56 protein-coding genes and 1 riboswitch (2 of these 57 cut by a window edge) are annotated in these 54407 nt (G+C 67.7%); of the genes, 30 read left to right on the forward strand and 26 right to left on the reverse strand.

All coding sequences use genetic code 11. From position 1 onward, the window contains the following. The 3 genes from IB269_RS08640 to IB269_RS08650 form a co-directional block, all read left to right on the forward strand. Positions 1–109, forward strand: the final stretch of a protein-coding gene (locus IB269_RS08640; protein ID WP_034391229.1) for an acyl-CoA dehydrogenase. 1088 nt of this gene lie to the left of the window's left edge; the window shows 109 of its 1197 coding nt (coding positions 1089–1197); its start codon lies beyond the left edge, outside the window; the stop codon is at positions 107–109. Positions 110–298: 189 nt separating this feature from the next. Next, positions 299–1546, forward strand: a complete 1248-nt coding sequence (locus IB269_RS08645) for a CaiB/BaiF CoA transferase family protein (protein WP_013803646.1) — start codon at positions 299–301, stop codon at positions 1544–1546. Between the two features lie 137 nt (positions 1547–1683). After that, on the forward strand, positions 1684–2658 hold the full coding sequence (locus IB269_RS08650; RefSeq protein WP_012204128.1) for a tripartite tricarboxylate transporter substrate binding protein BugE: 975 nt from the start codon (positions 1684–1686) through the stop codon (positions 2656–2658). Positions 2659–2704: 46 nt separating this feature from the next. On the opposite strand, the gene IB269_RS08655 is transcribed toward IB269_RS08650, so the two are convergent. Further along, positions 2705–3583: a LysR family transcriptional regulator gene (locus IB269_RS08655; RefSeq protein WP_192366956.1), complete on the reverse strand. Its 879-nt coding sequence runs from the start codon at positions 3581–3583 to the stop codon at positions 2705–2707. A gap of 117 nt (positions 3584–3700) precedes the next feature. Between IB269_RS08655 and IB269_RS08660 the strand changes: the two genes are divergently transcribed. Both IB269_RS08660 and IB269_RS08665 read left to right on the forward strand, forming a co-directional pair. Beyond that, positions 3701–4162, forward strand: coding sequence for a nucleoside deaminase (locus IB269_RS08660; RefSeq protein ID WP_012204126.1), 462 nt, complete (start codon positions 3701–3703; stop codon positions 4160–4162). A 4-nt stretch (positions 4163–4166) separates the two neighbouring features. After that, the gene (locus IB269_RS08665; RefSeq protein WP_192366957.1) at positions 4167–5402 is read left to right on the forward strand and encodes a cyanate transporter; all 1236 of its coding nucleotides are present in this window, start codon (positions 4167–4169) and stop codon (positions 5400–5402) included. A gap of 6 nt (positions 5403–5408) precedes the next feature. Here the strand turns inward: IB269_RS08665 and IB269_RS08670 are convergent, their stop codons facing one another. From IB269_RS08670 to IB269_RS08680, 3 genes are all read right to left on the reverse strand, one after another. Beyond that, positions 5409–6632 carry a sugar transporter gene (locus IB269_RS08670; RefSeq protein WP_192366958.1) on the reverse strand — a complete coding sequence of 408 codons (1224 nt, stop codon included), beginning with the start codon at positions 6630–6632 and terminating at the stop codon, positions 5409–5411. 100 nt (positions 6633–6732) lie between these two features. Beyond that, entirely contained in the window at positions 6733–7122 is a 390-nt protein-coding gene (locus IB269_RS08675) for a VOC family protein (protein WP_012204123.1), read from the reverse strand. A 79-nt stretch (positions 7123–7201) separates the two neighbouring features. Further along, positions 7202–7855 (reverse strand): NAD(P)-dependent oxidoreductase, encoded by a 654-nt coding sequence (locus IB269_RS08680; RefSeq protein WP_192366959.1) that lies wholly within the window; start codon positions 7853–7855, stop codon positions 7202–7204. A gap of 123 nt (positions 7856–7978) precedes the next feature. Between IB269_RS08680 and IB269_RS08685 the strand changes: the two genes are divergently transcribed. Continuing rightward, complete coding sequence (locus IB269_RS08685; protein ID WP_192366960.1) at positions 7979–8914, forward strand: LysR family transcriptional regulator; 936 nt, start codon at positions 7979–7981, stop codon at positions 8912–8914. A 68-nt stretch (positions 8915–8982) separates the two neighbouring features. Here IB269_RS08685 and IB269_RS08690 read toward each other — a convergent pair whose 3' ends face one another. Together IB269_RS08690 and IB269_RS08695 are read right to left on the reverse strand one after the other, a co-directional pair. Continuing rightward, complete coding sequence (locus IB269_RS08690; RefSeq protein WP_013803650.1) at positions 8983–10113, reverse strand: branched-chain amino acid ABC transporter substrate-binding protein; 1131 nt, start codon at positions 10111–10113, stop codon at positions 8983–8985. A 175-nt stretch (positions 10114–10288) separates the two neighbouring features. After that, entirely contained in the window at positions 10289–10831 is a 543-nt protein-coding gene (locus IB269_RS08695; protein ID WP_192366961.1) for a 6,7-dimethyl-8-ribityllumazine synthase, read from the reverse strand. Between the two features lie 109 nt (positions 10832–10940). After that, a riboswitch (FMN riboswitch) is annotated at positions 10941–11109 on the reverse strand. A gap of 278 nt (positions 11110–11387) precedes the next feature. On the opposite strand from IB269_RS08695, the gene IB269_RS08700 reads away from it, so the two are divergent. Continuing rightward, a complete protein-coding gene (locus tag IB269_RS08700) occupies positions 11388–12032 on the forward strand; it encodes a hypothetical protein (RefSeq protein ID WP_099734371.1) in 645 nt (214 codons plus the stop codon). A 96-nt stretch (positions 12033–12128) separates the two neighbouring features. Continuing rightward, positions 12129–12800 (forward strand): DUF4124 domain-containing protein, encoded by a 672-nt coding sequence (locus IB269_RS08705; RefSeq protein ID WP_192366962.1) that lies wholly within the window; start codon positions 12129–12131, stop codon positions 12798–12800. A 1-nt stretch (position 12801) separates the two neighbouring features. On the opposite strand, the gene IB269_RS08710 is transcribed toward IB269_RS08705, so the two are convergent. Then, positions 12802–13821 (reverse strand): SDR family oxidoreductase, encoded by a 1020-nt coding sequence (locus IB269_RS08710; RefSeq protein WP_192366963.1) that lies wholly within the window; start codon positions 13819–13821, stop codon positions 12802–12804. 69 nt (positions 13822–13890) lie between these two features. Between IB269_RS08710 and IB269_RS08715 the strand changes: the two genes are divergently transcribed. Then, the gene (locus IB269_RS08715) at positions 13891–14943 is read left to right on the forward strand and encodes a CDP-6-deoxy-delta-3,4-glucoseen reductase (RefSeq protein ID WP_012204115.1); all 1053 of its coding nucleotides are present in this window, start codon (positions 13891–13893) and stop codon (positions 14941–14943) included. 91 nt (positions 14944–15034) lie between these two features. Continuing rightward, a complete protein-coding gene (locus IB269_RS08720) occupies positions 15035–16003 on the forward strand; it encodes a Bug family tripartite tricarboxylate transporter substrate binding protein (protein ID WP_034391207.1) in 969 nt (322 codons plus the stop codon). A gap of 84 nt (positions 16004–16087) precedes the next feature. On the opposite strand, the gene folK is transcribed toward IB269_RS08720, so the two are convergent. The 4 genes from folK to hda form a co-directional block, all read right to left on the reverse strand. After that, complete coding sequence (folK, locus tag IB269_RS08725) at positions 16088–16603, reverse strand: 2-amino-4-hydroxy-6-hydroxymethyldihydropteridine diphosphokinase (RefSeq protein WP_097205341.1); 516 nt, start codon at positions 16601–16603, stop codon at positions 16088–16090. Continuing rightward, entirely contained in the window at positions 16578–18167 is a 1590-nt protein-coding gene (gene pcnB / locus IB269_RS08730; protein WP_012204111.1) for a polynucleotide adenylyltransferase PcnB, read from the reverse strand. Before pcnB ends, folK begins: the two co-directional genes overlap by 26 nt. Further along, positions 18164–18865: an HAD family hydrolase gene (locus IB269_RS08735; protein ID WP_012204110.1), complete on the reverse strand. Its 702-nt coding sequence runs from the start codon at positions 18863–18865 to the stop codon at positions 18164–18166. The genes pcnB and IB269_RS08735 overlap by 4 nt, the downstream gene beginning before the upstream one ends. A gap of 88 nt (positions 18866–18953) precedes the next feature. Then, the gene (gene hda, locus IB269_RS08740; RefSeq protein WP_026062235.1) at positions 18954–19652 is read right to left on the reverse strand and encodes a DnaA regulatory inactivator Hda; all 699 of its coding nucleotides are present in this window, start codon (positions 19650–19652) and stop codon (positions 18954–18956) included. A 323-nt stretch (positions 19653–19975) separates the two neighbouring features. Here hda and purM point away from each other — a divergent pair, with 323 nt between their 5' ends. Further along, positions 19976–21028, forward strand: a complete 1053-nt coding sequence (purM, locus tag IB269_RS08745) for a phosphoribosylformylglycinamidine cyclo-ligase (RefSeq protein WP_063326899.1) — start codon at positions 19976–19978, stop codon at positions 21026–21028. 17 nt (positions 21029–21045) lie between these two features. Then, positions 21046–22104 carry an AI-2E family transporter gene (locus tag IB269_RS08750; RefSeq protein WP_012204107.1) on the forward strand — a complete coding sequence of 353 codons (1059 nt, stop codon included), beginning with the start codon at positions 21046–21048 and terminating at the stop codon, positions 22102–22104. A gap of 30 nt (positions 22105–22134) precedes the next feature. Here the strand turns inward: IB269_RS08750 and IB269_RS08755 are convergent, their stop codons facing one another. Together IB269_RS08755 and murJ are read right to left on the reverse strand one after the other, a co-directional pair. After that, on the reverse strand, positions 22135–22980 hold the full coding sequence (locus IB269_RS08755) for a SirB1 family protein (RefSeq protein ID WP_013803659.1): 846 nt from the start codon (positions 22978–22980) through the stop codon (positions 22135–22137). Between the two features lie 58 nt (positions 22981–23038). Next, positions 23039–24604, reverse strand: coding sequence for a murein biosynthesis integral membrane protein MurJ (gene murJ / locus IB269_RS08760; RefSeq protein WP_034391199.1), 1566 nt, complete (start codon positions 24602–24604; stop codon positions 23039–23041). Between the two features lie 180 nt (positions 24605–24784). On the opposite strand from murJ, the gene rpsT reads away from it, so the two are divergent. Next, on the forward strand, positions 24785–25078 hold the full coding sequence (rpsT, locus tag IB269_RS08765; protein ID WP_012204104.1) for a 30S ribosomal protein S20: 294 nt from the start codon (positions 24785–24787) through the stop codon (positions 25076–25078). Between the two features lie 229 nt (positions 25079–25307). Here the strand turns inward: rpsT and IB269_RS08770 are convergent, their stop codons facing one another. Next, positions 25308–25625, reverse strand: coding sequence for a DUF3579 domain-containing protein (locus tag IB269_RS08770; RefSeq protein ID WP_012204103.1), 318 nt, complete (start codon positions 25623–25625; stop codon positions 25308–25310). 350 nt (positions 25626–25975) lie between these two features. Here IB269_RS08770 and IB269_RS08775 point away from each other — a divergent pair, with 350 nt between their 5' ends. Together IB269_RS08775 and argF are read left to right on the forward strand one after the other, a co-directional pair. After that, on the forward strand, positions 25976–27172 hold the full coding sequence (locus tag IB269_RS08775) for an aspartate aminotransferase family protein (protein WP_192366964.1): 1197 nt from the start codon (positions 25976–25978) through the stop codon (positions 27170–27172). Between the two features lie 10 nt (positions 27173–27182). After that, entirely contained in the window at positions 27183–28115 is a 933-nt protein-coding gene (gene argF, locus IB269_RS08780) for an ornithine carbamoyltransferase (protein WP_012204101.1), read from the forward strand. A gap of 87 nt (positions 28116–28202) precedes the next feature. Here the strand turns inward: argF and IB269_RS08785 are convergent, their stop codons facing one another. From IB269_RS08785 to IB269_RS08795, 3 genes are read right to left on the reverse strand one after another with little or no spacing between them, the layout of a single operon-like run. After that, the gene (locus IB269_RS08785; protein WP_065347795.1) at positions 28203–28397 is read right to left on the reverse strand and encodes a hypothetical protein; all 195 of its coding nucleotides are present in this window, start codon (positions 28395–28397) and stop codon (positions 28203–28205) included. Positions 28398–28411: 14 nt separating this feature from the next. Next, positions 28412–30355, reverse strand: a complete 1944-nt coding sequence (gene feoB, locus IB269_RS08790; protein WP_180317771.1) for a ferrous iron transporter B — start codon at positions 30353–30355, stop codon at positions 28412–28414. After that, positions 30352–30693: a FeoA family protein gene (locus tag IB269_RS08795; RefSeq protein WP_043824050.1), complete on the reverse strand. Its 342-nt coding sequence runs from the start codon at positions 30691–30693 to the stop codon at positions 30352–30354. Before IB269_RS08795 ends, feoB begins: the two co-directional genes overlap by 4 nt. Before the next feature lie 199 nt (positions 30694–30892). Here IB269_RS08795 and IB269_RS08800 point away from each other — a divergent pair, with 199 nt between their 5' ends. Then, entirely contained in the window at positions 30893–31213 is a 321-nt protein-coding gene (locus tag IB269_RS08800) for a YkgJ family cysteine cluster protein (protein WP_013803664.1), read from the forward strand. A gap of 47 nt (positions 31214–31260) precedes the next feature. Here IB269_RS08800 and IB269_RS08805 read toward each other — a convergent pair whose 3' ends face one another. Continuing rightward, a complete protein-coding gene (locus tag IB269_RS08805) occupies positions 31261–31731 on the reverse strand; it encodes an Lrp/AsnC family transcriptional regulator (RefSeq protein ID WP_012204096.1) in 471 nt (156 codons plus the stop codon). A 138-nt stretch (positions 31732–31869) separates the two neighbouring features. Between IB269_RS08805 and IB269_RS08810 the strand changes: the two genes are divergently transcribed. The 9 genes from IB269_RS08810 (at position 31870) to kynU (ending at position 41057) form a co-directional block, all read left to right on the forward strand. Next, a complete protein-coding gene (locus tag IB269_RS08810; protein ID WP_192366965.1) occupies positions 31870–33303 on the forward strand; it encodes an amino acid permease in 1434 nt (477 codons plus the stop codon). Positions 33304–33378: 75 nt separating this feature from the next. Then, entirely contained in the window at positions 33379–34584 is a 1206-nt protein-coding gene (locus IB269_RS08815; RefSeq protein ID WP_192367520.1) for an aromatic amino acid transaminase, read from the forward strand. Further along, on the forward strand, positions 34581–35441 hold the full coding sequence (gene kynA / locus IB269_RS08820) for a tryptophan 2,3-dioxygenase (protein ID WP_192366966.1): 861 nt from the start codon (positions 34581–34583) through the stop codon (positions 35439–35441). Before IB269_RS08815 ends, kynA (IB269_RS08820) begins: the two co-directional genes overlap by 4 nt. 161 nt (positions 35442–35602) lie before the next feature. Then, on the forward strand, positions 35603–35980 hold the full coding sequence (locus IB269_RS08825; protein WP_013803668.1) for a RidA family protein: 378 nt from the start codon (positions 35603–35605) through the stop codon (positions 35978–35980). A gap of 105 nt (positions 35981–36085) precedes the next feature. After that, a complete protein-coding gene (locus tag IB269_RS08830; RefSeq protein ID WP_192366967.1) occupies positions 36086–36706 on the forward strand; it encodes a LysE family translocator in 621 nt (206 codons plus the stop codon). Between the two features lie 12 nt (positions 36707–36718). Continuing rightward, positions 36719–37504, forward strand: coding sequence for a helix-turn-helix domain-containing protein (locus tag IB269_RS08835; protein ID WP_192366968.1), 786 nt, complete (start codon positions 36719–36721; stop codon positions 37502–37504). Between the two features lie 141 nt (positions 37505–37645). Next, a complete protein-coding gene (locus tag IB269_RS08840; RefSeq protein ID WP_063326907.1) occupies positions 37646–39043 on the forward strand; it encodes an amino acid permease in 1398 nt (465 codons plus the stop codon). A 4-nt stretch (positions 39044–39047) separates the two neighbouring features. Continuing rightward, complete coding sequence (kynB, locus tag IB269_RS08845) at positions 39048–39677, forward strand: arylformamidase (RefSeq protein ID WP_043824042.1); 630 nt, start codon at positions 39048–39050, stop codon at positions 39675–39677. Between the two features lie 75 nt (positions 39678–39752). After that, positions 39753–41057 (forward strand): kynureninase, encoded by a 1305-nt coding sequence (kynU, locus tag IB269_RS08850; protein ID WP_192366969.1) that lies wholly within the window; start codon positions 39753–39755, stop codon positions 41055–41057. A 17-nt stretch (positions 41058–41074) separates the two neighbouring features. Here kynU and IB269_RS08855 read toward each other — a convergent pair whose 3' ends face one another. Together IB269_RS08855 and ada are read right to left on the reverse strand one after the other, a co-directional pair. Next, a complete protein-coding gene (locus IB269_RS08855; RefSeq protein ID WP_192366970.1) occupies positions 41075–42061 on the reverse strand; it encodes a DNA-3-methyladenine glycosylase family protein in 987 nt (328 codons plus the stop codon). After that, a complete protein-coding gene (gene ada / locus IB269_RS08860) occupies positions 42058–42978 on the reverse strand; it encodes a bifunctional DNA-binding transcriptional regulator/O6-methylguanine-DNA methyltransferase Ada (protein WP_012204085.1) in 921 nt (306 codons plus the stop codon). Before ada ends, IB269_RS08855 begins: the two co-directional genes overlap by 4 nt. Positions 42979–43141: 163 nt before the next feature. Between ada and kynA (IB269_RS08865) the strand changes: the two genes are divergently transcribed. Together kynA (IB269_RS08865) and IB269_RS08870 are read left to right on the forward strand one after the other, a co-directional pair. After that, positions 43142–44017 carry a tryptophan 2,3-dioxygenase gene (kynA, locus tag IB269_RS08865; protein WP_034391164.1) on the forward strand — a complete coding sequence of 292 codons (876 nt, stop codon included), beginning with the start codon at positions 43142–43144 and terminating at the stop codon, positions 44015–44017. A gap of 91 nt (positions 44018–44108) precedes the next feature. Then, positions 44109–45410: an MFS transporter gene (locus IB269_RS08870; protein WP_012204083.1), complete on the forward strand. Its 1302-nt coding sequence runs from the start codon at positions 44109–44111 to the stop codon at positions 45408–45410. A gap of 18 nt (positions 45411–45428) precedes the next feature. On the opposite strand, the gene IB269_RS08875 is transcribed toward IB269_RS08870, so the two are convergent. From IB269_RS08875 to IB269_RS08885, 3 genes are all read right to left on the reverse strand, one after another. Then, the gene (locus IB269_RS08875) at positions 45429–46637 is read right to left on the reverse strand and encodes an FAD-dependent monooxygenase (RefSeq protein ID WP_013803678.1); all 1209 of its coding nucleotides are present in this window, start codon (positions 46635–46637) and stop codon (positions 45429–45431) included. Positions 46638–47014: 377 nt separating this feature from the next. Further along, positions 47015–47305 (reverse strand): H-NS family nucleoid-associated regulatory protein, encoded by a 291-nt coding sequence (locus tag IB269_RS08880; RefSeq protein WP_012204081.1) that lies wholly within the window; start codon positions 47303–47305, stop codon positions 47015–47017. A 100-nt stretch (positions 47306–47405) separates the two neighbouring features. Then, positions 47406–48719 carry a hemolysin family protein gene (locus IB269_RS08885; protein WP_012204080.1) on the reverse strand — a complete coding sequence of 438 codons (1314 nt, stop codon included), beginning with the start codon at positions 48717–48719 and terminating at the stop codon, positions 47406–47408. 24 nt (positions 48720–48743) lie between these two features. Between IB269_RS08885 and IB269_RS08890 the strand changes: the two genes are divergently transcribed. Beyond that, on the forward strand, positions 48744–49589 hold the full coding sequence (locus IB269_RS08890) for a symmetrical bis(5'-nucleosyl)-tetraphosphatase (RefSeq protein ID WP_071954660.1): 846 nt from the start codon (positions 48744–48746) through the stop codon (positions 49587–49589). An 85-nt stretch (positions 49590–49674) separates the two neighbouring features. Here the strand turns inward: IB269_RS08890 and IB269_RS08895 are convergent, their stop codons facing one another. The 3 genes from IB269_RS08895 to IB269_RS08905 all read right to left on the reverse strand — a co-directional run bounded on the left by IB269_RS08895 (position 49675) and on the right by IB269_RS08905 (position 52743). Next, positions 49675–51180 carry a DEAD/DEAH box helicase gene (locus IB269_RS08895; protein ID WP_192366971.1) on the reverse strand — a complete coding sequence of 502 codons (1506 nt, stop codon included), beginning with the start codon at positions 51178–51180 and terminating at the stop codon, positions 49675–49677. Between the two features lie 219 nt (positions 51181–51399). Continuing rightward, positions 51400–52278 carry a neutral zinc metallopeptidase gene (locus tag IB269_RS08900; protein WP_012204077.1) on the reverse strand — a complete coding sequence of 293 codons (879 nt, stop codon included), beginning with the start codon at positions 52276–52278 and terminating at the stop codon, positions 51400–51402. A gap of 108 nt (positions 52279–52386) precedes the next feature. Beyond that, positions 52387–52743: a hypothetical protein gene (locus IB269_RS08905; RefSeq protein ID WP_224986416.1), complete on the reverse strand. Its 357-nt coding sequence runs from the start codon at positions 52741–52743 to the stop codon at positions 52387–52389. Between the two features lie 101 nt (positions 52744–52844). On the opposite strand from IB269_RS08905, the gene IB269_RS08910 reads away from it, so the two are divergent. Together IB269_RS08910 and IB269_RS08915 are read left to right on the forward strand one after the other, a co-directional pair. Further along, entirely contained in the window at positions 52845–53792 is a 948-nt protein-coding gene (locus IB269_RS08910) for a delta(1)-pyrroline-2-carboxylate reductase family protein (RefSeq protein WP_192366972.1), read from the forward strand. Positions 53793–53807: 15 nt separating this feature from the next. Beyond that, positions 53808–54407, forward strand: partial view of a sensor domain-containing diguanylate cyclase gene (locus IB269_RS08915; protein WP_192366973.1) — the beginning only. Its footprint extends 1152 nt past the window's final position; 600 of the gene's 1752 nt are visible here — the first part of the coding sequence; it begins with the start codon at positions 53808–53810; its stop codon lies off the right edge, out of view.

The following is a 54407-nucleotide window of genomic DNA, read 5'->3' on the forward strand; positions in this document are numbered from 1 at the left end:
CCGCCACCTGGTCAACCTGGAAGTGGTCAACACCTACGAGGGCACGCACGATGTGCATGCGCTGATCCTGGGCCGTGCCCAGACCGGCATCGCAGCTTTTGCCAACTGACCCCCTGAGGCGCTTCGCGCCTTCCCCCTTCTCGCTTCGCGGAGGGGGACGACGTCCTCGCCGCGAGGCGGCTCTTGCTCGGCGTCTCTCGCTTGGGCAGCGTCCGTCTCGCACGCTATGGGGGATGGAAGCTCAAGCACTCAGCTGAACTACCAGCGGCATCGGGCGCGCTCATATTTCTTCCCTCTCATGTCCTCCACATCCTCCGCGCCGGCCGCATTGGCTGGTATCAAGGTGCTTGATCTTTCCCGCGTGCTGGCCGGGCCCTGGTGCACGCAGACGCTGGCCGACCTGGGTGCCGATGTGATCAAGGTCGAGCGGCCCGTGGCCGGCGATGACACGCGCCACTGGGGGCCTCCGTTCCTGCCGCGCGACGATGGGCAGGCCACGCAGGAGGCCAGTTATTTCACGGCCTGCAACCGCAACAAGCGCTCGGTCACCATCGACATGTCCACCCCCGATGGGCAGCAGCTGATTCGCCAGATGGCGGCCGGCGCCGATGTGCTGGTGGAGAACTTCAAGGTCGGTGGCCTGGCGCAGTACGGGCTGGACTACGAAAGCCTCAAGGCGCTCAACCCGCGCCTGATCTATTGCTCGGTCACGGGTTTCGGCCAGACCGGCCCGTATGCCGAGCGCGCGGGCTACGACCTCATGGTGCAGGCCATGTGCGGGCTGATGAGCATCACCGGCCATGCCGACGAGGCGCCCGGAGGCGGCCCGCTCAAGGTGGGCGTGGCCGTGATCGACGTCTTCACGGGCCTGTATGCCAGCAATGCCATCCTGGCCGCGCTGCATGCGCGCCAGGCCTCGGGCCGGGGCCAGCACATCGACATGGCCCTGCTCGACGTGGGCATGGCCGTGCTGGCCAACCAGGCCGCCGGCTTTCTGGCCACGGGCGAATCGCCGGGCCGTGCCGGCAACATCCACCCCAGCCTGGCGCCCTACCAGGACTTCGCCACGGCCAACGGCAACGTGCTGCTGGCCATTGGCAATGACGGGCAGTTCGCGCGCTTTTGCGCCGCCGTCGGCGAAGCCGGCTGGGCGCAGGACGAGCGCTTTGCCACCAACACCGCCCGTGTGCGCAATCGCCAGGCGCTGCTGGAGCGGATGGTGCCCCTCATGAAGACACGCGGCACGGCCGAATGGATTGCGCTGCTGGAAGACAAGGCCGTGCCCTGCGGCCCCATCAACACCATCGCCCAGGCCTTCGATGACCCGCAGGTGCGCGCACGCGGCATACGCGTCGAGCTGCCGCGCGAGGCCGGCGACGGCATCTCACGCATCGCCGGCGTGGCCAGCCCCATGCGGCTGAGCGATACCCCGCCCGTGCTGCGCAGCGCACCGCCCTCCCTGGGCCAGCACACCGATGAAGTCCTGGGCGAGCTGGGCATTGCGCCCATGGCCATCCAGGCGCTGCGCTCGCGCGGCGTGGTCTGATCGCCAGCGCCGCGCAACACCGCCTCCACATTTTTCAGCCCAAGCACCGCCATACGAATGTCCTAAAGAATCACGCCCTCCCACCCGTCGGTGCCTCACAACAAACGTCCACAACATCCATTCAAGGAGACAACACCATGACTCACACCTCCCGCATCGCGCTCGCCGGCATCCTCGGCGCCCTCGCGCTTTCGGGCGCAGCCCATGCCCAGGGCTACCCCACCAAGCCCATCAAGCTGCTCGTGCCTTTCGCGGCCGGCGGCACCACCGACCTGATCGCGCGCATCGTCGCCGAGCCGCTGGGCCGTGCCCTGGGCCAGCCCGTGGTGGTCGAGAACAAGGGCGGCGGCGGCGGCAGCATCGGCGCGGCCGAGACGGCGCGCTCCCAGCCCGATGGCTACAGCCTGGGCATCGCCACCGTGTCCACCACGGCCACCAATCCGGCGATCAACCCCAAGATCCCGTACAACGTGCTGACCGACTTCACGCCCATCGTGAACATCGCGGCCACGCCCAACATCATTGCGGCCAACCCCAAGTTCGCGGGCAAGAACTACCAGGAGTTCCTGGCCGAGGTGAAGAAGAACCCCGGCAAGTACTCCTACGCCTCGCCCGGCAACGGCAGCATCACCCATCTGATGATGGAAATGTTCAAGCTGTCCACGGGCACCGACATCACCCACGTGCCCTACCGTGGCAGCGGCCCCGCGCTGAACGACGCCGTGGCCGGCCAGGTTCCGCTGATCTTCGACAACCTGCCCTCCGCCCTGGGCTTCGTCAAGGAAAAGCGCCTGGTGCCCATCGTGGTGGCCGCGCCCCAGCGCCTGGCCGCCCTGCCCGATGTGCCCACCTTCAAGGAAGTGGGCCTGGCCCCCGTCAACCGCATGGCGTACTACGGCATCGTCGGCCCCAAGAACCTGCCGCGCGACATCGTGGACAAGGTCAACGCCGCCACGCGCAAGGTGCTGCAGGACCCGGCCATCAAGAAGCGCATCGAGGAAACCGGCTCGCTGATCGTGGCTGACACGCCCGAGCATTTCTTTGAAGAGATCAAGGCCGAACTGGCGGTCTACAAGGACGTGGTGCAAAAGCAGAACCTGACGATGGATTGAGCCTGCGCGTCACCCACCGACCATCCCCGCCACGGCGGGGTTTTTTTCAGGCCTCGCCAGCGGCAGGCGACAGCAACGCCTCACACACCTCGCACAGGCGCTCGGCCAGACGCCGGCCCGGCGCCGACAACTGGGCGCGCACGTGCAGTGCCACTTCCACATCAGGCACGGGGGCGAAGCCGGCCATGCCGTCGAGCAGGCGGTGGCCGGGCCCGACCAGCCTGCGCGGCAACAGGCTGATGCCCAGGCCCTGCTCCACGGCGGCTTCCAGGCTGGCCAGGCTGGCGCTCACATAGGCCAGGCGCCAGCGCCGGCCGGCGGCATCCAGCGCATGCGTCATCTCGCTGCGGTACAGGCCGCCCTGCGGAAACACCACCAGGGGCAAGGGATCCATCCCGTGGCAGGGATGCCGCGCACTGTCTATCCAGGCCAGCGGTTCGGGCCAGCGTGCCATGCCGGGCGTGCTGCCGTTGCGCTGCTTGACGATGGCCAGGTCCAGCTCGCCGGCCTGCAGTTGCTGCCATATCGCCTGCGACAGCCCGCTGGTCAGCTCCAGGCGCAACTGCGGCTGGCTGCGCGCCAGCGCGCCCAAGGCGGGCATCAAGGCATTGCCGGCAAAGTCCTCGGGTACGCCGATGCGCAGCACGGCTTCGGTGGCGCCAGCCAACTGCTCCACGGCCTCGTCCATGAGGGCCAGGATGCGTTGCGCATAGGCCAGCAGGCGCTCTCCTTCCAGCGTGCATTCCACATGGCGCCCGCTGCGGTCCAGCAGCGTGCAGCCCATTTGCTCCTCCAGCCTGCGGATCTGCTGGCTGACCGTGGACTGGGTCAGGTGCACGCCCTGCGCCGCACGCGTGAAGCTGCCGGTTTCGGCCACAGCGCAGAAGCTGCGCAGCAGGGTGGGGTCTATGGAAGAGGGTTGCATGGGACGTGGACGGATTTCAGTGGCTTTGTCACTGCCTGGCATTTGATCATTTAATTTTCCAATTGATGCCCCCCGTCCTAGACTGCGGCCTCAGTTCCCGATTGCCCAGCCATCCCCATGCAAGAACAAGAACACATCCGCCTGCTGCGCCATGCCGTGCAGCTGGCGCACGACAACCGCCTGCGGGGCGGCCGGCCCTTCGGCGCCCTGCTCGCGCGCGAGGGGCAGATCCTGTCCACGGGCGTCAACGAGATCGTGCAAAGCCATGATCCCAGCGCCCATGCCGAAATGCAGGCGCTGCGCGCAGGCACGCGCGCCCAGGCCAACCCCAGCCTGGCTGGCTGCACCATCTACGCCAGCGGCCACCCCTGCCCCATGTGCCTGGCGGCGCTGGTGATGGCCGGAGCCGAGCAGGTTTTCTTCGCCTTCGACAACGCGGACGCCCAGCCTTACGGCCTGTCCAGCGAAGGCGCCTACCAGCGGCTGCGCATGCCGCTGCAGCCGCCACCGCTGCCCCTGACGCGGCTGGACACGGGCATCACGGCGGCCCAGCTGTATGGCAACGCCCCCTGGGCCTGAAGCCATGTCGTCCATTGCGCCCACACGCACCGAGGCGCCTGCCGCAGCGCACGCCATTCCAACGGCGCTGTGGCTGGCCACCGTGGTCCTGGTCACGCTGAACCTGCGCCCGTTTCTCACGGCCATCGGCCCGCTGGGCCCGCAGATACAGTCCGCCACCGGCATGGATCTGTCCACGCTGTCCTGGCTGACGCTGCTGCCCATGGCGTTGATGGGCGTGGGCGCCTGGCTGGCCCCGGCCGCGCTGCGGCGCCTGGGTCCGCGCCGCGCCGTGGTCGGGTCCTTGGCGGTGATTGCGCTGGGCTGCGCGCTGCGCGTGGCGGGCTCCAGTGCGGCCACCCTGCTGGCCACGGCCGCGCTGTGCGGCGCTGGCGTGGCCCTGGTGCAAGGCGTGCTGCCGGGCCTGATCAAGCGCCAGTCGCCCGCACGCATGGCCCAGATGATGGGGCTGTACTCGGCCGCGCTCATGGGCGGAGGGGCGCTCGGTGCCCAGATTTCGCCGCTGGCCGTGCAATGGGGACTGGACTGGCGCTTTGCGCTGGCGCTCTGGACTGCGCCCGCCCTGCTGGCCCTGGTGTTGGCGCGGCATGCGCTGAGCACATTGCCGGGTCCGGCGCCCATGGCAGCCCATGCCTCGCAAGACACCGGCTGGCTGCGCCAGCGCCCGCGCACCTGGCTGCTGATGGCCTGCTTCGGCCTCATCAATGGCGGCTATGCGGCCATGGTGGCCTGGCTTGCGCCCTTCTACCAGACGCACGGCTGGAGCCCCGCGCAAAGCGGCGGCCTGGTCGCCCTGCTTTCGGTGGCCCAGGCCAGCGCCGCGCTGGGACTGCCCGTGCTGGCTTCGCGCCATGCCGACCGGCGGCCGTGGCTGGGGTTCACGCTGCTGTGCCAGATCATCGGCCTGGCCGCCCTGGCCTGGTGGCCTGATGCGGCGCCGCTGCTCAACATCGTCATCCTCGGCATCGGCCTGGGTGGCTGCTTCGCGCTGATGATGGTGGTGGCGCTGGACCATCTTCCCCACCCCACGCAGGCCGGTGCGCTCAACGCGCTGATGCAGGGCGGCGGCTTTCTGATTGCGGCGCTGGCGCCCTATGTGATCGCCCGGCTGCACCAGTTCACGGGCGGATTCGGCGCCGGCTGGCTGGCACAGCTGGGCGCCGTGCTCATGGTCTGCGTGCTGGTGTCACGCCTGGCACCGCAGCGCTACGCCCAGGCCATGCGGGCACCCGGCGACTGACCCGCTTCAGTGCGCGGCCTGGAAGCCGGCCGACCAGCGCATGAAGGCCCAGATGCACCAGGCCAGGCCCAGCGCCACCAGGCCGCCGCCGATCCAGCCGATGTTCTGCATGCCCGCGTGCATGCTGACCTGGCTGCCCAGCAGCGCACCGCCGCCAATGCCGATGTTGAAGATGCCCGAGAACATGGACATGCCCACGTCGGTGGCGTCGGCCGCCAGCTTGAGCACCTGGGACTGCATGGCCAGGGCGAAGCAGATCATGGCGACACCCCAGACCGAGCTCATCACGTAGAGCGATGCCTCATGGCCCGAGGCCGGCACCAGCATCAGCAGGCTGGCCGACAGCACGCCAATGGCGGCCAGCAGAAAGCCGCGCGGATGGCGCAGCCCCCACCAGCTGAACATCACGCTGCCCACGATGCCCATGCCGCCGTACAGCAGCAGCACGGCCGTGGTGACCTTGCCCTCGAAGCCCGCGATGTCCTGCACGAAGGGCTCGATATAGCTGTAGGCCGTGAACTGCCCGGTGATCACGACCACCAGCAGGATGTAGATGGACAGCAGCGCCGGGCGGCGCAGCAGCATGGGCACGCTGGCCAGGTTGCCCGCGTTCTCGCTGGGCAGGCGCGGCAGCAGCCGGGCCAGGGCCACCATGACGATGGCGGCCACCCCGCCCACGGCCAGGAACGTCGTGCGCCAGCCCAGCCATTCGCCCACGATGCGGCCCAGCGGAATGCCCAGCACCATGGCCATGGAGGTACCGGTGGCCAGCAGGCTCAGCGCCACGGCCTTCCTGCCGGGCGGCGCCACACGCACGGCCAGCGAGGCGGTGATGGACCAGAACACCGCGTGCGACAGCGCAATGCCGATGCGACTGACCATCAGCGAGGCAAAGCTCCAGGCCACGCCCGACAGCACATGGCTGGCCACGAACAGCGCGAACACGCCCATCAGCAGCTTGCGCCGCTCCACATTGCGCGTGAGCAGCATGAAGGGCAGCGAGGCCAGGGCCACGATCCAGGCATAGATGGTCAGCATCAGCCCGACCTGCTCGGTGGGCATGCCAAAGCTCGCACCAATGCTGCTGAGCAGGCCCACGGGCACGAACTCGGTGGTATTGAAGACGAAGGCGCCCAGCGCCAGCGCGATCACGCTGAGCCAGGCCTGGGCGGCCGTGGGTGTGGATGACGCGGAAACGGAGCCGGCCGCAGCGGAGACGGAAGGGGGCATGGGGAACGTGGGGCCTTTTTTGTTGCAGCGCAATATTGTGCTGCGCCATGCGACCGCCTGATGTCAGCTGCCTCGCAGGCCCCAGTGCCGCCAGGGAGACTCAGGCCGGAGGCAGGTGGCAGACGGCCTCGATGTTGTGGCCGTCGGGGTCGAGCACGAAGGCCGCGTAATAGTCGTCGTGGTAGTGCGGTCGCAGGCCGGGCTCGCCGTTGCAGCGCCCGCCTGCCGCCAGGGCCGCCGCATGGAAGTCGTCGACCATGTGGCGGTTGTCCACGCGGAAGGCCACATGGATGGGAGGCTGATTGGGCGTGCCCCCGCTGATCCAGAAATCGGGCTTGGGCGGCTCGCCGAAGCCCGCAGTGTCCGTATGGCCCGTGACTTCGGCAGAAAGCTCCATGAGGATTTCATAGCCCAGCGGCGCCAGGGCGCGTGCATAGAAATCCTTGCTGCGCTCGAAATCCGATACGAGGATTCCCGTGTGGTCGATCATGGCTGTGCTCCTGCCTGTTCATGACGGACACCAGCATGCCATGGAGACCGCTGCGGCACCAGTGGACGGGCGCAGGTGTTCAGTAAGCGACGGTGAAACGCTGGCGCAGGTGCAGGTCCTTGTCCAGCGCGTCGACCAGGGCCACGGCCAGGTCCGCTGCCGAAATCGTGCCGGGCTGGCCATCGGCCTGCATCAGCGGCTCATCCTTGCCCGTGCGGTATTGGCCTGTGCGTTCGCCATGGTCGCCCAGGTGCAGGGCAATGGGCGGGCTCAGCATCGTCCAGTCCAGGCCCTGCTCCTTTTGCAGATCGTTGAGGGCATCGCGGGCAGCCGAGGCGCCGGGCTTGATGGCGGCCGGGAACTCGGGCGTGTCCACCAGTTGCTTGCCGGGTGCGATGTAGAGGCTGCCTGCGCCGCCGACCACCAGGTAGCGCTTGATGCCGGCCGCCTTGGTGCCCGCCACGATGGCGCGCGAGCCGCGCATGAAGTCCTCATAGATGTCGGGATTGCCCCAGCCCGCGTTGTAGGCGCTGACCACGGCGTCCGCGCCCGCCACGGCGCGCTGCACGGCGGCGGCGTCCAGTACATCGGCCTGCACGGCCTGCAGCCGCGGCTGGGCCGCCAGCTTGGCGGGGTCGCGCACCAGGGCCACGACCTCATGGCCGCGCTGCAGAAGCTCCTTCAATACCGCCGAACCCACAAAGCCGGTTGCGCCAATCAATGCCACTTTCATCTTCGGTCCTTTATGGCGCCAGGGCGCCTGTTCACGATGGCATTGAGATTACGCCGTTCACAATGCATGCGGTAGACGGCAATTTTTACCAAGACCTTGAAGTGCAGCTTCACAATACAGCCCATGGATGACTACAAACGCATGGCCGTTTTCGCCGCCGTGGTGCAGCACGGCTCCATGAGCGCCGCCGCGCGTGCCCTGGGCATGAGCCCCTCGGCCGTGAGCCAGCAGGTGCGCCAGCTCGAACGCAATGGCGGCGTCACCCTGCTGCACCGCTCCACCCGGCAGATCGCGCTGACCGACACCGGCGAGCGCTACTACCAGCAGTGCGCCGCCATGGCCCAGGCCGCCAGCCAGGCGCGGGCCGAGCTGGCGGCCGCGCGCGACGAGCCCGGCGGCGAGCTGCGCCTGTCAGCCACCGTGGGCTTTGCCCGCCACATCGCGCCGGCCCTGGGCCACTGGCTGGCCCGGCACCCCGCACTGCGCCTGCACCTGGATGTGGACGACGCGCCCATCGACCTCATACAAAGCCGCATCGACCTGGCCTTGCGCTTCGGCCGGCTGGCCGATTCCGGCTGGGCCGCCCGGCGCCTGGGCGCCATGCGCAACTGGCTGTGCGCCTCGCCCGCATGGATACAGGCCCAGGGTGGTAGCGGTGCCTGGCGCCACCCGGCACCGCTGGCCAGCATGCGCTGGCTGGGCCTGGCGCGCGAGGGCCAGGGCCAGGCCCTGCGTGCCGAGGCGCGCCACCCTGACACGGGCGAGACCTACAGCCTGCAGGTGCTGCCGCATGTGGCCAGCAACAACCAGCTGTCCATCCAGCAGATGTGCGAGGCGGGCCTTGGCCTGGCCCTGCTGGGCAGCATGGACGTGGCCGACACGGTGGCCGAAGGCCGCCTGGTGCGCCTGCTGCCCGACTGGGACTTCGGCGGCCTCGACATCTGGGCTGTCACCCCGCAGCGCCAGGCCCAGCCCGCCAAGGTGCGCCAGGCCATCGCTGCCTTGCAGGCCTATCTGGCCCGGTTGCCGGGCGTGGTCGATGCGCCGGCCGCAGCCTGAGGGTCATGGACAGCGCACGAAAAAAAGCCCGCACGGGGCGGGCATGAAAACGAAGGAGGGACGCTCGCTCAGTCGAGGGCTGTCTTCTGGCCGTTCTTGAACACGCTCAGCGTGTACGAGGGGTTCTTCATCTCGCCGTTCTTCTCGAAGGCGATCTTCGAGGTCACGCCCGAGTAGTCGGCCTTCTGCAGGAAGGGAATGTAGACCTTGGGGTCCCAGGAGTTGGCGCGCTTCATGGCATCGGCCAGCATCATGGTGGCGTCGTAGAAGTACGGGCTGTAGACCTGGAACTGGCCGGGGTACTTGGCGTCGTAGCGCTTTTTCCATTCCGTGCCGCCGGGCATCTTGGCCAGCGAGGCGCCGCCATCGGCGCAGATCACGTTGTCCAGCGGCTTGGCACCGGCCGCCACCTTGGCCAGCTCGGGCACGCACAGGCCGTCGCCGCCGAAGTACTTGGCATCGTTCAGGCCCAGCTGGGCCATCTGGCGCAGCATGGGGCCGGCTTGGCCGTACATGCCGCCGTAGAAGATGCCATCGGGCTTCTTGGCCTTGATCGAGGTCAGGATGGCCATGAAGTCCGTGGCCTTGTCGTTCGTGAACTCCGAGGCCACGACCTTCACGCCCAGCTTTTCCGCATCCTTCTTGAACACATTGGCCAGGCCCTGGCCGTAGGCCGTGCGGTCATCGATGATGGCCACGGTCTTGAGCTTGAGCGTCTGCGCCGCGTACTTGGCCAGTGCCGCGCCCAGCGCGTTGTCATTGGCGATCACGCGGTAGGTGGTGTTCCAGCCGGGCTTGGTCAGGTCGGGGTTGGTGGCCGCGCCCGTGATCATGGGAATGCCGCAGTCCTGGAAGACCTTGGACGAGGGAATGGCCACGCCCGAGTTGAGGAAGGCCACGGCGCCCGCGACCTTGTCGTCGCACAGCTTCTGCGAAGCGGCCGTGCCCTGCTTGGGATCGGCCACATCGTCCTCGGCCACCAGCTGGAACTTGACCTTCTTGCCGGCGATCTCCATGCCCTTGGCATTGAGCTCGTCGATGGCCATGCGCACGCCGTTTTCGTTGTCCTTGCCGAAATTGGCCTGGGGACCGGACACCGGGCCGATGTGGCCGATACGGATCACCTGCTCCTGGGCCATGGCCACGCCACCCATGCCGGCCACGACGGCCGCAATACACAACTTCCGGGACATCTTCATCGCGCACTCCTCAGTTGAAACAGGCCGTCACGTTATTCCCGTCATCGCGGCTTGGCAATGCCGCGTGACGGGGCCGCGACACTCGGCACCAACTCAGTGTTTACGAGCATCCGTCCCCACCCAAAGCTGTGCTGGGTGGTGCGCCGCAACCGGCGACGCAGGCGACGCTTGCAACTCAGGCCGCGCGGGCCTGGCCCAGCGCCTGCACCTGGGCCAGCTGGTCCAGGGCCGCCAGGCAGGCATGTGCCACCTCCACGCCCTTCTTCACGAAGTGGGCGCGGAAGAACTCCACATGGTCGCCGTGCTCGTGGAAGTCGCGCGGCGTGAGCACGGCGGAGAACACGGGCATCTCGGTGTCGAGCTGCACGCGCATCAGCCCGTCGATCACGGCCGAGGACACGAACTCATGGCGATAGATACCGCCATTGACCACCAAAGCGCAGGCGATGATGGCGTCGAAGCGGCCAGTGTCGGCCAGCTTCTTGGCCAGCAGCGGGATCTCGAAGGCGCCGGGCACATTGAAGTGGCTGATGTTCTGCGCGGCCACGCCCTGGGCCTGCAGCTCGGCCGCCATGGAGTCGCGCGCCTGGTGCACGACATCGGTATGCCAGCTCGCGCAGATGACGGCCACGCGGCTGCGGCCCGCGACGGCCCTCCACGGCGTGCCCGAGGCCGTGCCGTGTGCGGAGAAATTCAAGGAGACAGGAGTCTGATTCATGGTGCTCTTTCAAGATGAGACAAATGAATCAGGGCGCGCGCCATGGCGCCGCATGGCGCGGCGCAGCCCATGGGAAAACCATGGGCATGGCGCCTGCCATGCAGGTGCTGCGCGATCTCTTTCATCCGGACTGTGACCGTCGGCTCTGGCATCTCACCAGATCTGCTGACCCCGGCCGGCCTTGCGGCTTGCCGGGCGCTCGCGGGCTCCTGGACACATGCCGAACGACAGATCCAGATACCGCCGGTGGGGAATTTCGCCCCGCCCTGAGAACGCTGCTTTGCGGCGCACGGACTGCGCACCGCCAAAGACAGAGGCCATTCTAGCCGCGCCCGCAAGCCATTGCCGCGATCGGGGCGGCAGGCGCCCTTGCGCACCACGCCTGCGCAATTCATCTGGCAACACCTACAGAATATGGGCGAATTGCTATCAAAATAGAAGCTCCGCTGTCGCCCTTGTTTCCTTGCAAGGACGACCCAGGTCAACCAATACGGCCTGTCAAACGTCATAGGAAGAGATCCAGACAGGAAACACGCCTTTGCCCGGACCCCATACCATGCCCCGTTCCAACGCCCCCACCGCGCAGTCACACCAGCAGCGTGACCTGCGCCCCCTGCGCACGCTGCGCCTGCTGGCCGGCCTTGGCCTCGCCGCCCTGGTCACCGCCTGCGCCGTGCCGCCCGATGGCTACTCGGACATGGGCTCCGGCTACCCCAGCTATCCGACCTACCCCAGCTACCCCTCTGGCGGCGGCGTCATCTACCCCTCCTATCCCACGCAGCCCGCCTATCCCGACAACGGCTGGTACGAGCGCCAGCGCCTGCAGCGTGAGCGCGATCGCCTGCAGTACGAGCGCGAGCGCATTCAGCAGGAGCGCAACCGCGACGCCTGGCGCGACCGCCAGGAACGCGAGCGTGAAATGCGCGAGCGCGACCGGGACCGGGACCGCCAGGCACAGGACCGCGACCGCCAGTTGCGCGAGCGCATGCAGGAGCAGCAGCGCCGCGAAGCCGAGCGCCAGCAGCGGGACCGCGAGCGCGATCAGGGCCAGCAGCAACGCGATCGTGAACGCCAGCAACGCGACCGGGAACAGCAGCAGCGTGACCGCGAGCAGCAGCAACGCGCCATCGAGCGCATGCAGCGCGAAAGCCAGGGCGGCGGCAACCCCTACCCCACGCAGGATCCGCGCCACTGGCGTTGAACGGCTGACCAGCGGCATGTCCAGCCCTCGGGCTCCGCACCATAATCGGCAATGCACCACATCCCTGTGCCGCTTGTGATGGGAAAGGAAACCGCCATGCACCGCACCCAAGACCTTTGCCAGCGCCGGGCGCTGGCGGCGCTTGTACCGATGCTTGCAACGCTGGTGGCGGCGCTCATCGCAGGCCCGACCTCGGCCCAGGTCATCCGCTGCACGGATGCCAAGACCGGCCGCGTCACCTACACCAACAGCAGTTGCAAGGACGGCGAGAACCGCGTGCAGGTGCAGGAAGCCCCCAGTCCCGAAGAGCTGGAACGCGAGCGCGCGCAGTCCGCCGCCGCCATAGAGCGCAAGAACCAGCAACTGGCCCGCGAAGAGGCCGAGCGCCGCACTCGTGACCAGCAGCAGGAGCGCGAGGCACGCAGCCGGCGCGAGCGCGAGAACTCGGCCCAGCGCGACGGCGGCGACTCCCCGGCCTGCCAGCAGGCGCGCCGCCGTCTGGACACCATCCTGGCCGAGGCCAATCCCGATCCCTCCACCTGGGGCCCGCGCAGCCAGGCCGCCCAGCAGCAGATGGAGATGGCCTGCCTGGGCCCCAAGGCCTATGAACAGCTGCAGCAATCGCGCGCATTGCAGCCCAATGCAATCAACCGGCCGTGGATCGTCGGGCGCCCCGTGCCGCCGCAGCCGCTGCCGCCTTCGGCGCCCATCTCGCACTGCAACGTATTCCGCTGCTACGACACCAACGGCGGCATCCATCCGCGCTGATTCACGCGCGCAGGCCCTGCTCCACGGTGGGGTAGCGCAGGCGCAGGCCCAGCTCGGCCTTCAGGCGCTGGTTGCGCAGGCGGCGTGACTCCCCCATGAAGCTCAGCAGGCTGGCCGGCAGCTCGCGCTGTGCCTGCTCGCGCGTGATGCGTGCGGGGCGCGGCAGGCCGTAGAGATCGGCCGCAAAGTCGAAATAGTCCCCCATGCGCAGCTGCGTATCGTCGCTGGCGTGGTAGATGCGCTGCGGCCGGCCGCGCCACAGCGCCCGCACGCAGGCGCGGGCCAGGTCGTCGGCATGGATGTGGTTGGTGTAGACATCCTCTGCGGCGCACAGCAGGGGCGTGCCGCGCAGCAGGCGCCCGCGCGGCGTACCGTTTTCCCGGTCCGGCGCATAGATGCCCGGGATGCGCAAAATGCTGGCGCGCAGGCCGCCGCGCCCGGCAAAGCGCACGGCACGCTCGGCGTTCACGCGGCGCTGGGCACGCGCCGTGGCCGGTGCGGGCGGGCGGCTTTCGTCGATCCAGGCGCCCTCGCAATTGCCGTAGACACCGGAGGTCGAGCCATAGACCAGGCTCGCCGGCCGGCCGCGACGGCGCAGCACGCGCAGCAAAGCCGTGGTGCGCGGGTCCAGCCACCAGCCATCTTCGCCGGCAGGCGGATTGGGTGGCGGCGCCAGGTGGACGACGCGCGTGGCCAGGCCGGCCAGACGGCGCAGCGTGGCTGGCGCGTCCAGATCGCCCAGCAGCGGCGTGATGCCGCGCCCGCGCAGATCCTGCAGGCGCTCGGCACCACGCGTCAGGGCCAGCACGCGCGGGCCCCGTCGTGCGACGCCGGAGCGTGCGCCGGGCGCGCCCGCCAATGCACCAGCCACGCGCAGCCCCACGTCGCCGCAGCCGACGATGAGCACGCGTTCGCGTCGAAAGCGCGCCGGCAGCGCGCCCAATGGGTTTTGGTTTGAGGGCAAAATCCTGGCCTGTTGCGAGGGCGGCCACCCGCGCGCCGCCGGTCGCGGCAGCGGCATGTCCGTCCGGGAAAGAAGATCGCCGGCGCGCTCCACGCGCCCGCCAGCGCCCCCGAGGATACCGAGAACATGACCGAGATAGCCAACGCTTCCCACGAAATCACCGTACAGCCCAGCGGCCGCGCCTTCGCCACGCAGGGCAGCGAGACCATCCTGGCCGCAGCCATCCGCTCCGGCGTGGGCCTGCCCTATGGCTGCAAGGACGGTGCCTGCGGTTCCTGCAAGTGCAAGAAGCTCAGTGGCGATGTCACCCATGGCCCGCATGCCGACAAGGCGCTGACCGCCCAGGAAGAGGCCGACGGCTATGTGCTCACCTGCTGCGCCAGGCCAGCCACCTCGGTGGTGCTGGAGTCCCGCCAGGTCACCGATGCCAGCGCCTTTCCCATCAAGAAAATGCCCGTGCGCGTGGCCACGCTGGAGAAGAAGTCGCACGACGTGATGCAGGTGCGCCTGCAACTGCCCGCCGCAGACAAGTTCCGCTACCACGCAGGCCAGTACGTGGAGTTCATCCTGCGCGACGGCGCCCGCCGCGCCTACTCCATGGCCACGGCCCCCCACGTGCAGGACACGGCGCCGGGGCTGGAGCTGCACATCCGCCACATGCCGGGCGGCAAGTTCACCGACCATGTGTTCGGCGCCATGAAGGAAAAGGAAATCCTGCGCGTGGAAGGCCCGTTCGGCAGCTTCTTCCTGCGCGAGGACAGCGACAAGCCCGTCATCCTGCTGGCCTCGGGCACGGGCTTCGCCCCCATCAAGGCGCTGCTGGAGCACATCCGCCACAAGGATATCCACCGCTCCGTCACCCTGTATTGGGGCGGCCGCCGCCCCGAAGACCTCTACATGGACGCCTGGGTGCGCGAACAGGCCGAAGCCATGCCGCAGCTGTGCTACGTGCCCGTGGTCTCGGATGCCCTGCCCGAAGACGCCTGGACCGGCCGCACGGGCTTCGTGCACCAGGCCGTGCTGGACGACTTTGCCGACCTCTCGGGCCACCAGGTCTATGCCTGCGGCGCGCCCATCGTGGTCGATTCCGCGCACCAGGCCTATGTGCACCAGCGTGGCCTGCCCGACGAAGAGTTCTACGCCGACGCATTCACCACGGAAGCCGACAAGGCAGCCTGAAGCCAGGGCAGATCAATCAATACGCAGAAAAACTGCTCTGCATACCTGCGCACAGCCAGGTGTCGCAATTTTTTTGCACAATAGCGCCCCTATGAACCGTAGAAACAGCCTTCTCTCGGTCATGGCGGCCGCTGCTGCCCTGGCCTCCCCGCTTGCCCTGGCGCAAGAGCCCATCCGCCTGATCGTACCCTATGCGCCCGGCGGTCCGCTGGACATCACCTCGCGCGCGCTGGCCGAGCGGGTGCGTGATTCCCTGGGAGTGGTGATCATCGACAACAAGGCTGGCGCCGGCGGCAACATCGGCGCCGACGCCATTGCCCGCGCCACGCCGGACGGCATGACCATCGGCCTGGCCGCCACGGCCACCCATGCCGTCAATCCCTGGCTGTACGCCAAGATGCCCTATGACGCGGGCAAGGACTTCGCCGGCATCACCCAGATGGTGCGCGTGCCCAATGTGCTGGTGATGAACGCGGCCCGTGCCGAGCAGCTCAAGATCCACAGCGTGGCCGACCTGATCGCCTACGCCAAGGCCAACCCCGGCAAGCTCAACTACGGCAGCGGCGGCAACGGCAGCGCGGGCCACCTGGCCGGCGAAATGCTCAAGCAAAAGGCCGGCATCTTCGCCCTTCACGTGCCCTACCGCGGCGCCAACCCGGCCCAGTTGGCCCTGCTGTCGGGCGAGGTGGACTTCAACATCGACAACCTGGCTGCCGCGGCGCCCAACATCCGCTCGGGCAAGCTCAAGGCGCTGGCCGTGACCACGCTGAACCCCACCACGCTGCTGCCCGGCGTGCCCGCACTGTCCAAGACCTTCCCCGGCTTTGCCATCGACACCTGGTGGGGCCTGGTGGCCCCGGCCGGCACGCCCAAGCCCGTGCTGGACAAGCTGAGTAAGGCCTTTGGCGATGCACTGGCCGCGCCCGAGACCAAGACCCGCTTCGAGACCCTGATGGCCGAGCCCGTGTCCTCCACACCCGCCGAATTCGACAGGTTCATGGCCGCCGAGCGTGCCAAGTACCAGCCCATCGTCAAGGCCTCCGGAGCGAAGGTGGACTGAGCCGATCCACCACGTCCCGCCTGGCAAAAAGCCGCAGCCGCCCTCAGGGCGCTGCGGCTTTTTCATTCAGGCCACTGTCGGGATTCAGGCTTGTCGGAGATGCCAGCCAGGCTTGTGCGCCAGGCGGATGCCCTGCCCCGCCACGGCCTGCAGTTGCGCGGGTGTGACGCGCTCAGGCGCGATCTCGGCCAGCGGCACCAGCACGAAGGCGCGCTCGTGCATGCGCGGGTGCGGCACGCTCAGGCGCGGCAGCGCGATGCGCTCGTCGTCCCACAGTTCGATGTCCAGGTCCAGCGTGCGCGGCGCGTTGCGGTAGGGACGCTCACGGCCGGCCGCCAGTTCGATGGCCTGCAGCGCATCGAGCAGCGCCAGCGGCTGCAGCGTGGTGTGCACGGCGGCCACGGCATTCAGGTAGTCCGGACCGCTGGAATCCACGGGTGCCGTGCTGTAGAGGGAGGACACGGCCACAAGGCGCGTGCCCGGCAGCCCGCCAATGGCCTGCAGCGCCTGGGCCAGCGCCTGGCCCCGGTCGCCCAGATTGGCGCCCAGGCCAATAGCGACCCAGTGCCCCGGCTCAGTCATCCCCGCCCACGGCGCCATCACCACCGCCCTGTGGCTTGCGGCGACGGCGGCGGCGCTTCTTGGGCGCTGACCCTTCCTCACCCTCCACCTGGGGCAAGGCGGCGGCAGGTGCGTCGGCCTGCTGCGCTTCGCCAGCGCCGGCGTCCTCGCGCGCAGGGCGGGCCTTGGCCACGCGGTGCACCTTGGGCTCGGCGCTGCGCTGGCGGGCGCGCTGCTCGTCGCGGGCCTGGGCGATCAGGTCGTCGCGGCGCGCGTCGTCGGCGTTCTGGAATTCCTGCCACCAGCTGGCCAGGCTTTCATCGACCTCGCCGATGTCGGCGCGCAGGCGCATGAAGTCGAAGCCCGCGCGAAAGCGCGGCTGGGCCACCAGGCTGAATGGCGTGGCGCCCGTGCGCTTGTCAAAGCGCGGCTGCATGACCCAGATCTCGCGCATGTCGGCGGCCAGCTTGCCGCGGCCCGACACATCGCCGATGCGCTGGTCGAACACTTCGTCGATGGATTCCTGCAGCGCGGGGAAGGGGTGCTGGCGCTGGTTCAGCCGGCGTTCCCAGCCGGTCTTGACGTCATGCCACAGCACGCAGGCCAGCAGGAAGCTGGGCGCCACGGGCTTGCCTTCCTCGACACGGCGGTCGGTATCGGTCAGCGCGGCGCGCACAAAGGGCTGCTCCGCGCGCTCGACCACCACATCCAGCAGCGAATAGATGCCGCGTGCCAGGCCCAGGCCGCGCAACTGCTCCACCGAGGCCAGCGCGTGGCCGGTCTGCAGCAACTTGAGCATTTCATCGAACAGGCGGCTTTGCGGCACATCGGCCAGCAGCGGCTCGCACTCCACCAGGGGCTTGGCGGTCTTGGGCTCGATCTTGAAGCCCTTGCCTGCCAGCTTGGCCGCGAAGCGCACGGCGCGGATGATGCGCACCGGGTCTTCGCGGTAGCGCGTGGCCGGGTCGCCGATCATGCGCAGCATGCGCTTCTTGGCGTCGTCGATGCCCTTGTGATAGTCCACCACGATCTGCGTGCGCGGGTCGTAGTACATGGCGTTGATGGTGAAGTCGCGGCGCGTGGCGTCCTGGTCCTGCGGGCCCCAGACGTTGTCGCGCAGCACGCGGCCGCTGGCGTCCACCGCATGGTGCATGCCGGCGAGCTGTGCCTTGCTGGTGCGCTCGTTGCCGCTCACGGCCTCGGCCGCGCTGTTGTCCAGGAAGGCGCGGAAGGTGGAGACTTCGATGACCTCGTTCTCGCGCCCGCGGCCATAGACCACGTGCACGATGCGAAAGCGCTTGCCGATGATGAAGGCGCGGCGGAACAGGCCCTTGACCTGCTCGGGCGTGGCATTGGTGGCCACGTCGAAGTCCTTGGGGCGCAGGCCCAGCAGCAGGTCGCGCACGGCGCCGCCGACGATGTAGGCCTCGTAGCCCGCGTCCTGCAGCGTCTCGACCACGTCGATGGCACGCCGGTCCACCAGGTTGGGGTCGATGCCGTGCACCTGCACGGGCACTTCCTGGCGCTTGCCGAAGGGGGACTTGCGGGCGCGGGGGGCAGCCGAGGTCTTGCCCAGCAGCTTGTCGATGATGTTCTTGATCATGGTGCTTCGCCAAACAGGTCCAGAATGCGCCAGCCACGTTCCTGGGCCAGGGCGCGCAGCCGTGCGTCGGGGTTGGTGGCCACGGGGTGGTCCACGCGTTCGAGCAGGGGCACGTCGTTCCAGGAGTCGCTGTAGAAGAAGCTCTCCACGCCGCCCCAGTCCAGGCCACGCGCATCCAGCCACTGCTGCATGCGCTGGACCTTGCCGTCGCGCATGCTGGGCGTTCCACGGATCTCGCCCGTGAACCAGCCCTGGGCGTCGCGCTCCAGTTCCACGGCAATCAGCTCCTGCACGCCCAGTGCGGCGGCAATGGGGCGCGTCACGAACTCGTTGGTGGCCGTGACGATGATGATCTGGTCGCCCGCCTGCTGGTGCGTGCGCAGCAGCTCCAGTGCCTGGGGACGGATCGCGGGGGTGATCACCTCGCGCATGAAGCGCTCATGCGCCTCGCCGGCCTGCTGCGCGCCACGGCCGCAGAAGGCCTCGGTGGCAAAGCGCACATAGTCGTGCACGTCGAGCGTGCCGGCCTGGTAGTGCGCGAAGAACTCGGCGTTGCGGCGGCCGAACTCGGCCGGATCGGTCCAACCGATGCGCGTCGTGAACTCGCCCCACTCGTAGTCCGAATCGAGCGGCAGCAGCGTATGGTCCAGGTCGAACAACGCCAGCCGGGGCCGGAGTTGCTTCTGATCAGAGGTCATGCATATCCTAAAAAAATGGGTCCCGCGCTGCCCTTGCAACGCAGGCTCCGCCGGCTCCCGCAGTCCCTGCCCACACGAGAATGTGGGCTCATTCGGTTTCCAGCATCGTCTTGAGCAACGGAATGGTGATGGCGCGCTTGTTGCGAAGCGCAAAGCCGTCGAGCATGTCGAGCAGCTGCATCAGGCTGCCCAGGTCGCGTGAGAAGCGCTTGAGCATGTAGTCCATCACATCGTCGCCCAGAAAAACGCCACGGGCATCGGCCTCCTGGCGCAGCACCGCGCGGCGCGCGGTTTCATCGAGCAGTTGCAGCTGGAACACATGGCCCCAGCCCAGCCGCGTGCGCAGATCCTCGCGCAGCTTGAGGTCGGCCGGCGGCAGGGGGCCGGCTCCCAGCACCCAGCGCGGCGAGCCCGTGGCCGGGCTCGTCGCATTCACGAACCAGTTGAAGGCCCGCGCCTGCTGCAGCGGAGTGTAGATGTCCACATCGTCCATCAGCACCGCCGCCCAGCGCTCGTCGAACGGCGGCGGGAACAGGGTGGATGCATCCATCCAGCCCACCATGGCGCCCTGCTCGCGCAGCGCCTCGCGCACGGCCTTGAGCAGGTGGGTCTTGCCCGAGCCCGACTCGCCCCAAAGATAGGTGGGCACCGGCGTGCGGGCGGTCTGCATGCGGCCGTCGCCCACCCAGTGGCGCAGATGATCGATCACTGCGGCATTGGGACCGACGAAAAAGCGCGACAGCGTCGGACTCGACGCCATGCTGATATCCAGAGCCAGCTGCTTCATCTGCGACATACGCGCAGCGCCCCCTTTCCTGTGTCCAGGCGGGTCCATGCGGCAAAAGCAGGCAGAGGAATCGGCAACGGCATTGGGTTGAGAGCAAAGACAGGCCCGCCTCGGCGCAGCGCTGCGGCAAGGCGGACAACGCCCGGGAGCTCCCGGGCGGACGAGGGATTTTAGTCTGCGCGGCGCCCGGCACGGCGGCAGCCGGCCCGCATGTGCAACGAAAGCCCCCTCGAAGCCCACTGGCGCGCGCGCCTGCCGGCGGCCGGCGCCGTAGAATCCCGGGGTTCCAGCCCGGCATCGGGCCTACCGCACCGTACCCATCCATGAGCTCTTCTGCCCCCTCCTCTACCCCGATTTCCTACAAAGACGCCGGCGTCGACATCGTCGCTGGCGATGCGCTGGTCGAGCGCATCAAGCCGCTGGCCAAGAAGACCATGCGCGAAGGCGTGATGGCCGGCATCGGAGGCTTCGGCGCGCTGTTCGAGGTGCCCAAGCGCTACAAGGAACCCGTGCTGGTCTCGGGCACCGATGGCGTGGGCACCAAGCTCAAGCTGGCCTTCGAGTGGAACATGCACGACACCGTGGGCATCGACCTGGTGGCCATGAGCGTCAACGACGTGCTGGTCCAGGGCGCCGAGCCCCTGTTCTTCCTCGACTATTTCGCCTGCGGCAAGCTGGACGTGGACACGGCCGCTGCCGTGGTCGGCGGCATTGCACGCGGCTGCGAGCTGTCGGGCTGCGCGCTGATCGGCGGCGAAACCGCCGAAATGCCCGGCATGTACCCGTCCGGCGAATACGACCTGGCGGGCTTTGCCGTCGGCGCCGTTGAAAAGTCCAAGATCCTCACGGGCCAGAGCGTGGCCGCAGGCGACGTGGTGCTGGGTCTGGCCTCGGCCGGCGTGCACTCCAATGGCTTCTCCCTGGTGCGCAAGTGCATCGAGCGCGCCGAAGCCCAGGGCAGCCTGCCTGAATCGCTGGACGGCAAGCCGTTCAAGCAGGCCATCATGGAACCCACGCGCCTGTACGTGAAGAACGTGCTGGCCGCACTGGAGCAGCACCCCATCAAGGCGCTGGCCCACATCACCGGCGGCGGCCTGCTGGAGAACATCCCCCGCGTGCTGCCCGAGGGCCTGGCAGCCCACCTGGATGCTGGCAGCTGGCCCCAGACCGAGCTGTTCGCCTGGCTGCAGAAGACGGCCGGCATCGACGCCGTGGAAATGAACCGCACCTTCAACAACGGCATCGGCATGGTCGTTGTCGTGCCTGCAGAGGCTGCCCAAGCCACGGCCGCCACGCTCAAGCAGCTGGGCGAGACGGTCTACACCATCGGACGCATCGCCGCACGCGGCGAGGGCGAGCCTGTCGAGGTCCGCTGACCACGGGCCCGCAGCGCATGACCCAGCACCTGCCCTCGCCCATCATCTCCCCGCAGCCCGCGCCCACGCGCGGCGTGACGCTTTCCAGCTATGTGCTGATGGCAGGCGCCCTGCTGCTGATCATGTGGCAGGGCCTGTTGCCGGGCATGCTCTGTGTCTGCGTGGGCTTTCTGGTCACGCGCGCCCTTGCCGGGCTGCTGGCACGGGCCCAGCCCAAGGCCCGGCGCGGCTCACTGCCGCGCTGGACCCAATTGGTGGCAGCCACCATCGTCATTCTTGCGCCGCTGGCCCTGCTGAGCGGCGCGCTCTCGCATACACGCACCTACATCACCGACGCGCCGCAGCAGTACCGCGAGCTGCTCGACTATCTGGCCCACACGGTGCTGGAGCTGCGTGACAAGCTGCCCGCCGACATGGCCGACCAGTTGCCGGACGGCGCGCAGGAAATCCAGCACCTGCTGGCCAGCTACCTGGCGGCCAAGGCCGGTGCCCTGGCCCATGCGGGCCGCGCCTGGCTTACCGGCCTGCTGTACGCCTATGTGGGCCTGATCATCGGCGCGCTGGCCGCCGTGCGTCCCATCACCACGCGCCGCCCGCCCCTGGTGGCTGCGCTGCGCGAACGCATCCGGCTCATGGGGCTGGCCTTCCGCCAGATCGTGGCGGCGCAGTTCTGGATTGCGGCCTTCAACACCTTCCTGACGGCCATCTTCCTGCTGGGCGTGCTGCCGCACTGGAACCTGACCCTGCCCTACACGCCAGCCCTGATCACGCTGACCTTCATCGCGGGCCTGGTGCCCATCGTGGGCAACCTGCTGTGCAATGCGGTGATCACCATCGTGGGGCTGTCGGTCTCCCCGGTGGCCGCCGCGGCCTGCCTGGGCTTTCTGATCCTGATCCACAAGGCCGAGTACGTGATCAACGCCAAGGTGGTGGGCCAGCGCACGCACATGGGCGTGTGGGAGCTGCTGGCCGTGATGTTCGTGGCCGAGTCGGTGTTCGGCCCCGCAGGCCTGGTGGCGGCGCCACTGTTCTACGCCTATCTCAAGAAAGAGCTGGAAGCCGTCCGGCTGGTCTGAGCAGCGCTCCGACACTGGGGGTTGCCGCCGCTACAGCCCCCTGAGCCGCCGGATCACCTCGCGCACGGCCACGGCCTGCGCGCCCTGCTGGGAATGCAGGAAGCGCTCCAGGTCTTCGAGCGCACGCTCGGTCACTCCCCACTGCGCATAGGCCAGCCCCCGGTCCCGGAAGATCTCCGGCATGTCGGGCCGCAGCACGGCCAGCCGGTTGAGCACGGCCACCAGCAGCGGCCAGTCGCGCCGTGCATGGTGGATCTCCTGCAGATTGCGCAGCATGCGCTCCAGGATGTCGCGCGGCGATGCGCCCTGCAGGTACATGCCCAGCGGAGCCGCCTCCTCGGCGGACAGGCCGGCGTTCTGCCAGAAGGGCTCCAGCCGCTCGGCCAGGCTGTTGGCCGAGAAGGATTCACCGCTCAGCGGGTCCATCACCACCTGCCCCTGGGGCAGGCGCAGCTTGACCAGGAAATGCCCGGGAAAGCTCACGCCCTGTGCCGGCAGATCGATGGCCGCAGCCAGCTCCAGCCAGATCAGCGCCACACTGATGGGAATGCCGCGCCGCGTCTGCAGCACATGGTGGATGTAGCTGTTGGACGGGTCGTAGTAATCGTTGAGATTGCCGCCAAAGCCCAGCTCGCCATAGAAGAACTGGTTGAGCACGCGCAGGCGCTGCAGCGAATCGGTTTCGCCGGCCAGGCGCTGGAGCAGGCGCACCTGCAGCCGGTCCAGCTCGGCGCTGGCCGCCTGCAGGTCGAGATCGGGCACGGCATCCTGGGCGATGCTGATTGCCGCCTCCATCAACGGCAGGTGGTCATCGCTTTGCACCAGCGCTGCAAAGTATTGCAGGGCCGTTGGCGTGTCTTCGTAACTCCAGCTCATGATGCTTTGTATATTGCAGCGCCCAAGCCTGCAATTATGCGGGTTTGGGCGATGCCTCTCAGCGCCGCAGAAGTGCGCGCAGCTTGAGCCCCGCCGCCCACAGCGCACCGAAGTACAGCAGCACCGAGGCGGCCATCAGCGCGGCGAGCAGGCCCACACGCTGCCAGCCGTTGGCGCGCAGCGCGATCCAGTCGAAATGCTGGCTGCCCCAGGTCAGCAGCACGGCCAGCAGGCTGCTGGCCGCGACCACCTGCAAGCCCAGCCGGCCCCAGCCCGGCTTGGGACGGTAGACGCCCCGGCGCAGCAGACCCCACAGCAGCCAGCCCGCATTGACCAGGGCCGCCAGGCCGATGGACAGCGCCAGGCCGGTATGCGCCATGAAGGGCACCAGGACCAGGTTGAGCAGCTGGGTGATGACCAGCACCACGATGGCGATCTTGACGGGCGTGCGGATGTCCTGGCTGGCGTAGTAGCCTGGCGCCAGCACCTTGATGGCCACCAGGCCCACCAGGCCTGCGCCGTAGCCGACCAACGCCAGGGCGATCTGGCCCACGTCGCTGTCCTGCAGCGCACCGCGGTGGAACAGCGTGGCCACCAGCGGCTCGGCAAAAGTGAGCAGGCCCACAGCGCACGGCACGGACAGCAGCACCACCAGGCGCAGCCCCCAGTCCAGCATGGCCGAGTAGCGCTCCGAGTCATCGGCCGCCTTGGCAGCGGCCAGCTGGGGGGTGAGCACCACGCCCAGCGCCACGCCCAGCAGCGCCGTCGGAAACTCCATGAGCCGGTCGGCATAGAACAACCAGGTCACGCTGCCCGGTTGCAGATAGGAGGCGATCTGCGTGTTGATCATCAGCGAGACCTGGGCCACGCCCACGCCCAGCAAGGCCGGCGCCATCAGCTTGAGGATGCGGCGCACGCCGGCCTCGGCCCAGGCTTCGCGCAGCGCAGCTGGCGAAAAGCCGATGCGCGGCAGCAGGCCCAGGCGCGCCAGCGCAGGCAGTTGCACCGCCAGCTGCAGCACGCCGCCCAGCATCACGCCACCGGCCATGGCATAGATGGGCTCGATGCCACGCGCCTGCAGCCAGGGCGCGCCCCAGAAGGCGGCGGCGATCATGGCCAGGTTCAGCAGCACCGGCGTGGCGGCCGAGACGGCAAAGCGCCGCCAGGTATTGAGCACGCCGGCCGACAGCGCCACCAGCGACATGAAGCCGATGTAGGGGAACATCCAGCGTGTCATCAGCACGGCGGCGTCATAGCCCTCGGGCGACTGGCGCAGGCCGCTGGCCAGCAGCCAGACCAGCAGCGGAGCGCCCACCACGCCCAGCACGCAGGTCACCAGCAGCACCCAGAACAGCAGCGTGGCCACGTGCGAGATCAGCGTGCGCGTGGCCTCGTCCCCCTCCTTGGCCTTGCTGGCGGCCAGCACCGGCACGAAGGCCTGGCTGAAGGCCCCCTCGGCGAACAGCCGCCGAAAGAGATTGGGAATCCTGAAGGCGACATTGAACGCATCGGTCAGCGCATTGGCTCCGAACATGGAGGCCATGAGCAGATCGCGCACCAGCCCGGTGATACGGGAGGCCAGCGTCAGCAGGGAAACGGTGGAGGCGGCTTTGAACAGTGACACCGTGGGGAGTGTATGCGCTGGCATGCCCCGCCGGCCGGCGCTCCAGGCGGGCCTGGCCGCTCTTGCACTCCGTTGCAACAGGCCGGCCCGTGCGGCCTGGGCCCTCAAGGCCCTGTCCGGGCTGCGTGCTATAATCCCGCGCTTCGCCGACAACATCCTCAGACACTAGGAATACATATCATGGCATCCAAGCCCGCAAAGAAGAACCCCCGTCTCGCCTCCGGCCGCAAGCGCGTCCGCCAGGACACCAAGCTCAACGCAGCCAACACCTCGCTGCGTTCCAAGTACCGCACCGCCGTCAAGAAGGTCGAAAAGGCCGTTCTGACTGGCGACAAGGCCAAGGCAACCGAACTGTTTGCCGCAGCCCAATCCGTTCTGGACACGATCGCCGACAAGGGCATCTTCCACAAGAACAAGGCCGCTCGCGACAAGAGCCGCCTGTCCGCCAAGGTCAAGGCCCTGGCCGCCGCCTAATCCAATTAGGCAACCGCACGGATGGCTCCGGCCATCTGCCGTTTGTAACGGGTGCGCTGTCAGCGAACGAGAAAACCGCCTTCGGGCGGTTTTTTTGTGCCTGAACGATGCTCCTGCATCCGCAGGACCCACCAAAAAAGCCCCACCCTCCGGAGCACGGGCGAAAAAAAACGCACCCCAGGCGCGCTTCACATCGGACGGGAACGACCCGCAAAAAAAGAAGCCGGCCTCAGCGGGCCGGCTCGTCCGGTATCAGGCAGGCCTCGGCAACCTGCAGGTTGTTGTCCTTGGCGAAATTCAGGCAGAAATCCCAGGCCATGGGCTCGTAATCGCGCAGGTCGCGGTGCACGACCACGCACTTGACGCCATTGAGCGTTGTGGGAACACACCAGGGCGAGTAGCTCAGGTGGCTGCCGCGCTGGGCACCACCGGGGCGAAACTGGCTCATGACGCCTGCCAGCCGCTCAGCCCAGTCGCTGGGCCGGAAAGTCTTGCCTTCGTGGGTGATGCCCTGGATGAACAGTTCTTTGCTGGAGGGAGAGACCATCAGGATGCACGCCAAAATACGACTTGCGCAACAAGGAACAAAACAGCCGACCTGCCAAGGGGCACGGCGCCCTGCCACGTCCTGCTTGCGCAAGTCCTTCAAAAAAGTCAGAGCCCACAGGCAGGATCGCTGCCAGCAGGCCAAGCCGGCATTTTATCTCTTATATAAGAGCTGAGGCCTTGTTGCAGCGCACTACCCAAGTGTGGCGTAGGCTCATTGCATGGCTGTGATGCGCAAACCGCAACGGTAGGCCATCGCGCGGCCCCTAGAATCGGGCTTCGCTGTTTTTCAGGCATCTGCGGCGGCAACGCCCGGATGCCGTTTACTTTCCAGCTCAGGAGATTTTTGCAATGACCGCTTTCATTGAGGCTGCCTCGCCCCACGTGATGAACACCTATGGCCGCGTACCGATCGCTCTGGAGCGAGGCCAGGGCTGCCGCGTGTGGGACGTCAACGGCAAGCAGTACCTCGATGCGCTGGGCGGCATTGCAGTGAACACGCTGGGCCACAACCACCCCAAGCTGGTGCCTGCGCTGCAGGACCAGGTGGCCAAGCTCATCCACACCTCCAACTACTACCACGTGCCCGGCCAGGAAACGCTGGCCCAGCTGCTGACCGAGCGCTCGAAGATGACCAATGTCTTCTTCTGCAGCACGGGCCTGGAGGCCAACGAGGCCGCCATCAAGATCGCGCGCAAGTACGGCGTGGACAAGGGCATCGCCAAGCCGGTGATCGTGGTCTACGAGCATGCCTTCCACGGCCGCTCCATCGCCACCATGACGGCCACGGGCAACCCCAAGGTGCGCGACGGCTTCGGCCCCTTGCTCGACGGTTTCCTGCGCGTGCCGGTGAACGACTTCGAGGCGCTGCAGCAGGCCACGGCCGGCAACCCCGACGTGGTGGCCGTGATGATGGAGCCCATCCAGGGCGAAGGCGGCCTGCACCCCATGCGCATCGAGTACATGCAGCAGGTGCGCGCACTGTGCGATGCCAACGGCTGGCTGATGATGTTCGACGAAGTCCAGGCCGGCATGGGCCGCACGGGCAAGTGGTTCGCCCACCAGTGGGCCGGCATCGTCCCCGACGTGATGACCCTGGCCAAGGGCCTGGGCTCGGGCGTGCCCATCGGCGCCGTCGTGGCCCATGGCAAGGCGGCCACCGTGCTGCAGCCGGGCAACCATGGCTCCACCTTCGGCGGCAATCCGCTGGCCATGCGTGCGGGCATCGAAACCATCCGCATCATGGAAGAGGACGGCCTGCTGGCCCACACCACCAAGGTGGGCGACCACCTGAAGGCCACGCTGCAAAAGGAACTGGCCGACGTCAAGGGCGTGGTCGATGTGCGCGGCCAGGGCCTGATCATCGGCATCGAGCTGAACAAGCCCTGCGGCGCCCTGCTGGGCCGTGGCGCCGAAGCCGGCCTGCTGTTCAGCGTGACCGCCGACACCGTGGTGCGCCTGGTGCCGCCGCTGATCATGACCGAGGCCGAAGCCGACGAAGTGGTCGCCAAGCTCAAGCCCCTGATCGTGCAATTCCTGTCCGAATGAGTACCTGCCTATGACTGCCATCAAGCACTATCTGCAGTTTTCCGACTTCACGGCCGACGAGTACGCCTATGTGCTCGAACGCGCGGCCCTGATCAAGAAGAAGTTCAAGGGCTACGAAAAGCACCACACGCTCAGCGACCGCACGCTGGCCATGATCTTCGAGAAGGCCAGCACGCGCACCCGCGTGAGCTTCGAGGCGGGCATGTACCAGCTCGGCGGCTCGGTGGTCCACCTGACCACGGGCGACAGCCAGCTGGGCCGCGCCGAGCCCATCGAGGACAGCGCACGCGTCATCAGCCGCATGACCGACCTGGTGATGATCCGCACCTATGGCCAGGACAAGATCGTGCGCTTTGCCGAATACTCGCGCGTTCCCGTCATCAACGGCCTGACCAACGAGTTCCACCCCTGCCAGATCCTGGCCGACATCTTCACCTTCATCGAGCACCGCGGCTCGATCCAGGGCAAGACCGTCGCCTGGGTCGGCGACGGCAACAACATGGCCAACACCTGGCTGCAGGCGGCCGACCTGCTGGGCTTCACCGTCCACGTCAGCACACCGGGCGGCTACGAGGTGGACGAGAAGCTGGCCTTTGGCGGCAAGACCCCGCGCGAGGGCTGCTACAAGGTCTTCAAGGACCCGCTGGACGCCTGCAAGGGCGCCGACCTGGTGACCACCGACGTGTGGACCAGCATGGGCTACGAGGCCGAGAACGAAGCCCGCAAGAAGGCCTTTGCCGACTGGTGCGTGGACGCCGAAATGATGGCCGCCGCACGTGGCGATGCCCTGTTCATGCACTGCCTGCCCGCCCACCGCGGCGAGGAAGTGGAGGCCGAGGTCATCGACGGGCCGCAGTCCGTGGTCTGGGATGAGGCGGAGAACCGGATGCATGTGCAGAAAGCTCTGATGGAATACCTGCTGCTGGGCCGCCAGCCGAACTGACAACGCAGTCCGCTCAAAAAAGAATGCCTGCAGGCTTTGCGCCTGCAGGCATTCTTTTTTTTCCTGGCGGAAGTTCGGGCCGTGGCCTTACGGCACCCGCTTGTCCGGTGCGCAACTGTCCCCGCCGCAGGCACTGCAGCCGCCACAGCCGCCCGCATCCTTGGGCGCCAGTGCCGGATGCATCTGCCCGGCCTTCTGGCGCCAGCGCGCAGGCAGATAGCGCCAGACCAGGGACATGCCGGCCAGGGCCACGATCAGACCCACGATGATGTTTTGCCACATGGTCCGTGCTCCTTTCAGCCCGCGCCCAATGCGATGGCCACGCGGTAGGTGATGAAGCTGGCAAGGTAGGCCAGCGCGAACAGATAGCCGGTCATCAGCAGCGGATAGCGCCAGCCGTTGGTCTCGCGCCGCACGGCGGCCAGCGTGGAGATGCACTGGGGCGCGAACACGAACCAGGCCAGCAGCGACAGCGCCGTGGCCATAGACCAGGTGTGGGCGATCAGCGGGCCCAGTTGCTCGGCCATGGCCTCGTCGCTGGCGGCGGACAGGGCATAGACCGTGCCCATGGCGCTGACGGCCACTTCGCGCGCGGCCATGCCGGGCACCAGGGCGATGGCGATCTGCCAGTTGAAGCCGATCGGCGCCAGCACCACCTCCAGCCAGCCGCCGATGCGGCCCGCAAAGCTGTAGCGGATGGCCGCTTCGGTGACGCCATCGGGCGGCGCCGGGTAGCTGGCCAGGAACCACAGCACGATGCTCACGGTCAGGATGATGCCGCCGACGCGGCGCAGGAAGATCATGGCGCGCTCGTACAGGCCCAGGGCCAGGCTGCGCGGGCTGGGCCAGCGGTAGGAGGGCAGCTCCATCAGCAGCGGCGTGGGTCCGGCGCTGCGGCCGGCCAACTTGGCCACGCCGGCCACGGCCATGGCGCTGACGATGCCGGCCACGTACAGCGCGAACAGCACCAGGCCCTGCAGGTTGAAGATGCCGCCCACGGTGCGCTCGGGAATGAAGGCGCTGATCAGCAGCGCATAGACCGGCAGGCGCGCCGAGCAGGTCATCAGCGGCGCGATCATGATGGTCACCAGGCGGTCGCGCCAGCTGGTGATGGAGCGCGTGGCCATGATGCCGGGCACGGCGCAGGCGAAGCTGGACAGCAGCGGAATGAAGGAGCGGCCCGACAGGCCGACCTTGCCCATGATGCGGTCCAGCATGAAGGCGGCACGCGGCAGGTAGCCCGAGTCCTCCAGCGCAAGGATGAACAGGAACAGGATCAGGATCTGCGGCAGGAAGACCAGCACGGCGCCCGTGCCCGCGATCACGCCATCGGCCAGCAGGCTGCGCAGCGCGCCTTCGGGCATGTGCTCGTTGACCAGGGCCGAGACGGCCGAGACGCCGCCCTCGATGCCGTCCATCAGCGGCTGCGCCCAGCTGAACACGGCCTGGAACATCAGGAACAGCGTGGCCGCCAGCAGCAGCATGCCCCACAGCGGGTGCAGCACCACGGCGTCGATGCGGTCATCGCGCCGGGTGTCCACCACGGGCTCCTTGACGCAGTCGGCCATGATGCGGGCCACCTGCTGGTGCAGGGCCAGCACCTGCTCGCGCGCATCGCCCGGGCGGGCCGGGGCCTGCAGCTGCGGCGCTGCCAGGGCGCGGGCTTCGGGGCCGTCCAGCCATTGCAGCAGTTCGCGCGCGCCGTCCTGGCGCACGCCCACCGTGGACAGCACGGGCATGCCCAGGGCGCGTGACAGCGCCTCGCGGTCGATATCGATGCCCTGGCGCCTGGCCATGTCGCTCATGTTGAGCACCAGCAGCATGGGAAGGCCCAGGCGCTGGGCTTCCAGCACCAGGCGCAGGTTCAGGCGCAGGTGGGTGGCGTCGGTGACGCAGACCAGCAGTTCGGGAGGCGCCTCGCGCGCGTGGCGGCCCGAGACGATGTCGCGCGTGATGCGTTCGTCCTCGCTGTGGGCATGCAGGCTGTAGGTGCCCGGCAGGTCCAGCACGCGCACACGCCGGCCGCTGGCCGTGCTCAGCCAGCCTTCCTTGCGCTCCACGGTCACGCCCGCGTAGTTGGCCACCTTCTGGCGTGCGCCGGTCAGCAGGTTGAACAAGGCTGTCTTGCCGCAGTTGGGGTTGCCCAGCAAGGCCAGGCGCAATGCGGAATCACCACCGCCGCCGCCACCCTGGGCAGGCTGCAGCGGCTGGATGAGTTTGGGAGAGGACGACGCGCTCATGCCACCGCCTCCGGCGCCACGCGCACCAGGGCCGCCTCATGGCGGCGCAGCGCGAACGTGGCCTGGCCCACGCGCACGGCCAGCGGGTCGTCGCCCGGAAAGCCTGCGGCCAGGATGCGAACGGGCTCGCCCGGCAGGAAACCGATTTCCATGAGGCGAAGCAGCAGTTCCTGCTCGGCCGTGTCGCGCGCCGCATGGAGTTCGACCACGCGCGCCGGAACCTGGCGCGGCAGCGCATCCAGGGTGATGGCCGCAGCGGTGGCCGGGCTTGGAGAGCTGGGAGGCGCGGACAGCGCGGACGGAGCCGTGGCGTCCGTCCCGGGATTCATCGAATGCATGGCGTGTTGTATCAACTGATTTTTATTCTCATTTTGATTTTGATCGAATCCCCGTGGGAAGCCCGCGCATGGTATCGGAGTAAGAGGCAGGGTCTTGCCAAAGGGCCGTCATGGTTTTTGGCCGGTTCCAGGCGCCCCGCACGCGTGCGCGCGACAATCGCGCTCCCACGATCCGCACCTGCACCTGCTTGCCCACGCCATGACCCATCCTTGCCTGAGCTGCGGCGCCTGCTGCGCATCGTTTCGCGTGGACTTTTCCGTGCATGAGTCGCAGGAGCATGGCGGCCGCGTGCCGGCCGGGCTGATCGAGGAAGTCACCGACCACACCTGCCGCATGCGCGGCACGGACTGGTCGCGCCCGCGCTGCGCAGCGCTGGTGGGCAAGGTGGGCGAGAAGGCCCATTGCGGCATCTACGAGTGGCGGCCCTCGCCTTGCCGCGAATTTGCGGCCGGCAGCGATGCCTGCAACCGCGTGCGCGTGCGCCATGGCATGCAGGCGCTGGACAGCGGCCTGCTGTAGCAACCAGCCAGGCGCTGCCGGCCGCCAACAGCCGCCACCACCAGCCGTTATTCCACGGGCAGCCCCGCCAACTGCCCCTTGAACTCCTGCAGCGAGAAATGCGTGTGCACCTGGCGCACGCCGGGCAGCCGGTGCAGGCGGGTGAGCAGCAGGTCCGAATAGGCATCGAGATCGCGCGCCACGACGACCAGCAGGAAGTCCTCCGGCCCCGAGATGCCGTGGAACATCACGACCTCGGGAATGGCGCAGACCGCTTCCTGGAAGTGGCGCGATGACTCCTCGTTCTGATGGTCTATGCCCACCATCACGAAGGCCAGCACGCCAAAGCCGATGGCGCGCCGGCTCAGCGCGGCGTGGTAGCCGGTGATCACGCCCTCATCCTCCAGCCGCTTGATGCGCCGCCACGACGGCGATTGCGACAAGTGCACGCGTTGCGCCAATTCGCCCGAGGTCAGCCGCGCGTTGTCCTGCAAGGCGCGGATCAGCAGCCGGTCCGTTCTGTCGATCTCGATTGACATAAACCACCTATGAATTCATGTTTCACAGAATAACTTATCCAAGATCAAGAGCATTTAGGGATAACTACTAAACGCCCTGCGAAGGCCGTAACTAGCATCCGCCTCCGAAGCCCCCCACAGCAACGGAGACAACAACCCATGCCAGCCTTCGAAGACATCGTCCAGCGCGAAGCCGGACTCCAACAGCAGCTGTCCGCCGGACAGATGACCATGATCGCCATCGGCGGTGCCGTCGGCACCGGCCTGTTCCTGGGCAGCGGCTTTGCCATCGGCTTCGCCGGGCCCAGCGTGCTGATCAGCTATGCCATCGGCGCGCTGATCTCGCTGCTGCTCATGGGCTGCCTGGCCGAGATGACGGTGGCCCACCCGACCTCGGGCTCGTTCGGCGCCTATGCCGAGCACTACATCGCCCCCTGGGCCGGCTTCGTGGTGCGCTATGCCTACTGGGCCTGCGTGGTGCTGGCCGTGGGCACCGAGGTGACGGCCGTGGGCCTGTACATGGGCTACTGGTTCCCCGAGGTGCCGCGCTGGGCCTGGGTGGTGATCTTCTCGGGCGCGCTGATCGGCGTGAACATGATGAGCGTCAAGGCCTTCGGCGCCGTGGAGTACAGCTTCTCCATGATCAAGATCATCGCCATCGTGGCCTTCATCGTGGTGGGCGCCTGGGTGGTGTTCGGCACCCGGCCGGCCGGCGTGGGCTTTGCCAACTACGTCAACAACGGCGGCTTCTTCCCCAACGGCCTGTGGGGCACCTGGGTGGGCGTGATCATCGCCATCTTCAGCTACCTGAGCATCGAGATGATCGCCGTGGCCGCTGGCGAGGCCAAGGACCCGCAGCGCGCCGTCACCAGCGCCTTCCGCTCCACCATGGTGCGCCTGGTGGTGTTCTATCTGGCCACGATCGCGCTGATGCTGGCCATCGTGCCGTGGTCGGCCGCCGGCAAGGACGGCAGCCCCTTCGTGAAGGTGATGGAGATCATCGGCCTGCCCGGCGCGGCCAGCGTGGTCAATTTCGTGGTGCTGGTGGCTGCCCTCTCGGCCATGAACAGCCAGCTGTACATCACCACCCGCATGATGTTCAGCCTCTCGCGCGCCGGCCATGCGCCCGCCGTGCTGGGCCGCGTGAACTCGCGCGGCGTGCCGCTGCCGGCGCTGCTGCTGTCCTGCCTGGGCATTGCCGTGGCCACGCTGTTCAACATCGTCAACCCCGAGCAGTCCTTCATGCTGATGATGGCCGTGGCCATGTTCGGCGCCATGTTCACGTGGTTCATGATTTTCGTGACCCACCTGTTCTTCCGCATCCACTGGGTGCGCCAGGGCAACAAGCCGCTGGCCTTCCGCATGTGGGGCTTTCCGGTGCTGACGCTGCTGGGCGCGGCTCTGATGCTGGCCGCCCTGGTGTCCACGCTGTTCACCGACGTGTTCCGCCTGACCGTGCTCACCGGCCTGCCCTTCCTGCTGCTGCTGGCCGCCATCTACGCCATCTGGTACCGCAAGCCGGCCGGCCAGCCCGCCCCTCAGACCCAAACCTCAGCCCAAGCCCAAGCGCAAGCCCAGGTTCCCGCCCGGTGACATCCGGCCTCCCGTTTTTCTCCCTACCTTAGAAACATGACGACTCTTGCCCCCCTCGATACCGCCCGCGCCTCGATGTTCAGCCACGTCCCGCCCTACCCCGGAGATCCCATCCTGTCGCTGATGGAAGCCTTTCAGCAGGACCCGCGCACCGACAAGGTCAGCCTGAGCATCGGCCTGTATTTCGACGAGGCCGGCCGCCTGCCCGTGCTGGACTCCGTGCGCCAGGCTGGCGATGCCCTGGCCCGCGAGCAAAGCCCCAGCGGCTACCTGCCCATTGAAGGCATAGCCCCCTACCGCCAGCTGGTGCAGAACCTGGTGTTCGGCGCTGAGCACGAGGCCGTGCGCGCGCAGCGCATCGCCACCGTGCAGACCCTGGGCGGCTCGGGCGCGCTCAAGCTGGGCGCGGACTTCATCAAGCACTATTTCCCCGACGCCGAGGTCTGGCTCAGCGAGCCCACCTGGGACAACCACCTGGCCATCTTCCAGGGCGCAGGCCTGCGCACCCACAGCTACCCCTACTACGACGCGGCCACGGGCAGCCTGCGCTTCGACGCCATGCTGCAGACACTGCGCGAACTGCCCTCGGGCAGCGTGGTGCTGCTGCATGCCAGCTGCCACAACCCCACGGGCGTGGACCTGTCGCGCGAGCAGTGGCAGCAACTGATCCCCGTGATCGTGGAGCGCGGCCTGATCCCCTTCGTGGACATGGCCTACCAGGGCTTTGGCGATGGGCTCGATGAAGACGCCTGGTCCGTGCGCGCGCTGGCCGATGCGGGCGCCCAGGCCTTTGTGGCCAATTCGTTTTCCAAGAACTTCTCGCTGTATGGCGAACGCGTGGGCGGCCTCAGCGTGGTCTGCAGCGACGCGGCCACGGCCGGCAATGTGCTGGGCCAGCTCAAGGCCACGGTGCGCAGCAACTATTCCTCGCCCCCCACGCGTGGCGCGCGCCTGGTGCAGCAGGTGCTGGCGTCGCCCGAACTGAGCGCCCAATGGGCACAGGAGCTGGCGCAGATGCGCGGGCGCATCAAGGACATGCGCGCCCAGCTGCACGGCGCGCTGCATGAACGCTTTGGCGAGCGGCGCGACTTCGGCTTCCTGCTGACCCAGCGCGGCATGTTCAGCTACACCGGCATCAGCGAGCCCCAGGTCCACCGCCTGCGCGACGAGCACGGCGTGTACCTGATCCGCTCGGGCCGCATGTGCATGTCGGGCCTGTCCGGCGCCAACGTGCAGTACGTGGCCGATGCCATTGCCACGGTGCTGGAGTCGCCGCAATGAGCGGCTGCCCCGTCCATGGCAGCCTGACCGAGCGCATCGTCGCCGAGGAAAGGGCGCAGCTGGATTTCAGCCAGTCCATGAGCTATGGCGACTATCTGCAGCTGGACGCCATCCTCGGCGCCCAGCAACTGCTGTCGCCCACGCATGACGAGCTGCTGTTCATCATCCAGCACCAGACCAGCGAGCTGTGGATGAAGCTGATGCTGCACGAGCTGGGCGCGGCCACGGCCGCCGTGGCGGCCGACCGCCATGCCGATGCCTTCAAGATGCTGGCCCGCGTGAGCCGCATCATGGAGCAGCTGGTGGGCGCCTGGTCCGTGCTGGCCACCATGACGCCTACCGAGTACACGGCCATGCGGCCGTATCTCGCCAGCTCCAGCGGCTTCCAGAGCTACCAGTACCGCTGCATCGAGTTCGCGCTGGGCAACAAGAATGCCGCCATGCTCCAGCCCCATGCCCACCGCCCGGACCTGCTGGCCCGGGTGGATGCCGCATGGCGCGCACCTTCCCTGTACGACGAGGCCCTGCGCCTGCTGGCACGCCAGGGGCTGGCCATTCCTGCCGGGCACCTGGCGCGCGACTGGACCCAGCCCTACACGGCCAGCCCCGAGGTCGAGGCCGCCTGGGCCCAGGTCTACCGCGACCCGCAGTCGCACTGGGACCTGTACCAGCTCGGCGAAAAGCTGGCCGACATCGAGGACGCCTTCCGCCTGTGGCGCTTTCGCCATGTGACCACGGTGGAGCGCGTCATCGGCTTCAAGCGCGGCACGGGTGGCACCGGCGGCGTCAGCTATCTGCGCAAGATGCTGGACGTGGTGCTGTTCCCCGAACTCTGGTCCGTGAGAACGAAACTGTGACCCCTGAGCGGCTTTGCCGCTTCCCCCGCTCTCGCTGCGCGGGCGCGGGACGACACCATCGCTGCGGGACGGCCCTTGCTCGGCGTCCGCCGATGGGCCGCGCCAAGTTTCCGACGCAAGAACACCATGCCTTCGCATGTAGTCAAAACACAAGGAAATCCATGAAGCAAATCATCGACGTGGGACTGCCGCCGCTCAAGCAGCCCTTCTCCTGGGCCGTCAAGGCCAGCGGCCAGATGCTGTTCACGGCCCACGGCCCCGTGCGGCCCGACGGCAGCATCGACACCGGCCCCATCGAACAGCAGGCGCGCCTGACCTTCACCAACCTGCGCAATGCGCTGCAGGCCGCAGGCGGCACGCTGGCGCATGTGACCCAGGTGCTGATCTACATGACCGACGTGGCCGACATGCCGGCCATCGACGCCGTGTACCGCGAGTTCTTCGAGGCGCCCTATCCCAACCGCTCCAGCATGGGGATTTCGGCGCTGGTGGTGCCGGGGATGAAGCTGGAGATCGTGGCCTACGCCATGCTCCCCTAGAGGATGTGACGGACATGCCAGCGCCCCGCAATTGCGTTCAATACAGGGCCGGCGTGCAGGACGAGACTGCGGGCCTTGTGCAGTCCTGCGTCCGCGCGAAATCTCATGTCCTCCTCGCTGCTCGCCATGGGCGTCTTCACCCTCGTCGGCGCCATCACGCCCGGCCCCGTCAATGTGCTGGCCCTGCGCCATGGTGCGGCCCGGTCGCGCCTGGTCTCGGCCGCCTATGTGCTGGGCGCCAGCGCCAGCTATGCGGCCGTGGTCTGGGTCATGGGCCAAGGAGCACAGTGGCTGCTGCAGACGCTGCCGCAGCTGTCCACGGCCGCACAGTGGCTGTGCGCCGCCTATCTGCTGTGGCTGGCCTGGCGGCTGGCCAATGCGCCTGTGGGCCAGGCCGGGAGGCAGCAAAACGGCGGATCGCAGCGCACGCTGCAGGCCCTGCTGCAAGCGCTGTTGCAGGGCACGGCCGTGCAGACGCTCAACCCCAAGGCCTGGCTGGTGGCGCTGGCCGGCGTGGGCCTGTTCGTGCTGCCCCACGCGAATGCGCCGTGGGCGCTGCTGCAGTTTTGCGCTATCTCGCTGCTGGCCTGCCTGGTGGGGGTCGGCAGCTGGGCGCTGCTGGGGCAGCTGCTTTCGGGCTGGCTGCGCACCGAACGCCGCCAGCGCCTGTTCCACCGCCTGCTGGCCCTGCTGCTGGTCGCCAGCGTGGCGGCCATGCTGGCATGATGGCTGGCCGCCATGACTTCAACCTCTCCCCACCGCTTCCACCGCCATCCGGCCGCTCCCTGGGCCGAGTTGCGCGACAGCGCGCGCTCGCCACACTGCTTTCGGCTGCACATGCATGCCGAGTATTCGATAGGCATCGTGGACGCGGGCCGTACCGTGTTCCACCATGCCCACGGACCGCAGCCTGTGGAAGCGGGCGGCGTGGTGCTGATCGAGCCCGGCGCCTGGCATGCCTGCAATCCCGACCCTGGAGCTCCGTGGTCCTACCGCATGCTGTTTGTCGATGCCGACTGGCTGCACGCGCGGCTGGGCGTGGCCGCGCTGCGCTTTCCCCGGCGCACGCTCACGGATGCGGACATCGCCAGCCTGGTGGATGGCCTGTGCCGCCCCGTCGATGGCACGGCGGCCGCCGACCGCCTGGCCCTGGGCCTGGAGCACCTGCTGGACCGCTGTGCCCAACCCGCAGCCTTGCCCCTGCCCGGCGATGCGGCCGCCCTGGCGCCTGCACTGCAACGCCTGCATGCAGGACCCGATGCAGGCCTGACCGTGCAGGCCCTGGCCCAGGAGTGCGGCATGAGCGCCACGCGCTTCATCCGCCGCTTCAAGGCGGCCACGGGCATGACGCCCGGCAGCTACCGCCTGAACCTGCGCATCAACGGCGCGCGCCGCCTGCTGGCCACGGGCGCAGCGCTGTCCGATGCAGCCTATGCCATGGGCTTTGCCGACCAGGCGCACCTGCAGCGCGCCTTCAAGGCCCACCATGCGCTGACACCGGGCTGCTACGCACGCGGCGCCTGAGCCGGTACCTGAGCCGGCCACACCTGAGCCGACCGCATCTGGGCCGGACCCTCCCATGGTTTTGCAGCGGCCAGCCCGGGGCCGGCGGTGAAAGCGCAGATACTTACGCCTTCCGCTTTCAGCCCCCACCTGCCGCGCACCATGGCCGCCTTCCAAGACATTCAGCAACGAGAAACCGGCCTGCGCCAGCAGCTGTCCGCCGCCCAGATGGTGATGATCGCCATTGGCGGCGCCATCGGCACCGGCCTGTTCATGGGCAGCGCCTTCGCCATCGGCTTCGCCGGGCCCAGCGTGCTGGTCAGCTATGCCATCGGCGCGCTGATCTCGCTGCTGCTCATGGGCTGCCTGGCCGAGATGACGGTGGCCCACCCGACCTCGGGCTCGTTCGGCGCCTATGCCGAGCACTACATCAGCCCGCTGGCCGGCTTCATGGTCCGCTATGCCTACTGGGCCGCCGTGGTGCTGGCCGTGGGCATGGAGGTGACGGCCATCGGCATCTACATGGGCTACTGGTTCCCGGACGTGCCGCGCTGGATCTGGGTGCTGGTGTTCTCGGGCGCGCTGGTGGCCGTCAACGCCAGCAGCGTCAAGGCCTTCGGCCAGGTGGAGTACGGCTTTTCCATGGTCAAGATCATCGCCATCGTGGCCTTCATCCTGATCGGCGCCTGGGTGGTGTTCGGCTCGCAGCCCCAGGGCATCGGCTTTTTCAACTACACGGCCGATGGCGGCTTCTTCCCCAAGGGCCTGTGGGGCACCTGGGTGGCCGTGATCATCGCCATCTTCAGCTACCTGAGCCTGGAGGCCGTGGCCGTGGCGGCCGGCGAGGCCGAGGACCCCAAGCGCGCCATCACCCGGGCCTTTCGCACCACCATGGCGCGCCTGGTGATCTTCTACCTGGCCACGATCGCGCTGATGCTGGCCATCGTGCCCTGGCAGCAGGCCGGCACGGACAAGAGCCCCTTCGTGAAGGTGATGGAGATCATCGGCATCCCGGGCGCTGCCAGCATCATCAACTTCGTGGTGCTGGTGGCCGCGCTGTCGGCCATGAACAGCCAGCTGTATGTGACCTCGCGCATGATGTTCAGCCTGTCGCGCGGCGGCTATGCGCCCTCGGTGTTCGGGCGGCTGAACAGCCGCGGCGTGCCCGTGGCGGCGATTGCCATCTCCTGCCTGGGCATTGCCGTGGCCGTGGCCGTGAACCTGTGGAAGCCCGAGGGCTCGCTGCTGTGGATGATGTCCGTGTCCATGTTCGGCGCCATGTTCACCTGGTTCATGATCTTCGTGACCCATCTGTTCTTCCGCGCGCGCTGGTCGCGCGAGCATCCGGGCCAGCGCCTGCAGTTCCGCATGTGGGGCTTTCCGCTGTTCACGCTGGCCGGCGCCGCGCTGATGCTGGGCGTGATCGTCACCACCTATTTCACCGAGGTCTTCCACATGACGCTGCTCACGGGCCTGCCCTTCCTGGGCCTGCTGGCCCTGGTGTACGCGCTGTGGTACCGGCCCCGCGCACAGGCCGCCCGAACCGCCCCGAAGGAGTGAAACCATGACCCGCAGACTCTGGGACATCTCCCCGGCCGTGCAGGCCGCCAGCCCCGTCTTTCCCGGCGACACGGCCTACAGCCAGCAGTGGTGCGCCACCATCGGGCCGGGCTGCCCGGTCAATGTCAGCGCCATCACGCTTTCGCCCCACGTGGGAGCGCATGCCGATGCACCGCTGCACTATGACGCCGACGGGGCATCCATCGGCAACGTGGATCTCGACGCCTTCCTCGGCCCCTGCCGCGTGATCCACGCCATCGGCAAGGGACCGCTGGTCGAATGGGAGCACATCGCCCACGCCGTGGAGCATCTTCCGGCACGCGTGCTGGTGCGCACCTACGAGCGCGCGCCCACCACCTGGGACCAGGAGCTGGCCGCCTATGCACCGGCCACGGTGGAGCGGCTGGCCGACCTGGGGGTGAAGCTCATCGGCATTGACACGGCCAGCATCGACCCGGCCAGCAGCAAGAGCCTGGACAGCCACCAGGTGATCCGCCGGCGCGGCCTGCGCGTGCTGGAGAACCTGGTGCTGGACGAGGTGGCCGAGGGCGACTACGAGCTCATCGCCCTGCCGCTCAAGCTGGTCGAGGCCGATGCCTCGCCCGTGCGCGCCGTGCTGCGCGCCCTTGCCTGATCCCTGCCCGCATTGCGGCGCCGGCCCTGCCCGCGCTTTTCGCCTTTTCGCCTTTTCGATACCCAAGGAGACCCCGTGACGAGCCTGCAAGACTGCCTCACCCTCGATGCGCAAGACCCGCTGCGCGCCCTGCGCGACCAATTCACGCTGCCCGAAGGCGTGATCTACCTTGACGGCAACTCGCTGGGCGCCAGCCCCCGCGCCGCCGCCGCGCGCGTGGCCGAGGTGGTGCAGCAGGAATGGGCGCAGGGCCTGATCCGCTCGTGGAACGATGCCGGATGGATCAGCCTGCCCCAGCGCCTGGGCGACCAGTTCGCCCCCTGGCTGGGCGTGGGCGCGGGTGAGCTGGTGTTCACCGACACGGCCTCCATCAACCTCTACAAGGTGCTGACAGCGGCGGCCCGCATCGCGCGCGAGGACGCGCCGCAGCGCAAGCGCCTGATCAGCGAGCGCAGCAACTTCCCCACCGACCTCTATATCGCCCAGTCGGTCTGCCAGGAATACGGCCTGGAGCTGGTGCTGCTCGAACCCGAGGAAATTGCCGGCGCGCTGACCGACGAGGTCGCCATCTGCATGCTCACCCATGTCAACTACCGCACGGGCGCCATGCACGACATGGCTGCCGTGACGGCTGCCGCGCAGGGCAAGGGCATTCTCTGCGTCTGGGACCTGTGCCACAGCGCGGGTGCCGTGCCTGTCGATCTCAAGGGCGCGAATGCAGACTTCGCCATCGGCTGCAGCTACAAGTACCTCAACGGCGGCCCCGGCGCGCCGGCCTTTGTCTGGGCCAACCCGCGCCTGATCAACCGCTTCTGGCAGCCGCTGTCGGGCTGGTTCGGCCATGCCGAGCCTTTCAAGTTCGTGCCGGACTACCACCCGGCCCAGGGCATACAGCGCTACCTGTGCGGCACCCAGCCCATGGTCAGCCTGAGCGTGCTGCAGTGCGGCCTGGACGTGTTCACGGCCGTGGAGCCGCTGGGCGGCATGGACGCGCTGCGCAACAAGTCGCTGGCGCTGACCGACCTGTTCATCGCCCTGGTCGAGGAACGCTGCCAGGGCCACGGCCTGGGCCTGGCCACGCCGCGCGAGCACGGCCGGCGCGGCTCCCAGGTCTGCCTCACGCGCGAGGAGGGACTGGGCGTGGACGGCAAGGACAGCGGCGCCTATGCCATCGTGCAGGCGCTGATCGCGCGCGGCGTGATCGGCGACTTCCGCAAGGGCGACGGCACGGGCCTGCACAAGGACATCCTGCGCTTCGGCTTCACGCCGCTGTACGTGGGATTCAAAGATGTCTGGCATGCAGTGGAGCACCTGCGCCAGGTGCTGGAATCGGGCGAATGGCGCAAGCCGGAGTTCAACCGCGTCAATGCGGTGACCTGAAGCCTGGAGCCAGCCCTTCAGAACGCCGTGGACGACAGCGAGGCCCAGAGATGGGCCGCGACCAGGGCGCGCCAGGGCGCGAAGTCCCGCAGCCACAACTCGGTCTGCGCCGCATCCATGGCGTCCGTCTTCAACAGCAGGGCCAGGGCCCGGCGCACGGCCACATCGCCGTGCAGCGGGCCGTCCAGGTGGCCATAGCCGCGCAGCAGCATGTAGTTCACGGTCCACGGGCCTATGCCCTTGAGGGCCAGCAGCCGCTCGCGGATCTCGGCCACCGGCAGTTCAGGCAGGGCCGCCCAGTCGTCCAGCGGCAATTCACCCGACTGCACGGCCTGCGCCAGCAGGCGCAGCGTGTGCGTCTTGCTCCGCGAAAAGCCGGCTGCGCGCAAATCCTCCTCACCGAGCTGTGCCAGCTGGGCGGCCTCCGGCATGCACCACAGCTGCTGCGGCGCGTCGGCATGGCCATCGTGCAGCGCCACCGGCTGGCCGGCTGCGGCGATCAGGCGGCGGCGCAGCGACACGGCTGCCGCCACGCTGATCTGCTGCCCGGTGACGGCCCAGCTCAGCGCCTCCCAGGGCGTGCAGGCCGCCGGCACATGCAGGCCACGCTGGCGCGCCAGCAGCGGCCCCAGCCGCGCATGGCGGCCAAAACGGCGCTCGAATTCGCCCACATCCTGGGACAGTCCGAACATGCGCCGCAGCATGGCGGCCAGCACATCGTCCATGCCGGTGATGGCGCCTGCACCGGCGGGCAGGCGCCATCGGGCCTGCACCACGGCCGCCTCTTCGCACTGCGGCGTCAGCTCCAGGGTCAGCAGCGTGGGAAGGCCTTTCCACATCAGGCCCTTGTGCATGCGGATGGTGTCGCCGTCCTGCAGATCGCATTCGGACAGGCGCTGGGCATCGCGCCGGTGAAAGCCCCAGAACTCGTTCATGCGGTAGCCGGCCGGCAGCGTCAGTTGCTGCTCTGCGCCAGGGCTGTGGCCGCCACGCCGCCCGCTCATGCCTTGCCGGCCTGGCGCAGCGGGGCTCGGCCGCTCTCCCGCCCTGTCTCCCGGCCAGCCGCCTCCTGCGCCTGGCGCGCCTCGCGCAGCAGCAGGGCACGCTTGCGCTCCACGCCCCAGCGGTAGCCGGAGATGCTGCCATCGTTGCGCACCACGCGGTGGCAGGGCACGGCCACGGCAATCGGGTTGGCAGCGACGGCGCTGGCCACGGCGCGCGCGCCCGTGGGCATGCCCAGGCGCAGGGCCAGTTCCGAATAGCTCAGGGTCTGGCCGGCCGGAATGGCGCACAGCGCCTGCCACACGCGCTGCTGGAAGACCGTGCCCTGCACATCCAGCGGCAGCGCCAGGCCGCGGCGCGGCTGCTCGACCAGGGCCACGACCTGGGCCACGGTGTGCTCGAATCCCGCATCGCCACCCACCAGCTCGGCCAGCGGAAAGCGCTGCTGCAGGTCCTGCACCAGGGCCTCGGCGTCGTCGCCCAGCAGTACGCAGCACACGCCGCGCTCGGTGCTGGCCACGAGGATGCTGCCCAGCGTGCATTCGGCCACGGCAAAGCGGATGGTCTGGCGCATGCCGCCGCGCCGGTAGTCGCCGGGCGCCATGCCCAGCATGGCGCCTGCGTCGCGGTAGAAACTGCTGCTGGCCGCATAGCCGCTGGAGTAGGCCGCATCGGTGACCGAGTCGCTCTGGCCCGGCTGCAGCGCCGCGCGCAAGGCATGCGCGCGATGGGCCTTGGCATAGGCCTTGGGCGTGAGGCCCGTGGCCTGCTTGAACAATCGGTGCAGTTGCCAGGGGCTCAGGCCCGAGCGTTCGGCCAGCTGGCCAAGGGCGGGTGGGGGCTCCTCGGTCTCCAGCCAGCGGCAGCATCGGGCCACCAGGGCCGTGGGGTTGGCAGTGGCATCGCTGGCTTGATTCATGGCTTGGTTGGACACGGCATGTCTTTCTGGGTCATCGGATGCCCTACTCTACGCAGCCCGGAGCACCCGCGCATCCCGCTTCTTGCAACCCGCAGGATTTCAGCGCGGGATTCGGTTACGCTGCGCCCTGCATTTTCCGCGTCGAGACTTGCGAGACTCCCACATGACCACCGAACACTCCGGCTGCCCCATGAACAGCCCCGGCCGCACCGAATCCATCGTCAAAGAGGAGCGCGCCCAGCTGGACTTCAGCCAGTCCATGAGCTATGGCGACTACCTGCACCTGGACCAGATCCTCACGGCACAGCATCCGCTGTCGCCCGCGCATGACGAGATGCTGTTCATCATCCAGCACCAGACCAGCGAGCTGTGGATGAAGCTGATGCTGCATGAGGTCCGAGCCGCCACGGCCGCCATCGCAGGCGGCACGCGTGCCGACGCCTTCAAGATGCTGGCCCGCGTGAGCCGCATCATGGAGCAGCTGGTCAGCGCCTGGACCGTGCTGTCCACCATGACCCCGCCCGAGTACACGGCCATGCGTCCCTACCTGGCCAACTCCAGCGGCTTCCAGAGCTACCAGTACCGCTGCATCGAGTTCTCCCTGGGCAACAAGAACGCCGCCATGCTCCAGCCCCATGCCCACCGGCCCGATCTGCTGGCCCAGGTGGAGGCGGCATGGCGCTCGCCCTCGCTCTACGACGTGTCCCTGCAGCTGCTGGCGCGCGAGGGCATCGACGTGCCCGCCGACCGGCTGGAGCGCGACTGGACCCAGCCCTACGAGGCCAGCGAGGGCGTCAAGCAGGCCTGGATCACCGTCTACCGCGATCCCCACAAGCACTGGGACCTGTATCAGCTTGGCGAAAAGCTGGCCGACATCGAGGACGCCTTCCGCCTGTGGCGCTTCCGCCACCTGACCACGGTGGAGCGCGTCATCGGCTTCAAGCGCGGCACGGGTGGCACGGGCGGCGTCAGCTATCTGCGCAAGATGCTGGACGTGGTGCTGTTCCCCGAAATCTGGGCGCTGCGCACCGAGCTGTAAGAACTGGCGGGCGCCACTGACGGCAGACCGCTGCGGTGGCGACAGCGCGCAGGCGCGCAAACGGGTAAGCTGCGGCGCCAGGAGAAATACCGTGTCCGCAGCGCCACAACAGCCCCCACACAACAACATACACACAGAGGCTTCGCAGACCTCCCCCGCAGCACCGCCGCCGCGCAGCCAGCTGCTGTGGGCCATGCTGCTGTCCCTGCTCTCGGCCTTTGCGCTGAGCCAGGCCTTTCGCACCATCACCTCGGTCATGGCCACGGGTCTTCAGCAGGATTTCGGGCTCACGGCCCAGTCGCTGGGCGCCTTCGCCGGCCTGTTCGGCCTGTCCTTCGGCGTGGCCCAGTTGCTGATGGGCATCGGCATGGACCTCTACGGCCTGCGGCGCACGGTGCTGCTGTCGTTTCCGCTGGCGATTGCGGGGTCGGCACTGTCCGCCGCCGCACCCAATTACGGCTGGCTGATGGTGGGCCAGTTGCTGATCGGCGTGGGCTGCTCGCCCGCCTTTCTGGCCTGCACCATGTTCATCTCGCGCCACTTTCCCATGGACCGCTTTGCCTTTCTGTCGGGCGTGGGCATGGGTGTCGGTGGACTGGGGCTGCTGTTCACAGGCACGCCACTGGCCTGGCTGGTCCAGCATTTCGGCTGGCGCTCGGGCTTTGCGCTGCTGGCCGTGATGTCGGCCCTGTCGTGGCTGCTGATCTGGTGGCGCGTGCACGAGCCCGCCCGCAGCGGAGCACAGACCGCCGCACGGGAAAGCTGGGGCGTGGCGGCACGCCGCATGGCCGAGCTGTTCACGCTGCCGCACACGCTGGGCATCGTCCTGCTGGCCATGGCCTGCTATGCATCGTTTCTGGCGCTGCGCGGCCTGTGGCTGGGGCCGCTGCTCATCCATCGCTATGGCTTTTCGCTGGTGGAAAGCGGCAATGTGGCGCTGGTCGTATCGATGATCTCGCTGTTCAGCCCCGCGATTTTCGGGCGCATGGATCCCGGCCCAGGACGGCGCCGGCGCTGGCTCACCAATTACTCGCTGCTCATGGGCAGCCTGTTCATGCTCATGGCCTTTTTGCACCATGGCTGGACCAATGTGGCGCTGATCTTCGCCATGGGCCTGCTGTCGGGCTATTCGGTGCTGCAGTACGCCGATGTGCGCGCTTCCTACCCCCCAGAGATGACCGGCCGCGCACTGTCGCTGTTCACCATGGCCATGTTCCTGGGCGTGGCCCTGGTGCAATGGTTCACGGGCTGGGTGGCGGCCTGGGCCGAGGCCTGGGGCGTGGAGCCCTACAAGGCCGTGATGATCTCGATTGCAGCCACGCTGGTGGGCGCGTCGACCGCGTTCCGTTTCCTGCCCTCCTCGCCGCTGCTGCGCCAGGCATCCGCCGCCTAGCGGCCGGAGTCTCTGTCTCTACAAGGCGTTGGCGGCCGAGCCATCGCCACGGTACAGCCAGGGCAGATCCATCAGCCGGGAGCCCAGCAGGCGCAGCGACAGGTCACGCCCCCAGCGCACGGGACCCGTGGCATGGAAGATGCGGCCATTGCGCTGCGAGCGCGCCTGCACGCGCGCATTGCGCTGCCAGCGATTGAGCGCGTAGCGGCGCAGGCGCATGTTCACATCCAGGTCATGCATGGACAGGGCACGCTGCAGCTCCGCTGCATCTTCAATCGCCATGCCGGCGCCCTGGGCCAGATAGGGGCGCATGGGATGGGCCGCATCGCCCAGCAAGGCCACCACGCCGCGCGCCATCTGCGCGGCCGATTGCACGGGCGGGCGATCGCCCACCGGCCACAGCCGCCAGTCGCCACCGGCTGCAGGCACATGCTGGACCAGGTCCAGCAGTTGGGGGCAACTGCCCTGCAGCACCCGCACCAGATCGTCAAGATTGCCCGCATGGTCCCAGTTCGCCAGATCCTCTGGCGCCGGGCCCTGGATGATGATCACCAGGTTCTGCAGCTCGCCCCGGCGCACGGGGTACTGGATGGCATGCATGCGCGAGCCCAGCCAGGCCGTGACATCGGTGGCCCGCAGGCGCTTGGGCAACTGGGCCTGGTGCACCAGGGCGCGGTAGGCCAGGTGCCCGGTGACACGCGGCGGGCCGTCGCCCAGCAACTGCTGGCGCAGAACGCTGCGCACGCCATCGGCGGCGACCAGGGCATCGCCTTCGATCAGCTTGCCGGCCCGGGTTCGCACGGTGACCACGCCGTCGGTCTCGGAAAAGCTCTCGATGGGCTGGCCCAGGTTCAGGTGCATGCCCGGATAAGTCTGAGCGGCTTCCCGCAGCAATTGCTGCAGATCGGCCCGGTGGATGGTGGCGTAGGCCGCGCCATAGCGTTGCACGGACTCGCTGCCCAAGGGCATATGCGCCAATTCCTGCCCGGTGACTGCGCTGCGCACGCGCAGGCTGCCCGGCAATGCCACCACCTGCTGCAGCGGTTTTTGCAGGCCCCAGGCCTGAAGCCGCCGCACGACATTCGGACCGATCTGGATTCCGGCACCCACTTCACTGAGCGCGGGCGCCTGCTCGAAAAGACGCACTTCCCAACCCGCCCGCGACGCACCGATGGCGGCGGCCAGGCCACCAATGCCGCCGCCGGCAATCAACACCTGCTTGTTCATGTGCGTATTGTGCCCCTGCCGCCACCCATGGCGGCCGGGGCCTGATTATTCAAGTCGGACACCGCTGAAGAAAATCAAAGAATGCTCGGAATCTTCTGAAACATGCGCGCATCCCCCAGGCATTGAGGCGCATCAAGATCCCAAAAACGGGCATCTCGCCACGCACCAGACTGCCATAAAGGACATCGCCCCACCCTCACCTGTGCGGTGCGGCCAAAAATCGGCCTTTGCATCGCCGCTCTGGAAATGTCCATACACGGATCCACACTTTACGCCGCGGATGATAGATATTCTCAACTGAGACAATCTTTTGACAAATGGCCGTGACAATGAAAAAAGCCCGCACTGGGCGGGCTCTTTCATGCGCGACGGAAAAATCAGATGACAAACTTCTCACGGTCCTGATTCTGAATCCACTTTGGCGGCTTGCCACGTCCGGTCCAGGTTTGGCCGGTTGCGGGATCGCGGTACTTGGGAGCCACTTTGGCGCCGGTTGTGCCAGCGGTACGACCACGAGCTGCAGGAAACACGTCATCGGCAGTCAGACCATATTCGGCAATCAAGTTGCGAACCTGTCCCACGGCGTCGGCAAGCTCGCGCTTGCGTGCTTCCTGGATCTGTTGCTCCAGTTCCTGTCGCTGCTTCAGCAGTTCCTTGTAAGAGCTCATGGTATGCGCCTTGAAAGTAGTTTAAGAGCTTTCATTATAAAAACATAATCAGCCCATGGCGCAAGACGCATGTAAGCAAAACCCACAATATCGCTGCTGCCTATTGCGAAGAGTAGTTCTCGGATAAATCCGATATGGCCAGCACCTTGTCAATGCGTTTGCCATCGAGATCGATGACCTCGAAGATCCAGCCCGCACAGCTGACCCGTTCCCCCAGAATGGGCAAATGACCGCTTTCTGCCATGAGAAGGCCCGCCACGGTGTTGTATCGGCCGCGGTGCTCATCGGGAAGATCTCGAATATCGAGGCGCGCCTTCAGCTCCGATATGGGCATCAGACCGTCCAATAGCCAGGAGCCATCCTCGCGCTGCATGGCCCAGGCTTCTGCCTCGGTCACAGGCTGTAACTCGCCGGTAATCGCCTCGAGCAAATCCCGGGGCGTCATGATGCCTTGCACCACGCCATATTCATCCACCACAAACACCATGCGCCCGGACCGGGCACGCAATTGCTCCAGCAGCTCCATGGCGCTGAGCGTCTCGGGCAGGAAAGAAGCCGGCAGCACATGTTCGTACAGCGTGGTGCCGGCGGCATCCGAGCCCAATGCCAGCAGGCGCGCCACGCTGATGATGCCGACCACGTCATCCAGCGAATTGCGGCACACCGGGTACCAGGAATGCCCGCCCTTCGAGTGGTCGTCGGCCGAGGCCTGCAATGCCTCGGTGACGGTCATGTCGGCATCCAGCCATTGCACGTCGCCGCGCGGGACCATGATCGACGTCAGTGAGCGGTCATCGAGGTGAAAGACGTTTTGCACCATCTGGTGCTCGTTGGCCTCGATCACTCCGGCATCCCGCCCTTCGGCGAGGCTTGCCACGATTTCCTCTTCGGTCACGGCGCGCGCTGCGGATTCATTGATGCGCAGCAGAGTCAGCATGGCGCGCGTGGAAAAGGCCAGCAGCCGCACAAAGGGCTTTGCAGCCGACGCCACCCAGGTCATCGGCCGGGAAACCACCGTGGCCACGGTTTCGGGATAAAGCTGGCCTATGCGCTTTGGCACCAGCTCGCCGAAGACGATGGTGACGAAGGTGATCACGGTCACGACGAGCGCCGTGGCAGAAATGCTGGCCGCGCGTTCCGGAATTCCCAGGCCCAGCAGCCATGCGGCCAGCCCGTCACTGAAGGCCGCCTCGCCCAAAATGCCGTTGAGCAGGCCGATGGAGGTGATGCCCACCTGCACCGACGAAAGAAATTGCGTGGGGTTTTCGAGCAAGGCCAGTGCTGCCACCGCACCCTTGTCGCCTGTTTCAGCCAGTGCCACCAACCGAGCCTTGCGGCTGGAGGCCAGTGCCAATTCGGACATTGCAAACACCCCATTGAGCAGCGTAAGCAACGCGATCAGCAGAAAATCCATGGTTCGTATATCAGAAAGAAGACCATGGCACTTTACTGTATCGGCGATATCCAGGGATGCCACGACGCCTTTGAGCGCCTGCTGCACCGCGTGGACTTCTCCGCCAGCCGCGATACCTTGTACATCCTGGGCGACCTTGTGAACCGCGGTCCGGAATCGGACAAGGTGCTGCGCACCTGCATGGCCGCCGGCGACTCTATGCGCGCCCTGCTGGGCAACCATGACCTGCACCTGCTGGCCGCTGCCCAGGGCGTGCGACGCAGCAGCCGGCGCGACACGCTGGCCCGGGTGCTGGATGCGCCCGACCGCGATCAGCTGCTGGACTGGCTGCGCCACCAGCCGCTGGCGCGCAGCCACCGCATGGCGCATGGCGAGGAACTGCTGATGGTCCATGCCGGCGTGCTGCCGCAGTGGAGCAGCCAGGACGTGATGGCGCTGGCGGGCGAGGTGCATTCGGTACTGCGCAGCAAGCAGTTGCCCGATTTCTTGCAGGCCATGTACGGCAACCAGCCCGATCGCTGGTCACCCGACCTGCAGGGCTGGGAGCGCCTGCGGGTCATCGTCAACGCCTTGACCCGGCTGCGCTTTTGCACCGCACAGGGTGTCATGGATTTCGACAGCACCGAGTCGGCCGAGCAGGCGGCGCCCGGCCTCATGCCCTGGTTCGACGTGCCGGGCCGCGCCACGGCGAGCGCAACGATTGCGTTTGGCCACTGGTCCACGCTGGGCCACATCAGCCGGCCCGACCTGGTGGCGCTGGACACCGGCTGCGTCTGGGGTGGCTGCCTGAGCATGATGCGTTTCGGCGATCACCTGGCGGACCGGGAACTGATCCAGGTGGACTGCCCGCAGGCGCAGGCCCCGGGCTGACCTGGACGACGCCGATGAGCGAGCGCCCATGAAAAAACGCCTGCAAGGCAGGCGTTTTTCGTGAGGCAGGCGGCTTGCGCGGCGCTCAGACCTCGGAAGTGGCGACGGGTGCCACAGGCGGGACCGGCGCAACAGGCGCCTTGAACAGCGCGGCCAGCTTGCGCTTGGGCTTGATGCCGCTGCCCGCCTTGGGCGCGGCAGCACCCTGGCTGTCCCAGCTCGCATCGACGCTGGCGGATGCCTCGTAGGGCTTGTCGAAGAACGGGTCCGAGTGCGCCGGGCGCTGGGCCATGCGCGAGCCGCGATGGCCAAAACCGGAACTGCCCCGCGACGCATCACCGCCGCGATCGCCACGCTCGGCGCCGCGATCCCGTTCACGACCGTAGCCGCCGCTGCTTTGGCGCGGCAGCTCGTCAAAACGGTGACCACGCGGTGCGCTGCCACGGAAATCTTCCATGGGGCAGGCCTCGACGTTGATCTTCTTCTTGATGAGCTTCTCGATCTCGCCCACCAGGCGCGCATCGTGGTTGGTCACCAGGGTCACGGCAATGCCGGAGGCGCCTGCGCGGCCCGTGCGGCCGATGCGGTGCACATAGTCTTCGGCGTTGAAGGGCACGTCGTAGTTGAAGACGGCCGGCACGTCCTTGATGTCCAGGCCACGGGCCGCGACATCGGTACACACCAGCAGATCCACCTCGCCGCGCTTGAAGGCTTCAAGCGCCTTCAGGCGCTCGTCCTGGCTCTTGTCGCCGTGCAGCGCCGTTGCGCGCAGGCCATCACGCTCCAGGGCACGCGTCAGGCGCGCACAGCCCAGCTTGCTGTTGGAGAAGACGAAGGCCTGGCGGATGTCGCGCTGCTTGAGCAGGGAGCGCAGCGCATAGCGCTTGTCGTCGTCGCTGACGCTGTAGAAGCGCTGCTCCACCGTGGACGCCGTCTCGTTGGGGCGGGCCACTTCGATGGTGACGGGGTCCTGCAGGTAGCTGCTGGCCAGGCGCTTGATCTCGGGCGAGAAGGTGGCGCTGAACAGCAAGGTCGTGCGTGTCTTGGGCAGGTGGGACAGGATGCGCTGCAGATCGGGCAAAAAGCCGATGTCCAGCATGCGGTCTGCCTCGTCCAGCACCACGTACTCGACTTGGTTGAGCACGGCGTTCTTGGCTTCGATGTGGTCAAGCAGACGGCCCGGCGTGGCCACCAGCACCTCGACGCCCTTCTTGAGCTCCAGCGTCTGCGGCTTCATGTCCATGCCGCCGAACACCACGGTGCTGCGCAGCTTGGTGTACTTCGCATACTGGGCGATCTGCTGGGCCACCTGGTCCGCCAGTTCGCGTGTGGGCAAAAGCACCAACGCCCGCACGGGGTGGCGTGCAGGCGAAGCGGAGGTATTTTCGTGGCGCATCAGCCGCTGCAGCAACGGCAGCGAGAACGCCGCCGTCTTGCCTGTGCCGGTCTGGGCGGCGCCCATGACATCCTTGCCGGTCAGAACGACCGGAATGGCCTGTGCCTGGATGGGCGTCATGGACTCGTAGCCCATGTCGGCCACGGCGCGCGCCAGGGACTCAGCCAGCTGGAGATTGGAGAAAGAGCTTGTCATTGAGAGCGCTATTGTCGCACCTAGCGCGATTTGTGCGTTGCAATAACGCCAATTGGCACCTGGACAAGCATGGCGTTGTGTGAGCGCAACCCGCAAAAACCCGGTATGAGGGCCCGCAATGCGGGCATTTTTTCATCGCCCGACAGCTTCCAGATGAAAAAGCGGCCCCTCGGAGGGGCCGGCGAACCTTGAACAGCAAGGCGAGCGTGGGGGTACTTCTCAGAGGGAAGCGGCCGAAAAAGTGTCGCAGGACTTGACGCTGCCGGTACGCAGGCCGGTGCTGAACCAGCGCTGGCGCTGGGCGCTGGTGCCGTGCGTGAAGCTGTCCGGCACCACGGCGCCGCCGCCTGCGCGCTGCAGGGCGTCGTCGCCGATCTTGGATGCCGCATTCATGGCCGACTCCACATCGCCCTGCTCCAGGATCTGGCGGGCGCTTTGCGCGCGGTTCGCCCAGACGCCGGCCAGGCAATCGGCCTGCAGTTCCAGCTTGACCGACAGATGGTTGTATTCGACCTTGCTGACGCGGCCACGGGCGCGGTCCACCTGGGCGCTGATGCCCAGCAGGTTCTGCACGTGGTGGCCCACCTCGTGGGCAATCACATAGGCCTGGGCGAAATCGCCGGGCGCGCCCAGCTGGTTCTTGAGCGTTTCGTAGAAGCCCAGATCGATATACACCTTCTGGTCGGCAGGGCAGTAGAAGGGCCCCATGGCCGACTGCCCCGTGCCGCAGGCCGTGGGCGTTGCGCCACGGAACAGTACGAGCTTGGGATCGGTATATTGGGCGCCGCCCTGGCGGAACACATCGCGCCAGACATCTTCGGTATCGGCCAGCACGGTGGAGACAAAGCGGGCGAGCTTGTCATCGGCCGGCGGCTTGTGGGCCGGGCCCTGAGGCTGCTGCACCTGCACCGGCGAGCCGCCGCTGAGCGCACCCAGGATGGTCAGCGGGTTGATGCCCAGCACCCAGCCGCCGACCAGGGCGATGACGATGGTGCCGATGCCTATACTGCGTCCGCCGAAGACGGGGCCGCCGCCACCGCCACCCTCGTCACGGCGGTCTTCCACATTGTCCGACTCGCGGTTGCCATCCCATCTCATGGTGTTCACTCCTGGATCTGTGCTGCAGCCTGCAGCATCGGGCGGCGATATTACGTCGGAACCTGCAGGACTGCAGCGACCGCAGCTGTGGCAATGATACGGCGTGTATCAGCGCACGGGCTGCACCGCCATGGGGGCGGTGGCGGGTGGCGCCTGGCTGCGCAGGACCTGCTCGCGGGCCACCAGCACCATGGCGGCCAGCAGCGCGGCGACGATGCCCAGGCCGATGACGACCGCCAGGCCCAGCCCCCATCCGCCGCGCCTGCGCCGCTCGCGTGCAGGCTCGCCGGGCCGGCGGGGCGCGGGAGCCTGCTCGCTGGGCGGCTGCTCGCGCTGCCACGGCTCGGGCGCGGGTCCGCGCCGCTGCTGCTCATAGCGCGGGGCCGATTCCTTGCGCGGAGCTTCGGGCCGCGCCGAACCGTCCCAGCGGGGCTCTTCGCGCGGATAAGAAGGCTTTTGTGACATAGGCGACATCGTAGTGCCTGCGCAGGCCCTCACGGGCCTGTGCGCAGCACTGGACACATCGTGAATTGGTCGATCCAAGCCTACTGTGTACAGTCGCGGCCATGAGCCATTCCAGCATGCCCTCCTCCACCGCCCTTGACGCCCAGGCCACGGCCGGGCTGTTGCCCTGGAACGAACTGGCCGAAGAGATCGCCGCCCTGCTGCTGCAGCCCCAGGCAGCGCAGGTGCCGGCGCGCATCGTGATGCCCCTGCCGGCCGGTGGCAGCCTGTTTTGCATGCCGGCCACCGACGGCCAGGTGGCCATGACCAAGCTGATCAGCTTCACGCCCGGCAACGCCGGCACGCCGCGCGCCACCATCCAGGGGGATGTGGTGGTCTTCGACGTGGCCACGGGCGAGCGCCGTCTGATCCTGGACGGCCCCACGGTCACGGCGCGGCGCACGGCCGCCGTATCGCTGCTGGCCGCGCAAAGGCTGGCGCCGAATCCGCAGGGTCCGTTGCTGATCGTGGGCGCCGGCGTGCAGGGCCTGGCCCATTTGCAGGCCTTTGCCGCAGGCCTGGGCGTGCGCGAGGTTCAGGTGGCATCGCGCAGCGCGCAGAGCGCCCAGGCGCTGGTCGACCAGGCCCGGTCCATGGGACTGCAGGCCACCGCCGTGCAGGATGTGGAGGCGGCGGCGCGCCACTGCCCGCTGATCGTGACCTGCACACCCGCCCGGGCCGTGGTGCTGCGCGAGGCGCCGCGCAGCGATGCCTTCATCTCGGCCGTGGGCGCCTTCACGCCGCAGATGGTGGAGCTGGCACCCGGCCTGTGCCAGGGCTTGCTGCAGTCGGGCCGCGTGGTGGTCGATACCGGGGATGCGCTGCATGAGGCCGGTGACCTGCTGCAGGCCGGCATCGATGTCGCCGCCCTGCCCACGCTGGAGCAGGTGGTGCGCGAGCAATGGCCGCGCTCGGATTCGCCCGTGCTGTTCAAATGCTGCGGCTGGGGCGGCTGGGATCTGGCAGCCACCCGCCTGGCCATGCGCCGGGCCGCACTCCAGAACAGTTGAAAGCGGATTTCTGCGTTGAACGAGCTTTTCCCCCCGGATTCCCCCGCCCCGGCTTCCAGCACCGCGCCCAGTCGCTGGCAGCGCCTGGGCCTGCGCACGCAACTGGCCCTGGTCTTCGGCTCGCTGCTGGTGGGCGTGACGGTGCTGATGTCGCTGGCATTCGGCGAGCTGCTGCGCTGGCGCATGGAGCGCGAGGTCAGCGCCTCGCTGCATGCCATGGCCTCCAACGCCGCCCGGCAGCTGTCCGATGGCCTGTTCAGCCGCGCCCATACCGTGGAAGTGCTGGCCGCCTCGCCGGAGCTCTGGATCCAGGGGCTGGAGGCCCCGGGCGTGGGCGCACTGCTCAACCGCGCCCGTTCGCTGACGCCCACCAGCCTCTGGATCGGCGTGGCCGACGCCGAGGGCACGGTGCGCAGCGCGACCGACCAGGTGCTGGTGGGCCTCGATGTCAGCGACCGGCCCTGGTTCGAGCCGGGCCTGCAGCGCGTCCATGTGGGCGATGTGCGCGCCTCCTCGCCTGTGATGTCCGCCTTGCTGCCGCCTGCGGCCGACGGCGCGCCGCGCCGGTTCATGGACTTCGCGGCGCCCATTCGCGTGGGCGATCTCACCCAGGGC

It is taken from the genome of Delftia sp. DLF01 (assembly GCF_014852125.1).
GTDB classification, from domain to species: domain Bacteria; phylum Pseudomonadota; class Gammaproteobacteria; order Burkholderiales; family Burkholderiaceae_C; genus Comamonas; species Comamonas acidovorans.

Excerpts from the sequence above, each read along its gene's own strand:
- IB269_RS08645 (WP_013803646.1), top strand. The coding sequence starts at position 299 with ATGTCCTCCACATCCTCCGCGCCGGCCGCATTGGCTGGTATCAAGGTG.
- IB269_RS08650 (WP_012204128.1), top strand. The coding sequence starts at position 1,684 with ATGACTCACACCTCCCGCATCGCGCTCGCCGGCATCCTCGGCGCCCTC.
- IB269_RS08655 (WP_192366956.1), bottom strand. The coding sequence starts at position 3,583 with ATGCAACCCTCTTCCATAGACCCCACCCTGCTGCGCAGCTTCTGCGCT.
- IB269_RS08660 (WP_012204126.1), top strand. The coding sequence starts at position 3,701 with ATGCAAGAACAAGAACACATCCGCCTGCTGCGCCATGCCGTGCAGCTG.
- IB269_RS08665 (WP_192366957.1), top strand. The coding sequence starts at position 4,167 with ATGTCGTCCATTGCGCCCACACGCACCGAGGCGCCTGCCGCAGCGCAC.
- IB269_RS08670 (WP_192366958.1), bottom strand. The coding sequence starts at position 6,632 with ATGCCCCCTTCCGTCTCCGCTGCGGCCGGCTCCGTTTCCGCGTCATCC.
- IB269_RS08675 (WP_012204123.1), bottom strand. The coding sequence starts at position 7,122 with ATGATCGACCACACGGGAATCCTCGTATCGGATTTCGAGCGCAGCAAG.
- IB269_RS08680 (WP_192366959.1), bottom strand. The coding sequence starts at position 7,855 with ATGAAAGTGGCATTGATTGGCGCAACCGGCTTTGTGGGTTCGGCGGTA.
- IB269_RS08685 (WP_192366960.1), top strand. The coding sequence starts at position 7,979 with ATGGATGACTACAAACGCATGGCCGTTTTCGCCGCCGTGGTGCAGCAC.
- IB269_RS08690 (WP_013803650.1), bottom strand. The coding sequence starts at position 10,113 with ATGAAGATGTCCCGGAAGTTGTGTATTGCGGCCGTCGTGGCCGGCATG.
- IB269_RS08695 (WP_192366961.1), bottom strand. The coding sequence starts at position 10,831 with ATGAATCAGACTCCTGTCTCCTTGAATTTCTCCGCACACGGCACGGCC.
- IB269_RS08700 (WP_099734371.1), top strand. The coding sequence starts at position 11,388 with ATGCCCCGTTCCAACGCCCCCACCGCGCAGTCACACCAGCAGCGTGAC.
- IB269_RS08705 (WP_192366962.1), top strand. The coding sequence starts at position 12,129 with ATGCACCGCACCCAAGACCTTTGCCAGCGCCGGGCGCTGGCGGCGCTT.
- IB269_RS08710 (WP_192366963.1), bottom strand. The coding sequence starts at position 13,821 with ATGCCGCTGCCGCGACCGGCGGCGCGCGGGTGGCCGCCCTCGCAACAG.
- IB269_RS08715 (WP_012204115.1), top strand. The coding sequence starts at position 13,891 with ATGACCGAGATAGCCAACGCTTCCCACGAAATCACCGTACAGCCCAGC.
- IB269_RS08720 (WP_034391207.1), top strand. The coding sequence starts at position 15,035 with ATGAACCGTAGAAACAGCCTTCTCTCGGTCATGGCGGCCGCTGCTGCC.
- folK (WP_097205341.1), bottom strand. The coding sequence starts at position 16,603 with ATGGCGCCGTGGGCGGGGATGACTGAGCCGGGGCACTGGGTCGCTATT.
- pcnB (WP_012204111.1), bottom strand. The coding sequence starts at position 18,167 with ATGATCAAGAACATCATCGACAAGCTGCTGGGCAAGACCTCGGCTGCC.
- IB269_RS08735 (WP_012204110.1), bottom strand. The coding sequence starts at position 18,865 with ATGACCTCTGATCAGAAGCAACTCCGGCCCCGGCTGGCGTTGTTCGAC.
- hda (WP_026062235.1), bottom strand. The coding sequence starts at position 19,652 with ATGAAGCAGCTGGCTCTGGATATCAGCATGGCGTCGAGTCCGACGCTG.
- purM (WP_063326899.1), top strand. The coding sequence starts at position 19,976 with ATGAGCTCTTCTGCCCCCTCCTCTACCCCGATTTCCTACAAAGACGCC.
- IB269_RS08750 (WP_012204107.1), top strand. The coding sequence starts at position 21,046 with ATGACCCAGCACCTGCCCTCGCCCATCATCTCCCCGCAGCCCGCGCCC.
- IB269_RS08755 (WP_013803659.1), bottom strand. The coding sequence starts at position 22,980 with ATGAGCTGGAGTTACGAAGACACGCCAACGGCCCTGCAATACTTTGCA.
- rpsT (WP_012204104.1), top strand. The coding sequence starts at position 24,785 with ATGGCATCCAAGCCCGCAAAGAAGAACCCCCGTCTCGCCTCCGGCCGC.
- IB269_RS08770 (WP_012204103.1), bottom strand. The coding sequence starts at position 25,625 with ATGGTCTCTCCCTCCAGCAAAGAACTGTTCATCCAGGGCATCACCCAC.
- IB269_RS08775 (WP_192366964.1), top strand. The coding sequence starts at position 25,976 with ATGACCGCTTTCATTGAGGCTGCCTCGCCCCACGTGATGAACACCTAT.
- argF (WP_012204101.1), top strand. The coding sequence starts at position 27,183 with ATGACTGCCATCAAGCACTATCTGCAGTTTTCCGACTTCACGGCCGAC.
- IB269_RS08785 (WP_065347795.1), bottom strand. The coding sequence starts at position 28,397 with ATGTGGCAAAACATCATCGTGGGTCTGATCGTGGCCCTGGCCGGCATG.
- feoB (WP_180317771.1), bottom strand. The coding sequence starts at position 30,355 with ATGAGCGCGTCGTCCTCTCCCAAACTCATCCAGCCGCTGCAGCCTGCC.
- IB269_RS08795 (WP_043824050.1), bottom strand. The coding sequence starts at position 30,693 with ATGCATTCGATGAATCCCGGGACGGACGCCACGGCTCCGTCCGCGCTG.
- IB269_RS08800 (WP_013803664.1), top strand. The coding sequence starts at position 30,893 with ATGACCCATCCTTGCCTGAGCTGCGGCGCCTGCTGCGCATCGTTTCGC.
- IB269_RS08805 (WP_012204096.1), bottom strand. The coding sequence starts at position 31,731 with ATGTCAATCGAGATCGACAGAACGGACCGGCTGCTGATCCGCGCCTTG.
- IB269_RS08810 (WP_192366965.1), top strand. The coding sequence starts at position 31,870 with ATGCCAGCCTTCGAAGACATCGTCCAGCGCGAAGCCGGACTCCAACAG.
- IB269_RS08815 (WP_192367520.1), top strand. The coding sequence starts at position 33,379 with ATGTTCAGCCACGTCCCGCCCTACCCCGGAGATCCCATCCTGTCGCTG.
- kynA (WP_192366966.1), top strand. The coding sequence starts at position 34,581 with ATGAGCGGCTGCCCCGTCCATGGCAGCCTGACCGAGCGCATCGTCGCC.
- IB269_RS08825 (WP_013803668.1), top strand. The coding sequence starts at position 35,603 with ATGAAGCAAATCATCGACGTGGGACTGCCGCCGCTCAAGCAGCCCTTC.
- IB269_RS08830 (WP_192366967.1), top strand. The coding sequence starts at position 36,086 with ATGTCCTCCTCGCTGCTCGCCATGGGCGTCTTCACCCTCGTCGGCGCC.
- IB269_RS08835 (WP_192366968.1), top strand. The coding sequence starts at position 36,719 with ATGACTTCAACCTCTCCCCACCGCTTCCACCGCCATCCGGCCGCTCCC.
- IB269_RS08840 (WP_063326907.1), top strand. The coding sequence starts at position 37,646 with ATGGCCGCCTTCCAAGACATTCAGCAACGAGAAACCGGCCTGCGCCAG.
- kynB (WP_043824042.1), top strand. The coding sequence starts at position 39,048 with ATGACCCGCAGACTCTGGGACATCTCCCCGGCCGTGCAGGCCGCCAGC.
- IB269_RS08855 (WP_192366970.1), bottom strand. The coding sequence starts at position 42,061 with ATGAGCGGGCGGCGTGGCGGCCACAGCCCTGGCGCAGAGCAGCAACTG.
- ada (WP_012204085.1), bottom strand. The coding sequence starts at position 42,978 with ATGAATCAAGCCAGCGATGCCACTGCCAACCCCACGGCCCTGGTGGCC.
- kynA (WP_034391164.1), top strand. The coding sequence starts at position 43,142 with ATGACCACCGAACACTCCGGCTGCCCCATGAACAGCCCCGGCCGCACC.
- IB269_RS08875 (WP_013803678.1), bottom strand. The coding sequence starts at position 46,637 with ATGAACAAGCAGGTGTTGATTGCCGGCGGCGGCATTGGTGGCCTGGCC.
- IB269_RS08880 (WP_012204081.1), bottom strand. The coding sequence starts at position 47,305 with ATGAGCTCTTACAAGGAACTGCTGAAGCAGCGACAGGAACTGGAGCAA.
- IB269_RS08885 (WP_012204080.1), bottom strand. The coding sequence starts at position 48,719 with ATGGATTTTCTGCTGATCGCGTTGCTTACGCTGCTCAATGGGGTGTTT.
- IB269_RS08890 (WP_071954660.1), top strand. The coding sequence starts at position 48,744 with ATGGCACTTTACTGTATCGGCGATATCCAGGGATGCCACGACGCCTTT.
- IB269_RS08895 (WP_192366971.1), bottom strand. The coding sequence starts at position 51,180 with ATGACAAGCTCTTTCTCCAATCTCCAGCTGGCTGAGTCCCTGGCGCGC.
- IB269_RS08900 (WP_012204077.1), bottom strand. The coding sequence starts at position 52,278 with ATGAGATGGGATGGCAACCGCGAGTCGGACAATGTGGAAGACCGCCGT.
- IB269_RS08905 (WP_224986416.1), bottom strand. The coding sequence starts at position 52,743 with ATGTCACAAAAGCCTTCTTATCCGCGCGAAGAGCCCCGCTGGGACGGT.
- IB269_RS08910 (WP_192366972.1), top strand. The coding sequence starts at position 52,845 with ATGAGCCATTCCAGCATGCCCTCCTCCACCGCCCTTGACGCCCAGGCC.